A 57,671-nucleotide genomic window follows, 5' to 3' on the forward strand; every position below is an offset into this window, starting at 1 on the left:
CGCCCTGGATGCACTGCTGGCCGGTGGGGGTGAGGTTGTCACCGCTGATGGCGTGCGTGGCGCTGGTGTCCGTCACGGTGGTCTTCACCGTCACGACGGTCTTCTCGGCGGGGCCCCGGTTGCTGGGGCTCACCAGACACTCGAGCACCTCCGGACGGGTGGTGAGCATGGCGCCCACGAGCACGCCCTGGTTGGACGGGGGCAGGTCCAGCTCGCGCGGGAAGCAGCTGGCCACGTCGAAGGCGGGCTGGTTGCCGATGCGCACGCGCTCCTCGGTGCTCACGGGCTTGCCGCCATTGCCATTGGCCGCCGCATCCTCTGCGGGCTTCTGCTGACCGGCGCAAGCGGCGGTGAAGACGACGGAGGCTACGACGAGACGACGCAACATGCGGTTGTTCTCCCTGGGGTAGGACTGCGAGGGGGCACTCACTTCTCCAGGCCCTCGGCGTTCTTGAGGTCCTTGAGGCGAAGCCCGTTCTTCTTGAGCAGGCGGTAGAGGCTCTGCATCGACAACCCGGTGCGCTGCTCGGCGGCCTTCATGTCGAAGCCCACCGTGCGCATCACCTCGGCGAAATACAAACGCTCGAAGTCGGCCAGCACCCGGTCCTTGGCCTCGTGGTACGGCATGCCGGTGACGAGCGTGGCCACCTGCGTGCTGGGTGGCTGCCCGTCCGGGCGGCGCGAGGGCTGGGCCAGGAAGTCCAGCCAGCTGGTGTTGCCCGTCTCCTCCATGAGCGCGCCGCGCTCGAGCACGTTGCGCAGCTCGCGCACGTTGCCCGGCCAGTCGTAGCCCTCGAAGAGCGCCAGCGTCTGGGGCGTGAGCGACACGCTGGCCCGCAGCGTCTGGGACAGGGCCTGCGCGAGCGACGGCAAGTCCTCCCGGCGCGTGCGCAGGGGCGGCAGCCGCACGCGCGCCACGGCCAGGCGGAAGTAGAGGTCCGCGCGGAAGCGGCCCTGGCGCACGTCCTCCTCCAGGTTGCGGTGCGTGGAGGCGATGACGCGCACGTCCACCGGCACCGGCTGCCCGTCCAGCGACGGCACCTCGCGCGCGTCCAACACGCGCAAGAGCTTGCCCTGCACCAGCAGTGGCAGCTCGCCCACCTCGTCCAGGAAGAGCGTGCCTCCGCGGGCGGCCTCGAAGACGCCTCGGGCCTCCTTGTCCTCCGGGTCGCTCGCGCGCAGGCCGCCGAACAGCTCGCGCTCCGCCTTCTCCTCGGAGATGAGGTTGCAGTCGACGACCTTGAAGGGGCCGTGACGCCGCGACGAGTGCTGGTGCACCGCCCTGGCCGCCAGCTCCTTGCCCGTGCCCGTCTCACCCTCGATGAGCAGGCTCATGTCCTCGCGGGCCACGCGGCGCAGCTCGGTGAAGACCCAGCGCATCTTCTCCGACGTGCCCACCAGCGCGCCGAAGGACTCCGCCCCGGCCAGCTCCACCTCCGTGGGCTTGGCGGCCACCTTCACCGCGAGCTTCGTCTTGCCCAGCTCCACCTTGTCGCCGCGCCCCAGGTACGCCTGGAGCACCTGCCGGCCGTCGAGGAAGGTGCCGTTGCGGCTGCCGGTGTCGCGCAGCAAGAGGCCCCGGGGCGTGCGCTCCACCTCCAGGTGACGGCGGCTCACCGTGGTGTCGGTCAGCACCAGGTCGCTCGCGGGGTCCGAGCCCACGCGCACCAGGCCATCCTGGGTGGTCACCTTCTTTCCCTTGTCGGGGCCCGACACCACCTCCACGGTCCACTCGTGAATGGGGATGCGCGTCGTGCGGCCTTCGTCCTTGTCCGTCTGGGTGGTCTGGGTGACCTCGGGCCTGGGTTCCATCATGGGTCCTCTTTAGGTGCGAGGGGACCGGGCGGGCAAGCCCGACGCACCGTCTGCGCGCCCCCACTTCGCGGGGGCAACAAGAGTGGAAGATTCTTCCCGGAAGGCAGCTGTAAGCGCGCCTCCTGCGAGAAGGAAAACCCGGGCATCGCGGCCCGGGACAATGGGAAACGTCGAGGGGGGACGCTTCAGGGCGAGGGAGGGTTCCGCGCGCGTGTGCAGCGCGAGCGCGGCCTCGCGGGTGGGCTTCGGGAGGACGCGTCGAGGGGCGGCGCCTGGAGCCACAGACGCTCCAGTCAGGGGTCGGCGGTGAGTGTCCACCAGGACACGTTCACCACCGGTCGCGCGCCAGGACGCGTCGGGCTCACGGCGCGCGGCCTCGTCCAGCGCGTGCCCGGAAAGGCCTGCGGGAGGAGAGGTCTCGACGTCGTGGGTCCGAGGGCCCCGTCCGGAAGACACGGCACGGCCGGCGCGCCGCCACATGGGCAGGCGTGCCGACTCGCATCGTCCGGGGAGGGAAGGGCCGTTCCTGAAACTCACGGCCGGCATCCAATGCGAACGCCTCGCGCGAATCCAGTGCTCACGCGAGGCCGTGCTTCACTTCAGTACGTCGCCGGCGAGTCGCTGGCCGGGAAGGACTCCTTCGACAGCTCGTCGACGAGGTCGTCGGACGCGCTGCCTCCGGACTTCACGCCCGCATTCACGGGAGCGCCGGCTCGCGGCGTCTTGCTGGAAGCGCTGGACTTGCTGGAGCCGGCCGCGCGCTTCTTGCCAGGCTCCGCGGCGGGCTTCTCCACGGACGAAAGGCGCGCGCCCAGCAGGTTCTTCGCCCGCTCGGCCAGGTGGCGCTGCTCGTCCTGCCAGTCGCGGAAGAACTGCGCCAGCTCCGGGTCGCCCGCCTGCTCGGCGTCGCGGATGAACTGCTCGGCCGTCGAGGCGCCCTTGAGCAGGTGGTACAGCGTGCTGATGACGTTGTCGTGCGCGTCCCGGGTCCCCGTCTGCCGCTCTTCACCTGCCATGTCCGCCTCCCGAGAAAGGGTGGTGTGCCATGGGGGAAAGCTAGCCACGGGGGCGGTGGGCGGCCCCGGGTGGGGCGCCCGCCCGCCTGCTCGCACCCGGTCAGGCTTGCAGCATGGGGTCCAGCTTGCCTTCCTTGTCGAGCTGGGCCAGGTCCGAGTAGCCGCCGACGTGCGTGTCGCCGATGAAGATTTGCGGCACGGTGCGCTGGCCGCCGCTCATCTCCACGAGCCTGGCTCGCGTGTCGTCGTCTCCGGTGACGTCCAGCTCCTGGAAGTCAACGCCCTTGCGCTTGAGCAGGTCCTTCGCGCGGACGCAAAAGCCACAGTAGTTCGTGGTGTAGATCTTCACGGGCTTCACGGTGTCTCCTCCTTCATTCCCAAACCTAAGGGCGTGGCCTGCCCCGCGCCACCCGGGGCATGAAAGCACGACGGCCCCCGGCTCCCTGAAGAGGAACCGGAGGCCGTCTTCGACAGCAGTCACCCCGGCCGGAGCCGGGGTGGGGGCATCACATCCCCATGCCGCCCATGCCGCCCATGCCGCCCATGCCACCGGCGCCAGCGGGAGCGTCCTTCTCCTCCTTCGGGCGCTCGGCCACCATCGCCTCGGTGGTGAGCATCAGGGAGGCCACGGACGCGGAGTTCTGCAGCGCCGTGCGGCTCACCTTGGCCGGGTCGATGACGCCCGCGGCCAGCAGGTCCTCGTACGCGCCCGTCGCGGCGTTGAAGCCGAACGCGCCCGTGCCTTCCTTGACCTTGTTGACGATGACGCTGCCCTCGAGGCCGCCGTTGCCGACGATCTGGCGCAGGGGCTCCTCGACGGCGCGGCGGATGATGTCCACGCCGAACTTCTCACCCTCGGCGAACGTCTGACCCTCCAGCGCCTTGAGGCACCGGATGTAGGCCACGCCGCCGCCGGGGACCACGCCCTCCTCGACGGCCGCGCGGGTCGCGTTGAGCGCGTCCTCCACGCGGGCCTTCTTCTCCTTCATCTCCGTCTCGGTGGCCGCGCCGACGTTGATGACGGCCACGCCGCCCACGAGCTTCGCCAGGCGCTCCTGGAGCTTCTCGCGGTCGTAGTCGCTGGTGGTCTCCTCGATCTGCGCGCGGATCTGCTTCACGCGCGCGTTGATCTCCTGCTCGCTGCCCGCGCCGTCGACGACGGTGGTGTTGTCCTTGTCGACGGTGATGCGCTTGGCGCGGCCCAGGTCCTTGAGCTCCAGGGTGTCCAGCTTGATGCCCAGGTCCTCGGCGATCATCCGGCCGCCCGTCAGGGTGGCGATGTCCTCGAGGATGGCCTTGCGGCGGTCGCCGAAGCCCGGCGCCTTCACCGCGCACACGTTCAGCACGCCGCGGATCTTGTTGACCACCAGCGTGGCCAGCGCCTCACCCTCGACCTCCTCGGCGATGATGAGCAGCGGCTTACCCGCGCGCGCCACCTGCTCCAGGATGGGGAGCAGGTCCTTCATGGAGGAGATCTTCTTCTCGTGGATGAGGATGAGCGCGTCGTTCAGCACCGCCTCCATCCGCTCCGGGTCCGTCACGAAGTACGGGGAGAGGTAGCCGCGGTCGAACTGCATGCCCTCGACCACGTCCAGCGTGGTCTCCAGGCCCTTGGCCTCCTCCACCGTGATGACGCCCTCCTTGCCGACCTTCTCCATCGCGTCCGCGATGATCTGGCCGATGGTGGCATCGCCGTTGGCGGAGATGGTGCCGACCTGGGCGATCTCCTTCTTGTCCTTCGTCGGCTTGGCCAGCTTCTTCAGCTCGCCCACGATGACCGACACGGCCTTGTCGATGCCGCGCTTGATGTCCATCGGGTTGTGGCCCGCGGCCACCAGCTTCGCGCCCTCGCGGAAGATGGCCTGCGCCAGCACGGTGGCCGTCGTGGTGCCGTCACCGGCCACGTCGGAGGTCTTGGACGCGACCTCCTTGACCATCTGCGCGCCCATGTTCTCGAACTTGTTCTCCAGTTCGATTTCCTTCGCCACCGTCACACCGTCCTTGGTGATGGTGGGCGAGCCGAAGCTCTTCTCGATGACGACGTTGCGGCCCTTGGGGCCCAGGGTCACCTTGACCGCGTCGGCCAGGATGTTGACGCCACGGAGGATGGCCTCGCGGGCGCGCACGTCGAAAAGCAGGTCCTTCGCCATGATGGGGATTCCTTGAGTGAAGGGGTGGGGGCGGGATTACTTCTCGATGACGCCGAGCACATCCTCCTCACGGAGGATGAGGTGCTCCTCGCCGTCGAGCTTGATCTCGGTCCCGGCGTACTTGCTGAAGAGGATGGTGTCGCCGGCCTTGATGTCCAGGGGACGCACCTTGCCGTCCTCCTGCACCTTGCCGTTGCCGACCGCGACGACCTTGCCCTCGAGGGGCTTCTCCTTCGCCGTGTCCGGGATGAAGAGGCCGCCCTTGGTCTTGTTCTCCTCGGCGACCCGCTTGACGATGAGCCGATCCTGCAGGGGACGAATCTTCATGGTCTGCTCCTTGATGGGGCGCCCTCCGTCCGGGGACTCCGGGCGGCTTGGGGCGCCGCTGGGGGTTGAAAAAGGGCCGTGACGACCCGCGGCATTAGCACTCCGACCTCGCGAGTGCTAACGCCTAGGCGCGGCGGATAATAACCAGGGAAGATGACCCGTCAAGCGACGCGGGACGCTCGGGCCGTGAGCTGCCAACTGCCCGGCATTGCTGTCTTTTTTCCCTCCCGTTGCGTCCGTGACAGGTAGAGCCCGCCCGCATGCCCGCACGGCTCGGATTGGCACTCGGACGTCACGAGTGCTAGCGCAAGTGCCTGGAATCATTGACGGGCGCTTTTGCGACGCGGAGGGTCGATTGCTACCGTTCCCTTATTCCCGCCGGCCACGCGGGCCGGGCGGGGGGAAGGGAGTGTCGATGAGTCAACTGGTGGCGTCCCTGTCGTTGAAGGAGTTCTTCAAATCGCTCCTGGACGAGGTCACCTCGCGGCAGCGGGTGATGCTGGAAGAGGTGACGGAGTTCTACCTGGTGAACCTGCTGGCGGAGTTCGCCAGCACCGACAACCTGTTCGACCGCCAGGAGGACGGCCGCCGCGCGCGGGAGCCCCTGGCGGTGCTCTACCACCAGGCCCTCCAGCAGGAGCGTGAGGCGCGCATCAAGACGCTGCGGCGGCTGGGCGACGTCTCGCTCTACACCGTGGGGTTCTTCTCCGGCGCGCTGCAGGGCGGGGTGGTGGGGCCCGACTACTACATCCAGATGGGCGGCACCGCGTACGGTCAGGTGGCGGACCTGTCGCCCCGTGCGGGCTTCGCGGGGGTGTACCGGGAGCTGCGCGACAAGTTCCGCGCGGTGGCGGAGGTCCTGGAGGAGATCGCCGCGCGGGGCATGGTGCAGGCGGGGCCCAGCGGGGCGCTCAAGGTCTACGAGACGTGGGCGCGCACGGGCAGCGACCGGCTGGAGCGGGTCCTGGTGGATGCGGGGATGATGCCGGCGCCCAAGGGCCAGCTCCCCAACTGACGCGAGGGAGGTCGCCACATGATTGGCCGCGTTCAGGACCACCTGGAGGCCATCTACGGCTTCACGTGCGAGGCACGGGCGGAGACCTTCGTGGTGGACACGGAGGCCGCCGCCCGGCTGGGCGCCACCGGGCGCAGCGACGAGGAGCTGCTGGTCCACGAAGCCGACGACGCGCTGGAGCTGGCGCTGTACCTGTCCCCGGCGCTCCTGGACCGGCTCAAGCCCTACGAGGCCGGGCCCCTGGGGTACGTGCTGGACGGGGACCTGGCCGGCTACTGCCAGGTGGCCGAGGGCGTCAGCCACTTCCTCTACATGGCCCACACCGCGGCGCACGGGCGCACGGTGTCGCTGCTGGAGCTGGAGGCCCAGGCGGAGGTGGACAAGTTCGCCGTGTGCCTCCTGCACCGCTGGGGCGAGGGCGTGGGGGCCTGGGCGCAGGAGCTGCTCACCCGGCTGTTCGACCGGGTGTCCTACCGCGACAGGCTGTCCTCCCAGGAGCGCTGGCGCTACGAGGAGGCCAACCGGCTGTCCCGGCGGTTCTGCTCGCGGATGATGACGCACGTGGCCGGACGGCGGCTGGAGCGGCTCCTGTCGGACCTGCGGTACGCCTACCGGCTGGGGGCGGAGGCGAAGCTGAGCCACTTCGCCCACGGAGGCTGAGTCCGGGCCCCCACGTCCCGCCGCCATCGGTTAGGGTAGGTGGGCATGCCACGCGAGGCGTCCGCAGGCGGGATTGTCATCCGGGAGAGTGACGGCACCTGGGAGGTGGTCGTCATCCGTCCGCATGGCCGTCCCCTGTGGGCGCTGCCCAAGGGGCACGTGGACCCGGGCGAGACGCCGGAGCAGACGGCGAGCCGCGAGGTGCACGAGGAGACGGGCCTCACCGCCGCGCTCATCGCGCCGCTGGGGGAGATCCGCTACGTCTACCAGTTCCGGGGTCAGCGCATCTTCAAGCGCGTCCACTTCTTCCTCTTCCGCTACCAGGAAGGCGCGCTGGGGCCGCTGCCGGGGCCGCGCGTGGAGGTGGACGAGGTGAGATGGGTGCCGGTGGGACAGCTGGTGCCCCTGCTCGGCTACAAGGGCGAGAAGGCCGTGGCCGCGCGCGCCGTGCGGTGGATGCGCGCCCAGGGCCTGTTGCCCGAGGCCCCTTCCCCGGCCGTGGGGCCCGAGGGGAAGGGAACCTAGAGGGACGGCGGACTACTTGGCGGTGTCGGCCGTGTACTTGCCGGACAGCGCCTCGCGCACGTCACGGTCGAACTTCACGCGGCCGGTGGCCACCTCGCGCAGCGACAGCACGGGGGGCTTGTTCTTGGACTGCTCGATGATGGGGCGGGCGCCGGCCATCAGCTGACGCGCGCGCTTCGCACCGAGCAGCACCAGCGCGAACCGGTTGTCGACGAGGGGGAGGCAGTCTTCGACTGTGACGCGAGCCATGGAACGTCCTTCGGAATTTCGGTGGGGCTACCTGAGAACACTGAAACCTAAAGAGCACCCCGGGGGGAGTCAAGGAAGGACATACCCCCAGGGCCGCCGGGCGGACAGGCGCTTCGTGGATCAGGTGTACCACCAGGCCCAGAGGATGAGGACGCCCTGCAAGGGGAGCCTCGCCCAGAGGGCGGCCTTGGGAATCTTCCGGAAGCGCTCCGGCTCGCGCGCCATCTGGACGTTGGCGGGGAAGACGGCGATGAACAGCGCGATGAGCCCCCAGGCGGACACCACCCGGGTGGTGGGGATGAGCAGCCCCACCCCCAAGAGCACCTCCGCCACCCCGCTCCAGAAGACGAGCGGGCCGTGCCAGGGCAGGTACGGCGGCATCATCCGCACGTAGGCGCGCGGATGGACGAAGTGGTTGATGCCGCCGGCCACCATGAAGAGGGCCAGCACGTACATCAGGACGGTCTTCACGCTCCGGCGAAGGCCTGGGCGACGATGGCGCGGGCCTCCTCGAGGATGGCGTTCAGGTGGGCCTCGTCGCGGAAGCTCTCCGCGTAGATCTTGTACACGTCCTCGGTGCCCGAGGGCCGCGCGGCGAACCAGCCGTTCTGGGCCACGACCTTGAGTCCGCCGATGTCCGCGTCGTTGCCGGGCGCGCGGGTGAGGCGCTGGAGGATGGGCTCGCCGGCCAGGCTCTGCGCCTTCACCGCGTCCGGGGAGAGCTTCTTGAGCACCGCCTTCTGCGCGGGCGTGGCCGCCTGGTCGATGCGCGCGTAGTAGGGCGTGCCGAAGCGCGCGGCCAGGTCCTGGTAGTGCTCGCCCGGGTCCTTGCCGGTGCGCGCCAATATCTCCACGGCGAGCAGGTCCAGCAGCATGCCGTCCTTGTCCGTGGTCCACACCGTGCCGTCGCGGCGCAGGAAGGACGCGCCCGCGCTCTCCTCGCCGCCGAAGCCCAGCGTGCCCGCGAGCAGCCCGTCCACGAACCACTTGAAGCCCACCGGCACCTCGACGACGCGGCGGTGGAGGCTTTGCGCCACCCGGTCGATGAGCCCGCTGGACACCAGCGTCTTGCCCACCGCGGTGCCGGCCTTCCAGCCGGGGCGGTTCTGGAACAGGTAGTGGATGGCCACCGCCAGGTAGTGGTTGGGGTTCATCAGCCCCAGCGAGCGCGTGACGATGCCGTGCCGGTCCGAGTCCGCGTCGTTGCCGAAGGCCAGGTCATACTGGTCCTTGAGCTTCACCAGGTTGGCCATGGCGTACGGCGACGAGCAGTCCATTCGAATCTTGCCGTCGTGGTCCACCGGCATGAACCGGAACGTCGGGTCCACGGTGGGGTTCACCACCGTCAGATTCAGCCCGTAGCGCGTGGCGATGGGCTCCCAGTACGCCACGTTGGAGCCGCCGAGCGGGTCCGCGCCAATCTTCAGCTTCGCGCCCTGGATGGCCTCCATGTCGACGACGGAGCCCAGGTCCTCGACGTACGGCGTGATGAAGTCGTATGGCTTCACGGTGGGCGCCGTGCGCGCCCGCTCGTACGGCGTGCGCTGGACGCCGCGGTTGTCCTCGCCCAGCAGCGCGTTGGCGCGGCGCTCGATGAGCGCGGTGACGTTCGTGTCCGCGGGGCCACCGTTGGGCGGGTTGTACTTGATGCCGCCGTCCTCGGGCGGGTTGTGGGACGGGGTGATGACGATGCCGTCGGCGAGCCCCGTGGTGCGCCCCTTGTTGAACGTGAGGATGGCGTGGGAGATGACCGGCGTGGGCGTGGCGCCGTCGGTGAAGCGCACCTGCACGCCGTTGGCGGCCAGCACCTCCAGCGCCGTCTGTTGCGCGGGGGCGGAGAGCGCGTGGGTGTCCATGCCCAGGTACAGCGGGCCGTCGATGCCCTGCTGCTGGCGGTACTCGCAGAGCGCCTGCGTCACCGCGACGATGTGCGCCTCGTTGAAGCTGGTGCGGGCCGACGAGCCACGGTGTCCCGAGGTGCCGAAGGCCACGCGCTGCTCGGGGACGCCCACGTCGGGCTTCTCCGCGTAGTAGCGCGCGCGCAGCTTCTCGGGGTCGATGAGGAGGTCTTCGGGCGGGAGCTTTCCGGCGAGAGGATGGGCCATGTCGGCCGCACCATAGGCCCGCGGGCCGACAGTTTGCTCTGCCTTCTCGACCCGCTGTCCTCGGGTGGACCGAGACCCGCCCGAAGTCCCGCTACGGGCTGGGCGCGCCGGAGGGGGAGGGGGGCGCCTCCTGCTCGGGCAGGTAGAAGGCCCCGGAGCGCGCGGCGAGCACGGCGGCGGTGAGCAGGCCCACCGTCAACCCGAAGACGATGATGCTCGCCAGCGTCACCCAGTCGGTGACACCCGCCGGCTGGAACAGCGCGCCGAAGGGCGTGGCGAAGTCGAAGCCCGCCTGGGGCGCCTTGCGCAGGTTCTGCACCGCGGTGAGCAGCGCCGTCGTCACCAGGCCCAGGCCCATGCCCACCACGGCCGCGAGCGCCGCGCTGCCCACCATCATCGGCCGGCTCACGGCGCGCGTGGTGGGGCGGCTCTGCACGTCGAAGTCCGGGTCCCTCACGCCCAGCGGCACGAAGCGCGCGAGCAGCAGCAGGCCGGGAATGCCGCCCACCATGGTGAACCAGAAGAAGGGCTCCCAGCCGATGGAGTACACGAGGAAGCCGGCGATGGGGCCCGCCACCACGCGCGGAATCGAGAACAGGCTGGAGAGCAGCGCGAACTGCGTGGCGGAGAAGCGCTTCTGCGTCAGCCGCATCAGCAGCACGGAGAAGGCGCCCGTGCCCAGGCCTTGCGTCACCTGCTCGAAGCCGATGGCGCTGTACATCAGCCACACGTTGGGCGCGCCCGCCCTGGCCACGAGCACGTAGCCGATGTTGGAGACAATCTGGATGACGCCGAACACCCACAGCGCGCGGCCCAGCCCCAGCACCGTCGTCCATGCGCCGCCCACCAGCGTGCCCAGGATGGTGCCGAACAGGCCAATCGTCCCGAGCGCCACGCCGCGGTGCAGGTCGCTGTAGCCCATGTCCACCAGGAACGGACGCAAGAGCGTGCCGCCGAGGTTGTCGGCCAGCTTGTAGAGGAAGACGAAGGCGAGGATTTCGAGCGCGCGGTGCCGCGACAGGAATCCCACGAACGGATACCAGACGGCGTCCTTGAGGGACTTGGGCGGGGTGAGCCGCTCCTCGGGCTCCGGCGCGAAGCGGGTGATGACGAGCATGGGCAGGTACAGCGTCGCCAGCCCGATGACCACCCACTTCCACGACACGCGGCCCGCGAGGGTGATCGCCGCCGACCCCGCGATGAACATGGCCGCGCGGTACAGCGCCACGCGCGCGCCCACCGCCACGCCCTGCTCCTCCTTGCGCAAGACCTCCACCGCGTACGCGTCGATGGCGATGTCCTGCGTCGCGGACGCGAAGGCCACCGCCATGGCCAGCGCGCCCACCACCCACGCGGCCTCGGGATGTTCTCCCAGCCCCGCGAGCGCCAGCGTCGTGGCGAACAGCGCCACCTGCGCCACCGCCATCCAGCCCCGCCGCCGTCCCCAGAAGGGCGGCACGTAGCGGTCCATCAGCGGCGACCAGATGAACTTGAAGGACCAGGGCGCCTGCGCCAGCGTGATGAGGCCCACCACGCGGATGTCCACGCCGATGCTGCGCAGCCAGTCCGGGATGGCGATCCACACCAGGCCCAGCGGCAGACCCGAGGAGAACGAGAGCAGGGTGACGGAGGCCGTCCGCCAGGACGCCATGGCCCGAGCCAGGCTGGCCCACGTCCCCGGTCGCTTCTCCCCACTCTTGCCGCCCTGCTCGCTCATAGGCGGCGGACTCTATACCAGCCGCGTGCGGGGCCCAGGCCGTCCCGCGCTCCTGCGCTCGGAGGGTTGGCCGGTCACCGGTCCAGCGCCGACAGGTCCGGGCAGGAGGCTCGCACGCCCTCCGTCGGATTGAAGATGTCCCAGGAGCGGGCGATGAACGTCACCTTGCCCTGGGCATCCCAGCACTCGGTGTACTTCGCGCCCGGGATGTCGCCCTTCAATATCTCCACCGCGCCCAGGCCCCGGCCGTCCGGCGCCCAGCGCGTGGTGAGCGCCATGTCCTCCTTCAACCCCCCGAGCACGAAGTCCGTCTGGGCCAGCTCGAAGGTCATCTCCGCCACGCCGCCCTCGCCCTCCCGGTACACGTAGCGCGAGGGCAGGGGCCGGGTGGTGTCCGCGAAGGTCCAGACCAGCTCCACCCGCGTGGGGAACGTCTGCGTCTGGTAGTGGATCTCCTGCCGGTCGATGACGTCCACGCCCAGGTACCCCTCCTCGCGCGAGCGCTTCAGGTCCAGGATGAGGCCGCCCGTCCCCCGGCGCACGCCGCCGGTCGCCTCGAAGTGGCCGGAGAGGAAGCTCCACCAGTCGCCCTCACCCTCGCCGACGTCGCGAAGCTGGAGGTGGTAGTCGAAGCGGCCCCCCTCACGCGTCATCACGAAGCGCGTGTCGAACTTCATGTCGTTCCTGCCCGGGAACGGCCCCCAGACCCGACGGTTGGGGCCGCGGGAGGTCGCCGGCTGGGTCCGGATGTTCTCGATGGCCTGCAGCATGTTGCCGACCGAGTCGTTGAAGTCGCGGCCCGTCTCGGACGTGTCGCCGACGATGCCGGAGACCTCTCCCAGCCTCCCCAGTCGCAGGGCGTGGACCTTGGACGCCACGCGCAGGGCCCGGGTCTTCGCCTGCTCCTGCCCGAGCACCTTCGCCATCAGGTCCTCGCGCCGGGGGATGGCGTTCTGGAACTCCAGGTCGTCGTTGGAGAAGTCGCCGCCGCACGCGGCCAGGGCCAGACACAGGCAGATGGGCGTCAGGTATCGCATCGAACGCTCCTTCATGGCCGGTAGGTGAGGAGCGCGCCCAGCTCCCAGAAGCCCAGGGAGCGTTGCTCGTCCACGGTGTAGAGCAGGTAGTGGAGCCGGGCACGCCCCGTCACGTGCAGGCGTCGCAAGGGCTGCCAGCGCAACCCCGCGACGAGCCCCGGCGAGAACATCGCGAACTTCTGGTCCGGATACGCGGCCTCCTCGAAGTCGCGCCGCATCACGAGGTACGCCATGCGCGCGCCGACGAAGGGGGTCACGCGTCCCTGGGGCCACTCGGACGCGAGCGTCGTGCCCAGGCTCGTCACCGAGTACCGGTACGCGGGGCCACTCAACGTGGGCAGGTCCAACAGCGCCTGCTTGCGCCCCACCGCCACGTCCACGCCCCACACCCAGTCGCGTCGGAAGTAGTCGTGCAGCTGCGCCTCCGCGCCCAGCAGGCCCACCGAGAGGAACAGCGACTGGCGCGTGGGCGCGTCGAAGTAGGACTGCACCGCGCCGGACAGGCCCAGCGTCCACCACGCGCCACCGTCCAGGCTCACGCCCTTCACCGGGTCGTCGGAGAAGGGCGCGTCCCTCAAGCGCGACTCCTCCAGCACCACGGGCTGTCCGCGCGACACCTGCACCTCGCCGATGCGCAGCTTGTCCGGGAGCCGGCGCTTCACGCGGTACGTGCCGGGCGCCAGGGCCACGCGGCGCTCCACGCCGTCCGTCTTGTCCAACTCCGCCACCACCAGCCCGGCCGGGTCCACGAAGTAGTACATGCCCGCAGGCGCCACCCGCGGCACCACCAGACCGTCGCCACCCGCGCGCAGGTCCGTGAGCACCAGGTCCCCGTTGCCCGCCAGGTCGTAGCTGAACGTGGGGTGCTGCGCGCCGCCGCTGCTCGCCGCGGTGTCCGCCACCGTGCGCGCGTACGCATGCGAGTACGCCTCGAACAGCGTCACCCGCCCATCACCGCTGCGGTCCGCGTCGCCCAACAGGCCGCTCGCCAGGTGGTGGGAGAAGTAGCTGCCGCCCAGCGCGTCCGACTCTTGCGAGTCCTCGTCCGCCGCGCTCGAGGTGAGGATGACCAGGCCCCGCGCGTCGCGCGACGCGCCGGACTCGATTTCGAAGGCCGGGGCCCGCCGCGCGCCCTTGGTGCGCGTCATCGCGCCGGAGCGGCACGAGTCGAGAATCGCGATGCGGATGTCCGCGGGCGCGCTCGACAGCCGGCGCTTCAAGTCATCGAAGCCCAGGCGCGTGTTGCCCAGCCGCAGCGTGCCGTCCTTCGCGTGGCCGGAGTAGTAGACGAGCAGCGCCGTGCGCTCGCCCCGCTCCTGGGCGGCCTTCGCGCGCGCCTCCAGGTCCGTGAGCGCCGCGAGGAAGTCCTTCGACGTCTCGTTGAGCAGGAGCTTCGCGTCGCCGGGAGCCACGCCGCCCAGCCGCGCCAGCAGCCCGTGCATCTTGCGCGCGTCGTCGCGGGCGAAGCGCAGGGGCCGCGTCTCGTCGCCGCCCTCGTCGTTGCCGGCAATCAGCGCGAAGCGGCGCAGGCTGTCCGCGTGCGCCGCCGAGGCCACGGTGAGCGCGAGCACCAGGCCCAGGGCCCGCCCGAATGGGAAGAGGGGTGGGCTCATGGCTTGAGCAGCACCCAGTGCGTCTGCGCGCCCTTCACGTCCAGCGGCGCCATCCGCTCCACCTCGCCGCCCGCCGCCGCGAACGCGCGCCGCGTCGCCTCCACCAGCGACTCCACCGCGAAGGGCTCGTCACCCAGCACCAGCACCACGCGCTCGACGCCCGAGCCGGTGAACTCCCAGCTCCCCTCCAGCCAGTGCACCTCCGCGCCGGGCTCCACCGCCACGCTGGCGCCGGACTCCGGATGCAGCGCCGTCACCTCGCCGATGGCATCCACGGACACGGCGGCCATGTACCGGTGCGCGCCCGCCTTGTAGCCCAGCATCACCCGCTCGCCGGGCTCCAGCGCCTCGGGCCTGTCCGGCCGTGCCTCGCGCTGCGGGCCCGTGCCGCCGCCGATGCGCAGCTCCGCTGCGTCGCCGCCACCCTTGCGCCGGTTCCACTCCGGGCCTTGTTCCAGCAGCGGCTTCGCGAGCACCACCACCAGCAGCGACGCGGCCAGGGCCACCGTCGCGGGCACCCAGCGCCGGGGGGGAGGGCGCGGGGCCCGCTGTTGTTGCTGGCGCTCCAGGGCGCGCTCGACGCCCGCCTCGAAGCGCTCGAAGGGGTGCTCCGCCTCGAAGCGCGCCTGGTGCTCCTCGAGCCCCTTCAGCACGGCGCCGCAGGTGACGCAGCCGGCCGCGTGGGCCCGGACGCGATGGGCCTCGGGGGAGGCCAGCTCGCCGGCCCTCAGGCGCCGCAGTGTCCACTCCGACTCGTGCGCGCTCATCGAACCCTCAGCTCCTCTCCGCCCAGCTCGGCGAAGCGCTCCAGCCGCTTGCGGATGGTGGGCACCGAGCGCCCCAGCATCGCGGCCACCTCTTCCAAGGTCATCCCGTCCACGTGGTAGTGGACCACCGCCGCCTGCGTCTCCTCATCCACCTTCGACAGCAGCCGGCGCACCAGGTCCCGCGTCTCCAGCTCACCGTCCCCGCCGTGTCCCTCCGAGCGCGCGGCGGCGTCGCGCTCGAACCACTGCCTCCAGCCCGCGCGCTCCGAGCGCAGCTGGTTGAGGCAGTGGTGGGTGGCGATCTTCATCAACCACGTCAGCGGCGAGGCGTCCGCGCGGAAGTCCTCCGCGTGGGCCAGGGCGCGCGCGAAGACGTCATGCATCGCGTCCTCCGCCTTCGCCGCGTCCTTCAACAGATAGCGGCAGCGTCCCATCACGCTGCCGCCGTACCGCGTGTACAGCTCGCGCAGGAAGTCACGCCGGTCCGGGAGGGGACCGCCTTGGATGACCCGGAGGGCCGGCTGGCGCGGAGCTGTCACGCACCCCAGACTAGCGCGAGCCGCCTCACAACGAGGAGTAGACCGCGGTGCTGAACCCGCCACAGGCGCTCACCGCCCCGTAGCCGATGACCGGGTTGTAGCTGGCCGCGTAGTAGGTGCTCATGTGCCCCGGGTCCCAGCACTCGTTGACGGTGGCCTCGCCGAAGAGGTCCCCGCCCGACAGCTTGATGTCCGAGCGGCCAGACCCGTCGCGCTCCCAGCGGCTCTTGATGGCCAGCCGCTCCAGCTTCGCGCGCGTCGGGTCCGCGTCGATGTCCTGCTGCGACACGAAGTCCAGCTCACCGCCGGAGCCCGGGGCCTGCTTGAAGCGATACTTCGCGCTCGTCACCAGGTCGCCCGTGTTGGTGTAGTCGAAGTCCGCCTCCACCGACGCCGTCGCGTTCGGCCCGGTGCGCGAGTAGCGGACCTCCAGCGTGGCCAGGGGCTGCTCGCCCGCCTCGTTGCCGGGCAGCGCGCGCTCCTTCTCGAAGTCGATGAGGAACTGGCCGAAGCCGTAGCCCGACAGCCGCTCGCCATCCCCATCCACGCCCGCCGTGTGCGAGCCGGACAGCACCGTCTTGAAGCCCGAGTCCGGCTCCAGCCGGCCCTTGGCATCCAGCACCCACGAGTACGTGTCGCCTCCGGTGTGCTTGACGGTCAGCTTCCACGTGAGGGGGTCCAGGGGGCCGGTGTGCGGGCCCCACACGGCGATGTCCCCGTCGATGGAGGAGGGCGGGTGCTTGACGATCTCCGCCACCAGCCCGAGCACGCTCAGCGTGGCGGCGTTGATGCTCACGGCGGCGGTGGCGGTGAGGAGGTAGTTCCCCGACAGCTGACCCTCGCCGTAGTACGCGGACGTCTTGCCCTGCCCGTCGCCCGTCGGTCCCGGCGACGACACCTCCACCATCTGCTTGGAGGGCACTCCCTGGCGGAACGACTCCACGTCCTGCTTCTTGTCGGAGTCACAACCCACCAGCATCAGGGCGGCACACAGCAGGCTCTTGCGCAGCATGGTCCTTCTTCCTTCCTGTTCGGATGGCCCCCGGCGGGCCGTGCGGCAGCGTGTTCGCTCCTATGGACACAGCCCCGTCGGAAAACAGAAAGGGCGTCCGGCGGACCTTGAAAGCCTCCGTGATTCCAGGGGGTTGAAGGCCGCCTGGCTGCTCCTCGGGCGACTTCGGGCGGCTTTCGGACGATGGAAATGCAGCGTCCCTACCTTTCGCCCATGGAAAAACGACACCCCAACCATCCTGGCGAGATGGGCACCGACGCGGCGTTGGCCGAGCGCGAGCGCACCTCGGACGAGCTCAACGCGCGAGCGCGGGCCGTGGGGCTGCTGCGTGAGGCGGGGGTGCCCTTCGTGGTGGGCGGCGCGTATGCATACGCCACCTACACCGGCATCTATCGTGACACGAAGGACCTGGACCTGTTCCCCCGCAAGGCGGACGCGGCGCGTGCGCTGGAGGTCCTGGGGAAGGACGGCTGGCGCACCGAGCGCACCGACGAGGTGTGGCTCTACAAGGCCTTCAAGGGGGAGTACTTCGTCGACTTCATCTTCTCGTCCGGCAACGGTGTGGCGGTGGTGGACGACGGGTGGTTCGAGCACGCGCGGACCTCCACCATCTTCGGACACGAGTGCCTGGTCGCGCCCGCCGAGGAGATGATCTGGTCCAAGGCGTTCGTCGCCGAGCGCGAGCGCTTCGACGGCGCGGACGTCAACCACCTCATCCTCAAGGCGGGCAAGCAGATGGACTGGGAGCGGCTGATGCGCCGCTTCGACCGGTACTGGGAGGTGCTGCTCAGCCACCTCATGATGTTCCGCTTCGCCTATCCCTCCGAGCGGGACCTCATCCCCGACTGGGTGATGGCGGAGCTGATGCGGCGCACGCTGGACAGCATGCGCGACGGCGGCTGGGAGCAGAAGCTGTGTCGGGGCAACCTCGTCTCCAAGGTGAACTACCACGTGGACATCCACCACTGGGGGTTCGGGGACGGGCGGGCCTGGGACGAGAGCGAACGACGACTGGGGGGCGAGCGTGGCGAGGGATCCGAGCTCGAAGGTTCGATTGGCGGCGGTCGGTGACCTTCACTGTCGTGAGGACCAGCACGGCCGGTTCCGGCACCTCGTCAAGCAGGTGAACGCGACGGCGGACCTGCTGGTGCTGTGCGGGGACCTCACGGACCGCGGCATGGTGGAGGAGGGCAAGGTGCTCGCCGAGGACCTCTCGGCGCTGCGCGTGCCGTGCGCGGCGGTGCTCGGCAACCACGACTACGAGCAGGGCCACGTGAAGGACATCTGCGCGGAGCTGGCCAAGGCCGGTGTGCACATCCTCGACGGGGACCACTACATCTTCGAGAAGGTGCTCGGCGTGGCCGGGGTGAAGGGCTTCGGCGGCGGCTACGGCAACGCGACGCTGCAGGCCTTCGGTGAGGGGCAGACCAAGGCCTTCGTGCAGGAGGCGGTGACGGAGTCGCTCAAGCTGGAGGCGGCGCTGAGCCACCTGGACACGCCACGCAAGGTCATCATCATGCACTACGCCCCGATTCCGGAGACGCTGGAGGGGGAGAACATCGAGATCCGCCCCTTCCTGGGCACCAGCCGTCTGGCGATGCCCATCGACCACTACGGCGCGGAGGCGGTCTTCCACGGACACGCGCACCACGGCTCGCTGCAGGGGAAGACCAAGAGCGGCATCCCCGTCTTCAACGTCGCCATGCCCCTGCTCACGAAGCACACGCCGGACCAGCGCTACGTGCTGCTGGAGGTGTAGCGCCGCCGCTCAGGTGGTGACGACCATGCCGTCCTCCACCTTCACGGGCCAGGGCGTCAGGGAGGCGCCGTTGCACGGGCCTCCCACGCACCTGCCGTCGTCGGGGCGGAAGAGCGCGCCGTGCCAGCCGCAGACCAGGTGCTGCTTGTCCGGCGTCAGGTACTGGTCCAGCACGCGCGCCAGCGGCAGGCCCGCGTGAGGACACCGGTCCACGAAGCCGTGGACCTGGCCGTTGTGGCGCACGAGGAAGCCGTGGAAGAAGGCCTCCTCTATCTGGAGGACGAAGTTGCGCGCGCCCGGGTCCGAGAGGGAGTCCACCGGGCACAGCGTGACATCAGGAGGCGTCGTCCAGACGCGCTGCCGGGTCGGAAGGCTCAAGGCAGACGGGCCTTCTCGAAGCCCGCCCAGCAGTCGTCGTAGTCGAGCTGCATGGACGACGTCTCCATGGCGAAGCGCGTGGGGCGGATGACCCAGCGCGACTCGAACATGAACGCCATCGTGTCTTGAATCTTGTGCGGCTTGAGCTCCGCCTTGATGGCCTGCTCGTAGCTGGCGCGGTCCGGACCGTGCCCGCTCATGCAGTTGTGCAGCGACGCGCCGCCCGGAGCGAAGCCGCCGGCCTTGGCGTCGTATACGCCCTGCACCAGCCCCATGAACTCGCTCATCACGTTGCGGTGGAACCAGGGCGGCCGGAACGTGTCGTCGGCCACCATCCACCGCGGCGGGAAGATGACGAAGTCGCAGTTGGCCGTGCCGGGCGACTCGCTGGGCGACGTCAGCACCGTGAAGATGGACGGGTCCGGGTGGTCGTAGCTCACCGTGCCGATGGTGTTGAAGCGCGCCAGGTCGTACTTGTACGGAGCCAGGTTGCCGTGCCACGCCACCACGTCGAGCGGTGAGTGGTCGAACCGCGACGCCCACAGCCGGCCCTGGTACTTCTGCACCACCAGCGTCGGACGGTCCACGTCCTCGAAGGCGGCCACCGGCGTGAGGAAGTCGCGCGCGTTGGCCAGTCCATTCGAGCCGATGGGGCCCAGGTCCGGCAGCCGGAAGAGCGCGCCGTGGTTCTCGCAGATGTAGCCGGCGACGGGGCCGTCCGGCAGCTCCGCGCGGAAGCGCACGCCGCGCGGCACGACGGCGACTTCACCCGGGCGCAGCTCCAGCACGCCCAGCTCCGTCACCAGCGTCAGCCGCCCCGCCTGCGGGACGAGGAGCAGCTCTCCGTCCGCGCTGTAGAACACCTTGTCGGTCATGGACCGGTTGGCGCGGTACAGGTGGATGGAGATGCCGCAGCTCGTGGCCGTGTCGCCGTTGCCGGCGTAGGTGATGAGGCCCTCGACGAAGTCCGTGGGCTCCGTGGGCACGGGCTGGGGGCTCCAGCGCATGCGGTTGGGCGAGGGCGGCACCTCGTCGAAGGGACCGCCGCGCACCAGCCCCTGGGGGTGGGGTTGATACGCGGGATGGTTGGCGCTCGGACGCAGGCGGTACAGCCAGGAGCGCTTGTTCTCCCGGCGCGCCACCGTGAAGGCCGTGCCGGACAGCTGCTCCGCGTACAGTCCGAAGGGGACCTTCTGCGGAGAGTTGCGTCCCACGGGCAGCGCGCCGGAGACGGCCTCCGTCGCCACTTCGTTGCCGAATCCGGAGAGGTAGTCGCCGGGCGCCTTTCGGAGCCCGCTCTTCGGAGGTACCGCGGTTCGATTCTCGAGGCTCACCGTGAAGTTCCTCCGGAGTCGGGCCGGGAGCTACTTCCGGGACTTCTCCACCTTGATGACGCCGCGGCGGATCTGGTCCAGCTCGATGGACTCGAACAGGGCCTGGAAGTTGCCGTTGCCGAAGCCCTCGTTGCCCTTGCGCTGGATGATCTCGAAGAAGATGGGGCCGAAGAGGTTGTTGGTGAAGATCTGCAGCAGCAGGCCCTCCTGCTCGTTGCCGTCGATGAGGATGCGGTTCTTGCGCATCCGCTCCAGGTCCTCACCGTGGTTGGGCACGCGCTTGTCGACCAGGTCGTAGTAGGCCTCCAGCGTGTCCTGCAGGTCCACACCGCGCGCGCGCAGCCGCTCGACGGTGCCGTAGATGTCCTGGGTGGACAGGGCCAGGTGCTGGATGCCCTCGCCGTTGTACTCGCGCAGGAACTCCTCGATCTGCGACTTCTCGTCCTGGCTCTCGTTGAGCGGAATCCGGATGGCGCGGTCCGGGGCGATCATCGCCTGGCTGAACAGGCCCGTGGCCTGGCCCTTGATGTCGAAGTACTTCTGCTCGGTGAAGCCGAAGATGCGGTTGTAGAAGGTCGACCAGGTGCGCATCTGGCCCCGGCGCACGTTGTGCGTCAGGTGGTCCAGCGACTCCAGGCCCACGCTGTTCTTCGCCTCGGACTCGGCGGCGCCAGGAATCTGCACCCAGGAGTCGTAGAGGGTGCCGGCCGCGCCGTGACGGTCGATGAGATACAGCAGGCTGCCACCGATGCCCTGGAGCACATAGAAGCCCTCGCCCAGGGAGCTGGTGGCGGGGTCCGCGGCGACGGCGCCACGCTCCAGCGCCAGCTCGTACGCGGCGCGGGCGTTGGCCACGCGGAACGCCATGGCGTTGGCGGACGGGCCGTGCGCGGCGCGGAACTCGGCGGCCTGACCCGTGGGCTCCTGGTTGATGAGCAGGTTGATGTCGCCCTGCTTGTAGCGGACCAGCGCCTTGGTCGGGTGCCTGGCGTAGGCCGTGAAGCCCAGCTTCTCCACCAGCGCCACCATCGCCTCGGGCGCGGGGCTCGTGAACTCCACGAACTCAAAGCCATTCAGCCCAATCGGGTTTTCCGCCGTGGTCGCCATGACACTGCCTCCGAACATCATCTACGAGTGTGACCAAAAGGTAGGGAGGGGCGGAGGAGGAGGAAAGCACAAAGAACTGCCAGAGAATGTCAGCGGCCCGCACCATCTCCCGAGGGAAGGCCCACGCGAATGTGCACGAGGCGCGCGTCAAATCCGGCGGCGCGCCGCGTCACCTTTCCGACGTAGTGGATTGTCACGATGCGGCCGTGTGCGCCCTCACGGGCCGCGTGCGTTGGCGGGCTCCGCTGCGGGCGCGGCGTCCATCAGGTCCTCGGCCCGCTGGGGCAGGGCGAGGCCCTCGACGGAGACCTCCATCACCTCGGGGCCGGAGCCTCGGGCGTAGCGCAGCTCGGAGGACTCCGGGACTTCGGTGCCCAGCCACAGTCGCGCCAGCTCCTGGCCCTGTGCACCCAGCAGCACCGCGCCGCGCGAGGCGTCGTCGATGCCGTACTTCGCCCAGCTCCGGGGCTTCGCCTCACCGAAGCTCGTGGCCTTGATGGCGCCCAGCGCGCGCAGCAGCGATACGACGCGGAAGTGCTGCGCCTTGCCCTTCACGGGCGCCTCCACCTGCCAGGACTCGGTGCCGCCGTCACCCTCGGCCACGTTGACCAGGGTGATGGCGGGCGCGCCGCCGCCCGGGTGGAACACCACGCGCCGCACGTCCTCGCGGCGGAAGCTCAGCACGTGCTTGTCCTTCAGCTCGAGCACGTCCACGTCCAGAACGTCGAGCGCGCCCTCGGGCACCTCGGCCAGCGTCGCGACGAAGCCCTGCTCCCGCAGCGCGTGGAAGCGAGGTGCTCCGTCCTCCATCACCTGCGCCATCCGGATGCGGACCGTGTCGCCCGAGGTCCGCGTGAAGCGCGCGTCCACCAGCGGCGCCTCCAGGCCGAGCTTCTTGCGAGTCTCCGGTGTGTCCTTGGGGAAGGAGAGCGCGCGGTGCTCCTTCAGCGCCTTGAGCAGCGCGGACACCCGGGCCTCGTCCGCGCGCTCGGAGACGGGCTTCGTCAGCCGCCAGCGCGAGGTGCCCTTCTCATGCTCCAGCACGTAGGTGTGCGTCCGAGCGCGGACCTCGATGCCCGCAAGCGCGGTGACCTCCAGCTCGCCGAGCAGCTCCTTCGAGCGCAGCGCGAAGGTGTCCTTGTCCAGGCTCCAGCGCACGGAGCCTTGCGCCGCGTACACCTTGGGGTCTCCTTCGCGGCGCACGTACACGGAGCCATCGAACGTGTTCTCGACGCCGCCATGCAGCGTCACCGCGTGCGGCGAGCCCGACACCTGGGCCTGCGCCGTCACGGTGAACACGGGCGAGTCGAGCCCGTACTTCTTCAGGTCCGCGTCGGTGGGCGCCTCGGCCACCAGGGTGCTCGACTTCGAGCGCTCCAGGGTCTCGAGCAGGGCCTCCACGGCCGCCGGCTCCGCGCGGGCCCTCACGGGCGCGACGATTCGCCACGAACCGTCCGGCCCACGCTCCAGCTCGGTGGTGTCACCTTGCGCGCGAACGGTGATGCGGGTGAACACGGGCGCCGCGTCCTTGCCCGTCGTCGCCCCTGTCGGAGGCGCGAAGAGCTGCTCCGCCACGGCTTGCTCACGTGGCTCGCGCGACCTGGACTCCTTGCACGCGGGCAGCGCTCCGGTGCCGAGGACGAGCAGCGCGACGAACCCTCCGCGCGAGGCGCTCACTTGTTCCGCCGCGTCAGCCAGATGGCCAGTCCCAGGCCCATCATGGAGAGGGGAATCAGGTCGGTGGAGATGAAGCGGATGTGGTCCATCGCGTCCGTATCCAGTTCCAGCGTCGACACCTCGCGGTCAGGAGGTCGCATCGTCACCTTGGTCACCTGGTTGGAGGCCCAGCCCAGCGTGTTCATCACCAGGTTGCGGTTGGGCTCGTGGCCCCAGTTCGGGTCCAACAGCAGCTCCGAGTCGCCCACCACCACGAGCCGCGCCTCGTCGAAGCGCTTGTCGGCGGCGTCCTTCGTGTCGCGGACGATGGCGGCCGCGAGCGTGAGCTGGCCCGTCTTCTCTCCATCCGACGGCACCGCGTTCTCGTCGGGCTTCGTCTCCACCCAGCCGTGCTGTGAGGTGTGCACCAGCGGCTCCACGCGCACGCCCTCGGCCATGCCCTCGCGCAGCACGGTGAGGCTGCGCGGCGTGGGCAGCTCCACGTTCAGGCCCCGCTGCTTGAGCGGCGCGACGATGGCGTGGGTGCTGTAGAAGGGGGACTGCACGACGTACGGGTTGCCGCTGTTGAACTGCGCATCCGCGGCGATTCCCTCGTCCACCAGGATGCCGTGCTCGGCGAGCAGCTCGCCCAGTCCATCCACGAGCCCCGCGTCGGTGAAGTAGACGAGCCGTCCACCGCTCGCGAGGTACTTGCGCAGCACGGCCACCTCCGGCTGCGTGTACGGCACGCGGGCTCCCGCGATGACGACGAGCGAGGCATCGCGGGGGATGTCCGTGGTGCCCACCAGGTACATGGCCTCCGCGGCGTAGCCTTCCTGGAGCAGCTGCCGGCGCAGCTCCGACAGCGAGCCGCCCGGGTCCGAGGGCGCGGCTTCATCCTTGTCGAGAGGCCACTCGCCGTGCCCGGTGATGAAGTAGACGCGCTGGGTGCCCACCGCGCCCAGCTTGATGAGCGCGTTGGTGAGGTCCTGCTCGGACACGGCGGCGAGCGTCGTGTGCGACTCGCCGCGTGCCAGCACCACGCTCGCCTGACCTTCCTTGAGCTGGTACTTCGAGGCCATCTCGGGAGAGCGGCGCGGGTCCCTGAACTCGTACTCGAACTTCGCCGGCGCCTCCGCGTGGTAGCGCTGGAAGAGCGTCTCCAGCAGCGCGTAGGACTCGTTCGTCGGGGGCAGGAAGCCGATGGCCTTCACCTTCTCCGGCATCGTGCCCAGGGTGGCGATGGTCTGCGGCGCCAGCGTGTGGATGCGCTCCTTCGTCAAGTCCCACTGCGGCGCCTGCTGATGGGCCACGTAGTTGATGCCCACCAGCGCGCCCAGGACGCCGAGCACGGTGAGCACGGAGGTGATGAAGAAGGTGCTCGACTTGCGCGTGGCGAGCTGGCCGAACTGCTTCAGGTTCGTGGCCAGGTACACGCCGACGAGCGCCAGGCCCACGCCCGCCTTCACCCCCGAGGCGATGAGGCTGCCGGAGGTGATGAAGAGGGTGAAGGGGCTGGAGACGAGGAGCAGCAGCCCGAAGGCGCCCAGGTACCTGCCGATGAGGGTCGCGTTCATGTCCGGGGGTTGCCTTTCACGTGAGGGCGGGCCACGTCACGAGACCCAGCGTCGCGCTTCCACGGTGCGGTGCGTGAGCACCAGCGAGAAGACGATGACGGAGGCGAAGAAGACGAAGCTCTTCACGTCCAGGATGCCCTTGAGCAGGTTCTGCAGCTGCGCGTCGAAGGACAGGTGCATCAGCACCGAGCGCGCCGGCTCCTCGGCCCCCTGCGCCACGCCGGACAGCAGCATCCACGGCAGCAGCACCGCGAAGGTGAGGAAGGCCGCGAGCATCTGGCTCTCCGTCAGCGCGGAGATGAACATGCCCACCGCCATGCACGTCGCGCCCCACAGGAGGATGCCGCCGTAGCCCAGCATCACCGTGGACCACTCCAGCGCGGTGCCGGAGTCCGCCTTGCCGAACGCGGAGAGCACCACCGGGAAGACGAGCGTGAGGCCCAGCGTGGCGCAGATGATGCCGACTCCACCCAGGTACTTGCCCAGCACGATTTCGATGGGGCGCACCGGCGCGGTCATCAGCAGCTCGAGGGTCTTGTTGCGCTTCTCCTCCGCGAACAGGCGCATGGAGAGGAAGGGGGCGACGAACAGGGTGATGATGATGACGATGCCCCACAGCTGGACGACGACGCCGTCGGTGAGGTTGCGGTACGCGGTGAAGTCCTCGGGCAGCTGGGACCAGTTCGTGCGCCGCGCCATCTCCTGCACCTGCTGGAAGCGCTCCAGCAGGCCCACGAAGAAGAAGGACGAGAGCGCCACCATCGCCGTGAAGACGCCATAGGCCCACGGGGTGGTGAAGTAGAGGGACAGCTCCTTGCGAGCGATGGCCAGGGCGATGCGCATGGGCCGACGGGTTTCCTTGGAAGGGGGACGAAAGGCGCGCGCTCAGGCGGCGGTCAGCTTGATGAAGACTTCTTCCAGCGACGCGCTCTCGGCGGTGCCCTGGGTTCCGGCCAGCTTGCGGAGGTCGTCGTAGGCGGCGATGCGCCCCTGGTTGAGGATGAGGACCTTCTCGCACGTCATCGTCACCTCCGGGAGGATGTGCGTGGAGAGGATGACGGTGTGCTTGCCCGCGAGGCTCTTGATGAGCGCGCGCACCTCGGCGCGCTGGGCGGGGTCGAGCCCTTCGGTCGGCTCGTCGAGGATGAGCACCGGCGGCGAGCCGAGCAGCGCCTGGGCGATGCCGGTGCGCTGCTTGTAGCCCTTGGACAGGTTCGCGAGGACGCGGCCCAGTACGTGGGTGACGCCGGTGAGGGCGGCCACACGCTCCACCTCGGTCTTCTGCTCACGCGAGGGCAGGCGCTTGAGCGAGGCGACGAAGCGCAGGTAGCTCTCCACGGTCATCTCCGGGTAGAGCGGCGGCGTCTCCGGCAGGTAGCCGATGCGGCGCTTCACCTCGAGCGGATGCCGGTGGACGTCGAAGCCACCCACCCGGGCCACTCCCTCCGACGCGGGGAGGAAGCCGGTGAGGATCTTCATCGTGGTGGACTTGCCCGCGCCGTTGGGCCCGAGGAAGCCGAGGATTTCGCCCTCTTCGACGCTGAAGGTGAGGTCGTCGATGGCCACGCGGTCGCGATACCGCTTGGTGAGGTGCTGCACCTCGATCATCGCCATGGGGAGGCTCCAGGAAGACGTGCTCGACCTGGGCCGCCGGCCGTGGAGGTGTGTCTCGGACGGCCCGGGCAGAACCGCCGCCGACTATAGGAGGGGTCTTCGGGGTGTCAAGGCGACGCCCGGCGAGTGGCCTGGGTGCTTCCCTTCGCTGGCCGGGCTCCTGCAAGACTCCACTCCGGTGTGGTTCCCCGGACACGCCCAAGAAGGGTAGTGAGACGCTCATGCCTATCGTGGTCCAGAAGTACGGCGGCTCGTCGGTGGCCGACGTGGAGAAGATTCGCAAGGTGGCGCGCCGGGTGAAGGACAAGCGCGACGCCGGGTACCAGGTGGTGGTGGTGGTGAGCGCCATGGGCGACACCACGGACGAGCTGCTGGCGCTGGCCAAGCAGGTGTCCCCGGACCCCGCGCGGCGGGAGCTGGACATGCTGCTGACGTGCGGCGAGCGCATCTCCATGGCGCTGCTGTCCATGGCGCTCCAGGAGATGGAGGTGCCGGCCATCAGCTTCACGGGCAGCCAGAGCGGCATCATCACGACGGACGCGCACGCGCAGGCGCGAATCGTGGAGGTGCGGCCCTACCGCATCCACGACGAGCTGGCGCGGGGCAAGGTGGTCATCGTCGCCGGCTACCAGGGCGTGTCCTACAAGAAGGAGGTCACCACGCTGGGGCGCGGCGGCTCGGACACGACGGCGGTGGCGCTGGCCGCGGCGCTGGAGGCGGAGGCGTGTGAGATCTACTCGGACGTGGATGGCATCTTCAGCGCGGACCCGCGCGTGGTGCCGGACGCCCACAAGCTGGAGTCGCTGAGCTACGACGAGATGCAGGAGCTGGCGAGCGCGGGAGCCAAGGTGCTCAACGCGCAGGCGGTGGAGTGGGCGAAGTCGCGCGGCATCGCCATCCTCGCGCGCACGGCGCACGCGGAGGGCAGCGGCACGGTGGTGCGTGAGCTGACCGCGCCGTCGGACAGTCGCATCAAGGGCGTCACCGCGGACGCGGAGCTGGCGGTGCTCGCGGCGGGCGCCGAGGTACCGCTGGCGGAGCTCCTGGAGTTCCTGGACGCCCGGGGCGTGCGAGGCCGCTCGCTCGGGTACGACGGGCTGACTGGGGGCGCCGGGCACGCGTACCTGCTGGTGCCGCTGGCGGACATCCACGGGCCGGAGGCGCTGCGCAAGGAGCTGGCCACGCGCTTCGGCGCGGCGGTGACGTGGCGCGAGGAGCTGGGCACCGTCACGTGCGTGGGCGTGGGCCTCAACGCGGACTGGGCGCCCTTGCGTCAGTCGCTGGCGGCGGCGGAGGAGCTGGGCGCGAAGGTGCATGCCGCTCACACGTCTCCGCTCCAGCTCACGCTCCTGGTGGACAAGCCGCACCTGAAGCCGCTCACGGCGCGGCTGCACCGCGAGCTGCTCGGCGCGTAGAGGCGAGGACCGACGGCGACACGGCTCTCGCACGTTGGATGCATGAGGCTGTGCCGCCGCCGCTTGGCGCGTAGCGGGGCGCTCTGCTCGACCTGCTCGCCAGCATTGGGTGCATGAGGCTGGGCGTCACAGGCTGTGCAGGGCGCGGCGGTTCGCGGCGCGGCCAACGGGCGCAAGCCTTCCGTGGTGGCGCTGCGGCGGGCGTGGGTCCTCTCCTGACAGCCCACCGGGACGTCGCAGCGTCGCTGAGCGGGCGGATGCCGCGAGCCTCGAATTCGCGACTCACCGCGCGAAGCAACCTCCCACGCGACAGCCCGCGTGGGAGGTCATCACCCGCGTGCTACTCGGTGAGCTCCGCCGTCGCCGTCTGCAGGCCGGTGGGACAGTCGGACTCGATGGCGCCCACGTCCGGCGCGGCGCCGCAGTAGGGCAGGCCCAGGTCCATGCCCTTGTCCACCGCGCCCGGCCCGGGCTCGAGCGAGTCCGTGTCGACCAGCGCGTTGAGCGCCTCGATGGAGGTGACGTCCTGGCCCTCCTGCTGCTTCCACGCGGCGAACAACGTCCCCACCCACGACAGCTCGGGGACGAAGAAGTTGCCCGTCGTGAAGTTGGCGCCCGGCCGGTAGAGGTTGGACTCCATCTTCAAGCCCGGCGCGCTGTGGCCCAGGTGCACCGCGTTCTTCGTGTCGAAGATGTTGTTGCGCACGGCCACGTTGGTGGAGTCGCCCCCCGTGCCGTGGCCGAGCACCAGCGCGAACCCGTTCGTCCCCGTCACGGTGTTGTGCAGCACGCGCACGTCCACGCCGTTCTCGATGCGGATGGCGGAGCCCTCGGGCGTCTTCAGGTTGAAGATGCGGTTGCGCCGGATGGACACGTTGGTGGGCGGGGCATTCAAGCGGTTGCCGCCGATGGCGACGCCCAGCGAGGACTGCGAGATGTCGTTGTCCTCGATGATGATGTTCTTCGCGGAGTAGTGCACCACGATTGCCTCGCCCCGCGACGTCGCGGACTTGGTGAAGCCGTGCATCCGGTTGCCGCGCACCGTGACGTCGTGGCACGTCTTGATGTCCACCGCGTTCTCGCGGTTGTCATACATGTCGTTGCCCTCGATGAGGACCCCGGCGGCGGGCGCGTCGTTGCTGAAGCCCTCGGGCCCCAGGCACTGCACGGAGTCACCCGAGTTGTCGTGGATGTCGTTGCCGCGCACGGTGATGTTCTTCGACGTGGGGGCGATGACGACGCCGTGGGAGTCGGTGCTCCCCTGGGCGAAGTGGTGGATGTGGTTGTTCTCGATGGTGACGCCCCGCGCGCCGGCGTCGGTGCTGATGCCGCTGCCGAAGGAGCCGTGGTGCAGGTCGTTGTTCGCCAGCACGCTGCCCTGCGTGTCACCGGCGAACGTCACCGCGACCTGGCGCTGGCCGCGCACGTCGAACTCGAAGCCCTCGATGCGCCAGTTCGGCCGCTGCACGAGCGCCATGTACCACCCGCCCGAGGTGGGGACGATCTTCGCCTTGCCCTCACCACGCAGGGTGATGGGCGCGCTCGCGGTGCCCGCGCGCACGCTGGAGTCGAACACCAGCTTCTCCGCATAGGTGCCCGCCTGGACGCGGATGATCTCGCCTGGACCCGCCAGGGTGATGGCCTTGGAGATGGTGCGCAGCGGCCTCGACTCGTTGCCGGCCGCGGAGTCGTTGCCGGACGGACTCACGAACCACTCGCGGGAGTACTGGGGCTCGGTGGGCGCCTCGGGTGAGGGCGTGTCCGGAGTGGTGGGCGTCGTTGGAGACGGTGTTGGAATCTCCGTGACGGGGGGCGTGGGGGCCGGCTCGGGCTGCTGGGGATTGCCGGTGGACGGGAGGGTGGGGCGGGTGGGGTTGGGGATGGCGCCCGAGGGGGAGGTGGACTCCGTGTTTCCGGTACAGGCGAGGCCTCCCACGGAGAAAGCTCCGATGAGGCACAGGCTGCGCAGCGTGGACATGGGGGGTTGACTCCTCTGGGGGGGTGAGCGAGCCAATGAACGTCCGGGAGGGCGAGCGCTATTCTGGCTCCCCGCGCCGTCCGTTCCCTCGTGAAGCAGGCGACCTGTCTTCCTTCCCGCGCGAGAAGCACTGGTGAAGGAGGGCCGTGGCTCGGTCCATTCCGGTACCACGAAGCGCCAAGCCGATGGAACGTCACTCGTGCTCGGCCACTTGACGGGCGGCGATGGCTCGCAAGGCCCGTCGTCGAGCGACGAGGCAGTCACTCGCGACGGTGTCCGTTACGCGGCGAACACGAGGGCCTGGAGGGCGAGACAGGAGTCGAGGCGGGCGTGCCTACAGTGCGCCGCCTCGCACGCTGGCCGCTGCGTGGACATCGTGCGACCGGACCCGACAGGAGGAGCGCCCATGGCCCTGCAGAACGACTATCAGGACGTGCTCGAGGTGGCGAAGACGGTTGGCGCGAAGGTCGAGTCCCGAGAGGAGAACGGGAAGCTCATCCTCAAGGGCTCGGTGGACCACGCGTGGGACCGCGACCGCATCTGGGATCAGATCAAGGCGAAGCACGCGAACTGGCAGCAGGAGATCATGGTCAACCTCACCGTGACGAACGCGGAGCCGTACGGCCTCTACACGGTGAAGTCCGGCGACACGCTGGGGAAGCTGGCCAAGGACATCTACGGGGACGTGAAGCTGTACCCCAAGATTTTCGAGGCCAACAAGGACCAGCTCAAGGACCCGGACAAGATCAAGGTGGGCCAGGTGCTCAAGCTGCCGCCCAAGTCGATTGCGCAGGCCTGACGGAGCCGGTCAGGGCAGCAGGCCCGGGATGCTGCCACCGGGCCTCGGCGTGAGGTGGAAGCGGATGGTGCCTGGCGCCAGCAGACACGCCGGAGGCACGGGGGCCGGGAGGATGGCCCGGTGCGGCGGCCGCGAGCACATGCCGAGCAGCGGTCCGGTGGAGTAGGGCGCCCAGGGCCATCCACGCTCCACCCGCTCCGGGAGACGGGGCGGCTCGGGGGCGTCGCTCAGGGCGAGCGAGTCCTCCTCGGGCAGCGGCGTCGTGTCCGGCACGAAGACGATGCCCTCGGGGATGGGCTCCTCGCGCTCCGGTGTCCCGATGATGGCCGCGATGCGCTCGGCGCCCTCATCCCGCGACGCGACCCGTCCCGAAGTACACGCACACAGCACCGTGGCGCCCAGGAGCGCGAGGCGTACGGGACAGGCTTGGATGGTCATGCGACGGGACATGGCTCTCCGGGCGCTCGGTCCAATGTTCCCGTGCGGCCGACCCGAAAGGAAGATGTGCGGCCGGCCTCACACGGGGGCAATGTCCCCGGGGATGAGGTGGGGCGCTCATGTGTGTCCACCCTCCGAGGAGCTGGAGGGCACCTCGTCAGCACGCCTGCTCGTGGCCGAGCCCCACGCCCGCCTCCGTCCCTAGCTTGCCCGAGGGAGTGGAGCGCGGAGGTCGTCGACCATGCTGTGTCAGAACTGTGGAACGCGCCCGGCCGCGGTCCAGCTCAAGAAGCGGATGGAGGGACAGGAGACGACCCTCCAGCTCTGCAACCACTGCGCGAGCGCGATGGGCGTGGGGCTGAGCGGAGCGAACGGCTTCGGCAGCCTGGAGAGCCTCGTCGAGCAGTTGATGGGCCCTCGCCCGCGGAGCCGGGAGAACCTGCTCACGCAGCTGTCGGAGATGGCGCAGCAGGTGTTGGAGCGCTCGGCGCGGATGACGCTCGACTCGGGCTATGAGCGGATGCGCATCGAGCATCTGCTGTTGTCGTTGTTGCACTCGGTGCCGGAGCTGCGCGAGTCGCTCAAGCACCTGGGCGCGCCCGTGGACGAGTTCGAGACGCGACTGGACGCGGTGATGCCGCGCCGCGAGCCTCGCAAGGCGGCCGTCGTCGCGCTGTCCTCCGGCGTCAAGCGCGTGCTCCAGATCGCGCGGCTCCAGGCCCTGCAGATGGGACACAGCTTCATCGGCCCCGAGCACCTGTTGCTGGGCATCCTGATGGAGGCGGAGAGCTTCGCCGCGCAGTTCCTCTCGGGCGTCGACGTCAACGAGCTGCGCAAGCGCCTGATGGCCTCGATAGGGGGCCCGGCCACGCCCGCGCCCGGAGGCGCAGCCCGTCAGGGGAGCGGAGGCCTGCCTCCGAACCTCACGCGCTTCACGCGGGATGTGTCCGCGCTCGCGCGAGCCGGCGAGCTGGACCCGGTCATCGGGCGCGAGAAGGAGATCAGCCGCGTCATCCGCATCTTGAGCCGCAAGACGAAGAACAACCCGGTGCTCATCGGCGAGCCGGGTGTGGGCAAGACGGCCATCGCGGAGGGGCTCGCGCAGCGAATCATCTCGGGGGATGTGCCGGAGGTGCTCAAGGACAAGCGCGTGTTGTCGCTGGACCTGGGCAGCGTGCTGGGAGGCACGAAGTTCCGGGGCGAGTTCGAGGAGCGCTTCAAGGGACTGATGGATGAGATTCGCGCCCTCAAGGGGCAGATCATCCTCTTCATCGACGAGGTGCACACGGTGGTGGGGGCGGGCGGCGCGGAGGGCGCGGTGGACGCGTCCAACCTGCTCAAGCCCGCCCTGGCGCGGGGCGAGCTCCAGTGCCTGGGCGCCACGACGCTGGACGAATACCGCAAGAACATCGAGAAGGACGCCGCGCTGGAGCGCCGTTTCCAGCCGGTCATGGTGGCCGAGCCCACGCCGGAGCAGGCCATCGAAATCCTGCGTGGGCTGCGCGACGCGTACGAGGCGCACCACCGGGTGAAGATTCTGGACACGTCGCTGACGGCGTCCGTCGAGCTGTCGGACAAGTATGTCAATGACCGCTTCCTGCCGGACAAGGCCATCGACCTGCTCGACGAGGCCTCCGCCATGGTGCGCCTGGGCGCGCGCACCGCGCCGGACCGCCTGGGCGAGGTGGAGGCGATGCTGGAGCAGAAGGAGAAGGACAAGAGCGCCGCGGTGGCGGGGGAGCGCTACGAGGAGGCCAGCCGCCTCAAGGGCGAAATCGAGACGCTGCGCACCGAGCTGGAGGGGCTGCGGACCCAGTGGCAATTGAAACGCGGTGTCACCGAGCCCTCCGTGACGCCCGAGGACATCGCCACGGTGGTGAGCGAGTGGACGGGCATCCCCGCGCGCAAGCTGCAGCAGGAGGAGAGCCAGCGACTCTTGGAGATGGAAGACGCGCTGAAGCAGCGCGTGGTGGGGCAGGAGGACGCGCTCCGGGCCATCGCTGAAGCCGTGCGCCGTGCGCGCGCGGGGCTGAAGGACCCGAACCGGCCCATCGGCTCGTTCCTGTTCCTGGGGCCCACGGGCGTGGGGAAGACGGAGACGGCGCGCGCGCTGGCCGACTACCTGTTCAACGACGAGGCCGCGATGATCCGCCTGGACATGTCCGAGTTCCAGGAGCGCCACACCGTGAGCCGTCTCATCGGCGCGCCGCCCGGTTACGTGGGCTACGAGGAGGCCGGTCGGTTGACGGAGGCGGTGCGGCGCAGGCCCTACTCGGTGCTGCTGTTCGACGAGGTGGAGAAGGCCCACCCGGACGTGTTCAACCTGCTGTTGCAAATCCTGGATGACGGCCGGCTCACGGACTCACGCGGGCGCACGGTGGACTTCAAGAACGCGGTCATCATCATGACGTCCAACCTGGGCTCGGAGGCGATGGGGGCCGCGAGGGCGGCGCTGGGCTTCCAGCGCTCGGAGGACGAGGAGAAGACGGGCCGGGAGCGCGCCAGCGAGGCGGTGATGAACGCGCTGCGCGGCCACTTCCGTCCGGAGTTCATCAACCGCATCGACGACATCATCGTCTTCCATCCGCTCAACCCCGCGCAGTTGAGGCGCATCGTCGACACGATGCTGGAGGCCACCCGCCGCAAGCTGCACGGGCAGAACCTGCGCCTGGAGCTGACGGACGCGGCGCGCGACGCGCTGGCGGAGCGGGGCTTCGAGCCGCGCTATGGGGCAAGGCCCCTGCGCCGCGTCATCCAGCGCGAACTGGAGACGGAGATCAGCCGCATGCTGCTCCGAGGCTCGGTGAGCGAGGGCCAGCGTATCCTCGTCGACTTCCAGGACGGACACTTCGTCTTCACCGCGGACGCCGGTGTCTCCGTCACGCCCGAGCCGACGACAGCCCCGTCATGACGGCGCGCGGGTGCTGTCCAGGATCCAGGCCAGGTAGGGCGCATGGCCACCGGCGATGTCGAAGCGCAAGACTTCCGGCACGTCGTAGGGGTGCAGCTCGACGATGCGCGAGCGCAGGGCGTCGAAGAGGGAGGCGCGCGTCTTGAAGAGGATGAGCGCCTCCGCGTCGTCCTGCACCTTGCCCTCCCAGTGGTAGATGGAGCGCAGCCCGGGGAGGATGTTGCCGCACGCGGCGAGCTGCTCCTCCACGAGGCTTCGCGCCAGCTCGGCGGCCTTGTCGGCGGAGGGCGCGGTGACGAGGACGAGGATGGCGTCGGTCATCCGCGCATTGACGCAAAGGACCCGCGGGCACGTCCACTGTCGTGAGCCGGAATACCCGGCTCCGACCCGGAAGCGCTCAGCGGCCCGCGCTGCGCATTCCCGCGGGCGGGTTGTGCAGCGAGTCCATCTCCTGCCGCGTGCGCCGACGGTCCGGCGTGTCCTTCGGCAGCTCCACGAAGGTGCACATCTCGCACAGGCGGCTGTAGATGCGCTCGCCCACGCGCTCGCGCAGCAGCTCGTAGTCCTTCACCGCGGCACGCGCGTCCTCCGTGGACCGGTAGCCCGTGGGCCCGTGGGTGCGCTGCTTCTTCTCCGGCTCCAGCGAGTAGTTCGTGGCGAACAGCGTGGTGCGCCCCGCGTTGTAGCGGCGGGCGATGAGCTCATCGAGCGTCTCCATCTCGAAGGGACTGCCGCGCCCCTTGCCCAGCTCGTCGATGGCCAGCACCTCCACCTCCGACAGCGGTCCGATGATCTCCCCGCCGCTCTTGCCCTCCTGGAAGCCGCGCCGGATGGTGGCGTAGAGCAGCGAGATCTCCACGTACCGCGCCCGCACGCCCACCTCGATGACCAGGTGGCCGAGCGTGGCCGCGAGCAGGTGCGTCTTCCCCGTGCCCACCGGGCCACTCAAGATGAAGCCCTTGGACGTCGCGCCCTTCACGTACTGGTGGCCGAAGTGCATCGCCACGCCGCGGCCCCGGTCCTGCGCCTCGTTGAAGGCCCGGTAGTTGTCGAACGACGCATGCGCCACCACGCCGGGCAGCCGCACCTCGTTGTAGAGCGACACGCGCCGCCGCCGCCGCGTGCACGAGCACGGCTCCATCACCTCGTAGCGCTTGGGACCCACCTTCTGGCTGAAGACGGCCTCGCGCTCCACGAGCACATGGCCACGTCCCTCGCAGACGGAGCAGCTCTCCGAGCACACGCACACGCGCGCCTGGGCCTGGTCTCCCTGCCGTTCGATGACGTACGTCCGGCCGGAACACACACGGCAGCCGTCGCCGCCCACCTTCGCTCCCACACCCATCTCGCGCATCGCCATAGCAGAGCCCTTCCCCGTCCCCTCGTGAACTGAACACACGAGCAGTGTCGGGCCGCTTCTCACACTTCCTTCACGCCCAGTCGTCGCCGCACCGCCGCCACCAGGCGAAAGCGCCGCGACAGCTTCCTCGCGCGCACGGACATCACCTGTTGTTCGCTACCCACCGAAAGCGCGTCGCGCCACACCTGGTGACGTTGAGAGAAGGGCAGGGCGCGCAGGAGCACCAGGAAGCTCAAGGACTCCTGGGCATCCAGCGCGGAGGGCTCCTCCGGAACGCGGGCCAGCACCGTCCCACGCAGCCACGCCACCCGGGGCGCCAGCGTGGAGTCCCGCCCCGCCAGGTCCTCGAGCGCGTCCACCAGCCGGGCGTGTCGGGTCTCTTCCCACGACAGCGCCTTGCGACGTCGCGAGGGGGCCTCCGGCTCCGCGGCCACGCCCGCGCCCGCCGCCAGCGCGCGGTACTTCTTGATCTCCGCGTCCACCTGCCGCCGGCACGCGCGCAGGTTGCGCAGCACCGGCTCACCCGGACGCGCATCCCACAGGGCCTTCTCCGCGGAGCGGGAGATGCCTCGCGCCACCACCTCGAAGGGCACACCCTCCCGGGCCCACGCCGTGAGCAGCTCCGTGTCCAACGCCGACAACATGAGCCCCGCGCCACGCACCGCGAGGAAGTAGTCCTGCACCAGCTCCTCGAAGCTGGCGCTCTCCGGCAACAGGCTCATGATCCAGCGCGACTCCCTGCAGGGCGACCGGACAGCCGGCCGTCCGCTCCCCCATACCCGGTGGGTCCGACAAGGCAACCACCTTGTCGTCCTTTTCACAGTCGTTCTGGAAGTTTGCCGGCATGCTTTCCACTTCTGGAGCGGCCAGCCAGTCAGGGTTGACCCTGCCCTTGGAAACCGCGCATAGTGGTTCTCCCCGAATGGAAATTCCCGAAGATTCCCGGCCACTTGGCTGTCTGGCAAGCAACCGGGGACGCCGGTCCCCCCCGCTTAGGAAGACCATGCGCCGTTCGCTCCTCGTCTGCCTCGTGCTCCTGGCCACGGCCTCCGCTGCTCAGGAGAAGAAAGCGCCGCGTGACGCCGACCTCGGCAGGAAGTCCGCCACCGCGGTGGACAAGTCCCTTGCCGGAGACATCACGCGAGAGAAGAAGAAGGAAGAAGTCGCTCCCGCGCTCCAGTACGACCAGTTCCGCCTCGGCGTCGAGTTCCAGGTGGCTTCCAAGCGGCGCGAGCAGATCGCCTCGCTGAAGAAGATCATCTCGCTGTCGCCGGACCCGAAGGAGGTCCCCAGCCTGTTGTTCCGGTTGGGTGAGTTCTATTGGGAGGAATCGAAGTTCTATTTCTTCGAGGCCAACCGCAAGGACGACGACCTGCTCAAGGCGATGAACGCCAACGACGCCGCGGGCCAGCAGCGCGCCAAGGCGGAGAAGGCGGAGCTCGTCGCCAGGCAGAAGGAGTACGGCAAGCTCGCCGTCGAGCAGTACACGAAGATCGTCCAGGAGCACCCGAAGTTCGAGCGCACGGACGAGGTGCTCTTCTTCCTCGGTCAGTACCTGATGGAGGAGGGCCAGGACAGGAAGGCGCTCGTCGCCTTCAAGCGCCTGGTGGAGAAGCACCCGACGTCCAAGTTCATCCCCGACGCGTACCTGGCGTTCGGCGAGTACTACTTCAACAACTCCAAGGGCAAGCGCCCGGAGCTGGAGAAGGCGCTGGTGGCCTACAAGAAGGCCGCCGAGTTCCCCGAGAGCCAGGTGTACGCGTTCGCCCTCTACAAGCAGGGTTGGTGCCACTACAACCTGGGCGACTACGAGGCGGCGAAGGACAAGTTCAAGACGGTGGTGCTCTACGGCGAGCTGGCCGGCGCCAACGCGGTGGAGAAGGACGGCGGCAAGAGCGGCCGTGGCTCGCTGGTGCGCGAGGCCCGCACGGACTACGTGCGCGCGTACGCGCATCAGGGTGACGTGGCCCAGGCGCGCGCGGACTTCGGCAAGGTCGCGTCCAATCCGGACGACCGCTTCACGATGATGAAGCAGCTCGCCAACATGTACTACGGCGACGGCAAGGACCGCGAAGCGGCGCTGACCTTCAACTCCCTCATCAAGGAGAAGCCGCTGTCGCCCGAGGCGCCCGGCTTCCAGGGGAAGATCGTCGACTGCATCCTGCGCATGGGCAACAAGGAGCGCACCGTGGCCCAGGTGCGCCGGCTCGTGAAGATCATGAAGGAGGTCGAGGGCTCCGGCGTGATCAAGGAGGACAAGGACAAGAAGCTGCTCGCCGAGGCGAAGGAGCTGTCCGAGCGCACCCTGTCCAACCTGGCCGTCACCTGGCACAACGAGGGCAAGAAGACGCGCAACGAGGACACGTTCCGCTACGCGGACGCCGTCTACAGCGACTACCTCACGCTCTTCCCGGACAACCCCAAGGCGTACGACCTGCGCTTCTTCTGGGCGGAGCTGCTCAACGACAACCTGCAGAACTACGAGAAGTCCGCCGCCAACTACACGCTGGTCGTCCTGCAGGACGCCAAGGTGCTGGAGGCCAAGGACGACAAGGGCAAGCCCAAGCCGGGCAAGCCGGGCAAGTGGCTGCAGAACGCCGCCTACAACGCGGTGCTCGCCTACGACGAGGTCGTCAAGACGGCCGAGTCGCGCGGCGAGGCGAAGAGCGAGGGTGTGTCTTCCGACATCACCAAGAAGGCCACCATCCCCACGCTGAAGAAGGCGCTGCTGGACGCGTGCGAGCGCTACCTCAAGTACGTGCCCAAGGGCGACAAGCGGGTGGAGATCGCCTTCAAGGCGGCCAACATCTACTACCGCCACAACCACTTCGACGAGGCGGTGCTGCGCTTCAGCGAGATCGCGCTCGGCTACCCCGAGTACAAGTTCGAGGACGGCTCGCGCGCGGCGGAGATCAGCGCCAACCTCATCCTGGACTCGTACAACCTGCTGCAGGACTTCGCGAAGGTGAACGAGTGGGCGCGCCGCTTCTACGCCAACGACAAGCTGGCGACGGGCAAGTTCCGCGACGACCTGGCGAAGCTCATCGAGCAGTCGTCCTTCAAGCTGGTCAGCCAGCTGGAGGAGAAGAAGGAGTTCGCCAAGGCGGCCGAGGCGTACCTCAACTTCGTGCACGACTTCCCGCAGACGGAGATCGCCGACCTGGCGCTCTACAACGCGTCCGTCGACTACTACAAAGCCAAGATGCTGGATAAGACCATCGAGGTCCGCGCCCGGCTCTTCGCGCAGTACCCCCGTTCCAAGTACGTGCCGGACTCCATCTACGCGAACGCGGAGGCGCTGGAGGCCATCGGCGACTTCGAGCAGGCCGCGACCACGTACGAGCTGTACGTGAAGGGCTACGAGCGCAGCCTCGGGGAGAAGGGCGGCGGCGGCGCCAAGGCGCGCGGCAAGAGCGCCAGGAACGCCAGGAAGGGCGGCGGCGACGACAACAAGCCCGCGGTGGTGCAGAAGTGGGACGAGTCCAAGGCGCAGGTGGCGCTGTTCAACGCGTCCACCTACCGCGAGGGCCTGGGCCAGACGAAGGCCGCGCTGAAGAACCGCGAGCGCTACCTGGAGCTGTGGCCGAAGGCGAAGGACGCGGACGACATCCGGCTGTCCATCATCGACCTGACCGGCAAGAGCGGCGCGGCGATGAAGGCCATCAAGATGCTGGAGGAGTACGAGCGCGACAACATGCGCTCGGCCAGCAAGTTCCTCACGGCCGAGGGTCGCATCATCGACCTGTACAAGAAGATGAACAAGACGCGCGACGTGGTGCGCATGTACAAGCGCGTGGGCGAGCACTTCGACCAGCTGCCGCGCCGCGTGCAGACCACGCTGGAGAAGCCCGCGCTGGCCACCGCCGCCCAGGCGCACTTCCTGGGCGTGGAGCCGGACTGGGCCGAGTACAAGCGCTTGAAGCTGTACTGGGGCGCCCCGCCGTCGCCGGACCGCTTCCGCGCCAGCATCCAGGACAAGAGCCGCGCGCTGCAGGTGGTGGAGAAGAAGTACGTGCAGACGGTGTCCCTGGGCGCGCCCGAGCCGTCGCTGTGCGCGCTCAACCGCATCGGCCTGGCGTACGACCACTTCGCCGACCGCGTCACCAACGCGCCCATGCCCCGCGGCCTGGACGAGGAGTCCCAGCAGGCGCTGCGCGACGAGTTCTCCAACCAGGCCCAGCCGCTCAAGGACAAGGCCACGGAGGCCTTCGCCGCCACGGTCGCCAAGAGCCGCGAGCTGGACGTGTTCAACGACTGCGCCGCCGAGGCGCTGAAGATGCTGCGCACGACCTACCAGCCGGACCGCTACCCGGAGATGCACGAGGAGAAGGTCGCCCTGAAGAGCCGCAGCCAGCTCATCGGTGGTGACGTGCTCGCGGGCATCCAGGACGTGCCGCCCCCGGCGCCCACCGCGGTGGCCGAGGCCCAGAAGAAGAAGGAGACGCTGCAGGAGGACCTCACGGACCTCACCGCGCAGCTGCGCTCGCAGACCGAGACCCAGGTGGACACCAAGTCCACCGCCTCCACCCCGGATGGCACCAAGCCCGCCAAGTCGGGCGGCGCCGACGAGGAGCCGGAGGACTTCCTCTAATGAACCGGACGACCCGTACCATGCGCCTGTTCCCCCTGCTGGCCGCCGCGGCGCTCATCGCCGCCGGCTGCTCCTCGTCCAAGGCCACCGGCCCCGCGGCTCCGTCCAAGGGCCCCGTCGCGAAGTCCCCGTCGGACGCGCCGCCGCCGCCCATCTCGAACACGGCCAAGGCCCGCTTCGAGGACGCGGTGAAGTCCTTCGACACGCAGAAGAAGGCCAAGGCGTTCGACTACCCGGCGCTGGAGCGCAAGTTCAAGTCGGCCCTGGAGTCCGACGCGAACCTGGCCGAGGCAGAGTACAACCTGGGCGTCATCGCCGAGCGCCAGGGCAACACCACCGAGGCCAAGGCTCGCTACAAGGCCGCGCTCACCAAGAAGCCCTCGCTGCGCCAGGCGTCGGAGAACCTGGCCGTCATGGAGCAGAACGCGGGCAACGTGGCCGGCGCCGTGGCCCTCTACCAGGAGGTCCTCCAGCGCTACCCGGACGACGCGCAGTCGCGCGCCCGTCTGGCGGAGATCTACCGGCAGCAGAACGACCACGACAAGGCGATGGAGCTGTCGCGCGGCGCGCTGATGCGCGACCCCGCGTCCACCACCGCGCTGAAGGTGATGATCCGCAGCTACCTGGACCGCAAGCAGCTCTCCATGGCGAAGCTGGTGGCGCTGCGCGGCGTGAAGCTGGACGGCGCGGACCCGGAGCTGCACCACCTGGTGGGCATCATCCAACTGCGCGAGGGCAACGCGGACGACGCGCGGCTGTCCTTCAAGAAGGCACTGGAGGCGCGCGACGACTATGTCCCCTCGCACGTGGAGCTGGCCCAGCTGTCGCTCGACGCGGAGGACTACCCCGGCGCCGAGGAGCACCTGCGCCGCATCCTGCAGGCGGACGGGAAGAACGCCACCGCGCACCTGAACCTGGGCCTCTCCTACAAGGGCCAGGGGCAGTACGACAAGGCGATGCAGGAGTACGACGAGGCGGAGAAGCTCGACCCGGAGCTGGCGGCGGTGAGCCTCAACCGCGCCATCATCCTGCACAAGGTGAAGGACGCACCCGAGCGCGCCCTGGAGCTCTACAAGAAGTACGTCGCCATGGCGGGTGACGGCGTGGGCCTCTCCGGTGAGTCCCCGGTCTTCGGGCTGCTGCGCGAGGCGGAGACGCTCGTCAACGCCAAGCGCGAGGCCGCCATGGCCGAGCAGCAGGCGAAGAAGATGGAGGAGCTCCAGAAGCAGCAGCAGTCCCAGATGCAGGCCGCGGAGAAGAAGAACCAGGAGAAGAACCAGGCCCCGCCCCCGGGTGGCGCCGTGGCTCCGGTGGCCGGCTCCGGCACGGGCGCGCAGGCCACGCCCGCGGGTGGGACTCCGCCCCCGTCGCCCGCACCTGCGCCCGCGCCCGCGGAGAAGAAGAATGCAAGCACGGCGGATCCTTCCGAGCCGGGTGAGCCCGAAGACGACCTGCTGTGAAAGTTGGGACGTCCCCGGGTGCCTTCGCTGTGGCGGGCCCCGGGGCGATGATGCGAACCTTCGCGGTGTCCGCGTCAGCGGACACACGGTGTGGAACGGGCCCGGCGGGGCCCGCGTGGGAGACAGTGATGCGGAAGGCTCTGATGCTGTGCGCGGTGCTCTCGGCGGCGACCGCGTTCGCCCAGGATGACGACGCCGCCAAGCCGGCGGGTGGTGGGGCGGGCGACGGCAATGTGCGCTACTCGAAGACCACCAACATCGACTTCGAGGACGACACCATCGAAGGCGACCTCACCAAGCCGGACGGCGAGTACATCGACGCCCGCGAGAGGGTGAAGCACTCGAACCTCATCCGCATCCGCGAGGACTTCGAGGACAAGGTGATGCAGTCGGTGGGCGAGCTGTAGTTTCCGCCTTCCTGCGCCGGTGGGAACCTGCCGGCGCGCGCGTTGTCATACCGGGCATTGACCCCACGCAGGAGCCTTCATGGCCGTTCCGCTGACACTCAAGGTCTTCAAGGGCGAGACGTTGGTCACGTCCAAGGACTACGAGCGCGACATCATCAAGATTGGCCGTCTGTCCTCGGCGCACCTGTGCCTGGAGGACGAGAAGGTCAGCCGCATCCACTCCGTCATCGAGGTCGCCGGCGACGGCTCCATGTCCATCATCGACATGGGCAGCGTCGAGGGGACGTATGTCAACGACAAGCGGGTCAACAAGGGCCAGCTGTCGTTCGGTGACAGGATTCGCGTGGGTGGGACGACCATCCACCTGGAGAACCCGGCCGCCGTGGCCGCGGTGAACCTGGCCGTCGCCGCCGCGAGCACCGACGCCACCACGGAGAAGAACCCCGTGCTGGCCGCGGGAGCTCCGGCCGCCGGGCTCGCGCAGGCCGCCGCCGTGGCCGCCGAGCCCGAGGCCCCCGCTCCGGCCGCCGCCGCGAGCTCGGGCGCGCTGGATGCCTCCGTCGCCGCCACGCAGAAGAACGCCATCGTGGCCGCCGAAGAGCAGCCCGCTCCCGTGGCCCGCGAGGCCGCCGCCGAGGCCGCGCCGCGTGCTCGCACCGTGCGCCGCTCCAAGTCGAGCGGTCCGCAGGGCGTGGCGCTGCGCTTCTCCTGGGGCGATCAGCGGGTGGGCGAGTTCTTCGTGGGCCCGGGCGCCAAGCGCGCCGTGGCGGTGGGCAGCGCCGCGGGCGTCGACTTCGTCATGGGGGACGCCAAGCTGGGCGGCCCGCGCTTCGAGGTGCTCCGCACCGACGGCCAGTCCTTCACCGTGCGCTTCACCGGCAAGATGAAGGGCGAGCTGGTGCGCAAGGGCGAGACGCAGGAGCTCAAGGCGGTCATCGAGTCCGGCAAGGCCTCGCACGAGGGTGACGCGTACACGCTCACGCTCGACGCGGAGGACTTCTTCTGGGTGGACCTGGGCGGCGTGACGATGGAGGCCGTCTTCCAGTCCGTTCCCAAGCGCGTCGTGGCGCCGCTGGGCGAGTCGCTGGACTACACCGCGCTCAACATCTTCCTGGTGATGTTCTTCGCGGCCACCGCGTTCGTCATCACCGCGATGAACCGCACCGGCGAGGGTGACGAGTACGCGGACGAGCTGTCCGCCAACTCCGCGCGCATCGCCAAGCTCATCATCAAGCCGCCCGAGGTGCAGAAGAACAAGTTCCTCGAGCGCCTCAATCAGCAGAAGGAGGCGAAGAAGAGCGGCGAGATGGCGGCCAAGAGCCGCGGTGACGAGGGTCAGATGGGCAAGAAGGACGCGCCCAAGACCAACAACCGCACCGCGCCCAAGGGCGACCCGAACAAGAAGGACGAGGCGCGCGCGCTGACCGCGAAGATCTTCGGCGGCGGCAAGGGCGGCATCTCCACCGTCTTCGGCAGCAAGGGCCTGGGCGGCGACCTGAAGAGCGCCATGGGCAACATGTTCGGCGCCAAGGCGGGCAACTCGGGCGGCTTCGGCGGCCTGGGCCTGCGCGGCTCCGGCGGCGGCGGCGGCGGCACGGGTGACACCGTGGGCATCGGCGGCATCGGCACCAAGGGCCGCGGCGGTGGCACCGGCAGCTACGGCACCGGCGTGGGCGTTTTGGGCGGCAAGTCCAGCGTGGACGTGGGCATCACCTCGTCCGACCCGGAGGTCATGGGCTCGCTGGACAAGGAGCTCATCCGCAAGGTCATCCAGGCCAACCGCGCGCAGATCCGCTACTGCTACGAGAGCATGCTCAACCGCTTCCCGAAGCTGGGTGGCAAGGTGGCGGTGAAGTTCGTCATCACGGCCACCGGCTCCGTGGCGTCGTCCTCGGTGGCGCAGTCCACGGCGGGCAACGCGGAGCTGGAGACGTGTGTGGCGGGCCGCGTTCGCACCTGGAAGTTCCCCGAGCCCAAGGGTGGTGGCGTGGTGGTCGTCACCTATCCATTCATCTTCAAGCAGTCCGGCGAGTAGCGCGCCGGATGTTCATTGTCGGACGGGCGGCCCTTCCCCGGGGCCGCCCGCGCAGTCACCCCGGCTCCCGTCCCCCGTGGGAGCCCCCGTCAACCTCAGGACCGCATGAAAGCCCTCGCCCCCATTGCCCTGTGTGCCGCGTTCGTCCTCCCCATGGCCGCGAGCGCACAGCAACCACCCACCACGGCGACGGGCGACCGGCCCGCCACCACGTTCGATGAAATCGAGCGGGGCTTCTACTTCGCGCTGCTCGGCGGTCCGCTGTTCGTGACCAACCCGCCCGCGGCCGAGGGGACGCCCCGGCCCTTCTCCTCCGGCCCCATGGCCCAGGTGGAGGTGGGCGTGGACCTGGGCGAGCGCATCTCCGTGGGCCTGTTCGTCATGGGCTCCAGCATCCGCACCAGCGCCGAGTACATCGGCGAGTCCGGCGGCGCGGTGTCCGGCGACTACTCCACCTTCGTCCCGGGCGCGGTGCTGCGCGCGCGTCTGGTGGGCCTGGCCGACAGCCAGGAAGTGAAGCGCACGTGGTTCTATCTCCGCGCGGGCGCGGGTTATGCGATGTTCTCGCCGAAGCGTCTCCTTCCGGATTCCGACATTCTTGTGTTTGCCGGGCCCGGAGTGGAGTACTACACACGGTTGCGCCACTTTTCCGTGGGGCTCGAGGTCACGGGGAACTACCTCGTTTCCGGAGGCTCGTTCGGATTCGCTGTGGCGCCGAACATTCGCTACGCGTTCTAGCGGGAGATAGACGTGCCTCAGGAGAATGGAAGCGGTGGGCCGCGCCAGGGTGGGCGCGGTCGTGACGGGGGTGCGCCGGGTCAGGGCCCGCGCCGTGATGGTCCTGGCGGTGGATTTGGTGGCCGCGGCGGTCCCGGAGGCCCTGGTGGTGGCAGGGGCGAGGGACGTGGCCGCGGCGAGGGTCGGGGTCGTGGCCGCGACGAGGGCCCCGTGGGCCCGGGCCAGCGGGTCATCTCCGAGCTGAGCGTCCTGGAGAAGGCGCTGTCCAAGACGGACTTCACGGCCGAGAAGGCCCCGCTGCAGGCGATCGTCCGCTCGCTGCGGCCCATGCGGCTGAAGTCCCTGGATGATCTGGACCTCAACACGCGAGGTCGCCTCATCACCACGATGCTGCGCGTGCAGCGTCAGCCCAAGCCGGCCGCGCCGGAGGCTGCCGCCGCCGACGCGGCTCCGTCCGAGGCCCCCGCGGCTGCTGCGGAGGCGGCGGCTCCGGCCGAGGGTGCCGAGGCTGTCGCCACGGAGGGCGCGCCCGCGGAGGCGGCGGCTCCGGCTGCGCCCGCGGTGGACCCGGCGAAGGAGAAGTTCGACTCGTGGACGGAGGTGCTGTTCCTGGTGGGCCAGGTCTGGCGCGCGGCGGGCGACAAGGAGCGCGCCGAGGCGGCCTTCACCGCCAGCGGCCGTCAGCCGGGTCCCGAGGTCGAGGAGCCCCAGGCGCCCGCGCAGGCCCGGACGGAGTCGCGTCCGGAGCGCGGTGAGCGTCGCGAGCGCCCGGAGCGGGGTGAGCGTCGGGAGCGCGGTGAGCGTCCGGAGCGCGGCGCGTCCGGTGAGCGTCGTGAGCGCCCGGAGCGGGGCGAGCGTCGGGAGCGCGGTGAGCGTCCGGAGCGTGGCGCGCCCGGTGAGCGCCGTCCGGTGCCCGAGCTGACCGGGGACTGGAAGGAGCAGGCCAAGCAGCTGGAGGCCATGGGCCGCACGCGTGACGCGGGCCGGCTCCACGAGCGCAACGGCGGCTTCGCCGACGCGGCGCGCCTGTTCGAGGCGGGCGGGGACCTCAAGAGCGCCCTGCGCAACGCCCTCGCGGGTGGGGACAACGACTCCGCGCGCAAGCTGGTGAGCACGCTGCCGGCGGATCAGCTCGCCCCCACGCTGGAGAAGGCCGGCGCCTACGAGCTCCTCATGGAGCACTACGTGGGCAAGGGTGACTTCGAGAACGTGGCGCGCCTGTACGAGCGGGCCCGCCAGTTCGACCAGGCGGCGCTCGCCTATGAGCGCGCGGGCAAGCTGACCCTGGCGCGCAAGTCGTACGAGCGCTCGCGGGACATGGCCAGCGCCAACCGCATCCGCGGGCTCGAGGTGAAGAGCCTGGTGGAGCGTGGAGACCGTCTGGGCGCGGCCACGCTGCTCGTGGCGGCCGGCCAGCGCCGCGAGGCGGTGGAGGTGCTCGGCACGCTGCCTCCGCCCAAGGCGTTCCACTTCATGCAGCGGCTGAAGCTGGACGACGAGGCGAAGGAGCTGGCGCAGCGCGAGCTGGCCCGGGCCGAGTCGGAGCAGAAGCCCGCGGGCCGTGCCCGCTGGCTGGAGCTGCTGGGCGACGTCGCCGCGTCCGCCGAGGCGTGGGAGGCCGCGGGGCGCAAGGACAAGGCCCTGCCGCTCCACGAGAAGCTCGGCAACCTGACTCGCGCCGCCCAGCTCGCGGAGGAGCTGCAGCAGCGCGACAAGGCCGTGGCCCTCTACACCCAGCTGAATGACAGCGCGGGTCTGGAGCGGGCCAAGGCGCTGCCCGAGGCGGCTCCTGCTCCGGCGCCCACCGAGGCGTCCGCCGGGGGCGAGGACGGGGACACATCCCCCGACGCTTCCTCGGCCGAGTAGCAAGAAGGCCAATGATTCCCGCCCTTTGGCGGGTTTTGCACGATTGCTCGGGGGCGCTCGCGGCCGGTAGAGTCCGGCGGCTGGCGCCCCCGCTGCGTTCCATTTTCACCCCCGAGGCCCGCCGTCCCCATGCAACAGCCCACGTCTGCTCGACCCACGCTGCGCGTGTCCGATGACCGGAGCTTCGTCGAAGCCGAGGCCGCCCTGGAGAAGGCCGGCCGTGTGGAGGAGTTGATCCGCCTGTACGAGGGGCGCTCGCGCGACGTCGCCAGTGACGAAGCGGTGCGCCTGTTGTGCCGCGCGGCGGAGCTCGCGCACGAGCGGCAGCGCAACGCGCCGCGGGCGGAGGAGCTGCTCAAGCGCGCGCTGCTGGTGGCGAAGGAGCCGCTGCCGGCGCTTCGTGGCCTCAAGCGCCTGCACGAGTCGCGGCAGGACGCCGCGGCGCTGTCGGACGTGCTGGAGAAGCTGGGCAGCGCGACCCAGGGCGAGGAGAGCGCGGGCCACTACCTGAAGGCGGCGGACCTCTACGAGCAGAAGCTCTTCCGTCGCGACAGGGCGGTGCTGTGCCTGCAGCGCGCTGCGCGCGCGAAGTCGGACCGGGCCATCTTCCGGCGGGTGCGGCAGCTGCTCCTGTCCGAGGAGCGCTTCCAGACGGCGTTCGAGGCGCTGGAGCGCGAGCGCGAGGCGCTGGGCGACGCGGGCATGGCCGAGGAGTACGCGGCGCTCGCCGAGCGACTGGTGGACGACCCCACCGAGCACGAGCTGGCGCAGCGGGTGCTCGACGTCGCGCGGACGTTGGAGCCGCAGAACGCGCGCGTGGAGAAGGCCACCCGCGCGCTGCAGCGCTTCGAGCAGACGTGGCGCGACCGCGTGCGGATGCTGCGCGGCATGTCGCTGGAGGAGCGCGACAGGAAGAGCGCCGCGCGGCTGTCGCTGCTCGTGGCGAAGCTGTTCGCCTGGTACGACCCGGGCTCGGCCGGCAAGGTGAAGGAGGCGTTGGACCGCTGCTTCCTGCTGTGGCCGGGCATGCCGGAGGGCCTGTCCCTCATCGAGAAGATGGCCGCGCGCGCGGGCACGGACTTCGCGCCGGCCATCGAGCAGATTGAAGCGATGGCGGGCGAGGTGAAGGACCGCGGCGCGCAGGTGGACCTCTGGCTGCGCGTGGGCACGCTGCGTCTGGGCCGGCTGAACGACGCGCCCGGCGCGCTGGCGGCCTTCGAGAAGGCGGTGGCGGCGGACCCGTCGCGCGCGGACGCGGCGAGCCTCACGGCGGAGCAGCTGCTGGAGGGCGGCCGGGCGCAGGACGCGGTGGTGGTGCTGGAGCGCTACCTGGGCACCGTGAAGGACAAGTCGGGCCAGGCGGCGATGCGCCTGCGGCTGGCGGAGCTGTGTCTGACGCAGCTCAAGGACGGCGCGGCGGCGCGCGCGCACCTGGAGGCGGCGCTCAAGCTGGACCCCACGCACGCGCTGGCGGCCTTCCAGCTGGCGCGGCTCCTGGCGGAGGACGAGGAGCTGGAGGCGGTGGTGCCGCTGCTGGACCTGGCGCTGCTGGCGCCCCGTCCGAGGGCGGAGCGGGTGGCCTTCTGCGAGGCGCTCGCGCTGATGTTCGAGGAGAAGGACGACGCGCGCGGCGCCTTCGAGGTGCTGTCGCGGGCGCTGGAGTTGGATCCGGCGCGTCCGCTGCTGCTCGGCTCGGTGGTGGAGCACGCGGAGAAGGCCAACGCGCGGCCCGCGCTGGCCCTGGCGCTCCAGCGCGCGGCGCAGGCGGCGCCCGTGGTGGAGGTCGCGGCGACGCTGTGGCGGCAGCTCGCGCAGCTGCTCGAGGGACCGCTGGCGGACCCCGTGCGCGCGGAGGCGGCGTGGCGCGAGGTGCTGGTGCGGGTGCCCGGTGACGAGGCCGCCGCGGAGGCGGTGAAGTCGCTGCAGGCGGCCGCGGCGCTCGCGGACGACCCGAAGGCGCGCATCGAGGCGGAGGTGACGCGGCGCGAGGCCGCGGGCGCTCCGCCCGAGGAGCTGGAGCCGCTGGTCCGTGAGTGGACGCAGCTGGCGCCCGACGAGGTGGGCGCGGTGCAGCGGCTGCAGGCCTTGTGCGTGGCGTTGTCCCGCTTCGACGAGGCGGCGGCGCTGGCGGGGCGGCTGGCGGCGCTGGCGGAGACGCAGCTGGAGCGCAACGAGTGGACGGCGCGCCAGGCCAAGCTGTACGCGGAGCGACTGGGACGTCAGGAGGATGCGGCGGACCTGTTCCTGGGCCTGCTGACGGAGAACGTGTCCACGGGCGTGGTGGTGGGCGGCCTCGAGCGCCTGGCGGCCTCCGGCGTGAGGACGCAGGAAGTCACCGAGGCGCTGGCGGCGCACTACGGGCGCACGGGCGACCACCAGCGTCAGGTGGCGGCGCTCCAGCAGCAGCTCGAGTCCACGACGGACGGGGCCGCGCGCAAGCGGCTGTTCTCGCTTCTGGCGAGCATCCACGAGAAGCAGCTCGCGGACAGCCGCGCGGCCTTCGATACGCGCGTGCGCGTGGTGCGCGAGGACCCTCGGGATGAGTCCTCGCGCGGCGAGGCCTTGCGGCTGGCGAGGGACCTGTCGGCGCACGCCGAGCTGGGGCGCGTGCTGCGTACCCTGGCGGCGGAGGCCGAGGACCCGGCGGTGGCGCTGTCGCTGCTCACCGAGGCGGCGGGGCTGGCGGAGGAGGGCGGGCTGGTGGCGGAGGCCATCGCCACGCTCGAGGCGGCGGTGGAGCGCGCTCCGGAGTCGGGCGCGGTGTTGCAGCGACTGGTGCGCCTGTACGGTCGCGCGGGTCGCGCGGCGGACGCGGAGGAGCTGCTGCGCAAGCGCATCCAGGGCGCTCGTGGCGCGGAGAAGCTGGAGCTGCTGCTCCAGTTGGTGGAGCTGAACACGGAGCTCGGGCGTCCGGCGCAGGCCGCCGAGGCGCTCCAGTCCGCGCTCTCGCACGGCGCCGAGGAGGGGCGGCACCTGCCGCGCCTGGCGGAGCTGTACGAGAAGGCCGGCCGCACGCGGGAGCTGGGCGACACGCTGGCGCGGATGATTGGCCTGGCGGAGTCGGCGGGTGAGACGGACAAGGTCTCGCGGCTGAAGCTGCGCCGCGCGCAACTGCTGCAGGGCCTGCAGGACGGCAGCGCGGAGGCGGTGAGCAGCTACGCGGACATCCTGCTGCAGCGCCCCTCGGACCCGGACGCGCTCGCGGCGCTGGAGGCCATGCTGGCGTCGGGCACGGCGCGCGAGGCCGCGGCGCGCGTGCTGTTGCCCGCGCTCGAGCGGACCAAGGACTACCGCAAGCTGGTGGCCACGCTGGATGTGCTGGCGGAGGTGGCCAAGGACGACGCGGCGCGGGTGCAGGTGCTGCGGCAGGCCGCGCAGGTGCATCTGGCGCATCTGCGGCAGCCGGAGCTGGCGTTCGCGGCCCTGGCCCGCGCGCTCCGACTGGCTCCCGGCGACGCGGGCCTTCGCTCCACGGCGCGTCAGGCGGCCGAGGACGCCGACGCGTTGGACAGCTACGCGGAGATCATCGAGGAGCTGGCGGAGGAGGGGGACGTGGGCTCCGCGCGCGCGGCGCTGCTGCGCGAGCTGGCCGAGGTGCAGGAGAAGAAGCTCGACGACAAGGCGGGCGCGGTGAAGGCCCTGCGCGCGCTGCTGGTGCTGGAGCCGGGCAACCTCGACAGCCTGCGCGCCTTGCAGCGGCTGCACCGGGGCGGCGAGGAGTGGGCCGCGCTGGCGGAGGTGCTGGAGAAGCTGGCGGCCGCGTCGCCGGAGCCCGCCGAGCAGCTCGGGTTCCTGCGCGAGGCCGCGCTGCTGCACGAGGCCCGCCTGTCGGACCTGGAGAGCGCGGCGGAGGCGTGGCGCGCCATCGCCCAGCGGGACCCCGGCAACCGCGAGGCCGCGGCCACGTTGGACCGGCTCTACACGGAGCTCGGGCGCCATCAGGACCTGGCGTGGGCGCTGGCGCTGCGCCGCAATCAGGAAGGACAGAGCCCGCAGGGCCGCGAGGTCTCCTTCCGCCTGGCCGAGCTGCAGCGCACGGTGCTCGACGACTCGAACGCGGCGCTGGGGCTCTACAAGCGCATCCTCGCGGAGGACTCGGGTCACCCCGGGGCTCGCGCCGCGCTCGAGGCGTGGGTGAAGGCGGCGGTGTCCGCCAGTGGCGCCGCGCTGGATGTGTTGGACCCGGTGCTCGTGCAGGTGGGGGACCATGCCCGCCGCGTGTCGCTGCGCGAGGCGCGGATGGAGTCCGCGCTCACCACGGAGAAGATCCTCCTCGCCGGGGAGATTCGTCGCATCTACGAGCGCGACATGAGCCAGCCGTCGCTGGCCTTCATGTCCGCGGTGAAGTCCTTCGCGCAGGGCCTGGACCGGGACGGTGTGCGCCCCGACCTGGAGCGCCTGGCGCGCGAGACGGGCTCGCACGAGGTGCTCGCGGAGATCTACGAGACGGCGGCGGTGGAGCTCACCGAGGGTGACCCCGCCGCGCTGGACCTGCTGCGCCGCGCCGCGGAGCTGCGCGAGTCGTTGGACCAGCCCGAGGAGGCCGCGCGCCTCTGGAAGAACCTGCTCGCGGACGCGCCGCAGGACCGCCAGGCGCTGGAGGCGCTGTCCCGGCTGTACGAGAAGGGCCAGAACGCCAAGAGCCTGTCGGAGGTCTACACGCGTCAGGCCCAGCTCTCCCAGGACGCAGAGGAGCGCGTGGGGTTGTTGCTCAAGGCGGGCGAGGCGTACGCCAACGCGGGTGAGGACGCCCGGGCCATCGAGACGTACCGCTCGGCGCTGGCGCTGCGGCGGCTGCCGGAGGGGCTTCTCGCGCTGGAGCGGCTGTACGCGAAGGCGCGGCGCTTCGTGGAGCAGGCGGACGTGTTGGACCAGCTCGCGGACGGCGCGGCCGACGACGCCGCGCGGCGGGGCTGGCTGCTCAAGCGCGCGCAGTTGCTCGAGAAGGAAGTGGGCCCGGCGGAGGCGCTGCCCGTCTATCGCCGGCTCCTGGAGCTTGCGCCCGGGGATGGCCAGGTGGTGGCGGGCCTGGAGCGGCTGATGGCGCACGACGGGCCCCGCGTGGAGGCGGCGCGCCTGTTGGAGCCCGTCTACCGGGGCCTGAACGACACCCGGAAGCTGGTGGAGGTGATGGAGGTGCTGCTGCCTGGCGTGGCGCCGGAGCGGCGGCTGGAGCACATCCAGGAGATCGCCACCCTGCGCGAGGCGCTGGGGCAGACGTCGCTGGCCTTCGTGGCGCGCCTGCGCGCGTTCAACGAGTTCCCGCAGGAGACGTCGGTGCGCGACGAGCTGGAGCGGCTCGCGGCGGACTCCGGCTCGTTCGAGGAGGTCGCGGGCGCGTATGAGGACCAACTCGAGCGGGACACGCAGGAGCCGCTCGCCGGGGACTTGTGGCGCCGGCTGGCGGCGCTCTACGACAACCGCCTCAAGCGCTACGACCTCGCGGTCCGCGCGCTGGAGGAGGTGAGTCGCAGGGACCCGAAGAACAAGGCGGTGCTGGAGTCCATCGCCCGCGTCCATCGGCGCACGGGGGCTCACCGTGAGCTGGGGCTGGTCATGCGGCGGCAGGTGGCCGCGGAGCCGAACGCGGCGTCGCAGGTGAATCTGCTGTTCGAGCTGGCGCACCTGGCCGAGGAGACGCTCGCGGACAAGGCGCTGGCGGCGCAGGCGTACCGCGAGATTCTTCTGCTGCGTCCGGAGAACGCGAACGCGCTCAAGCTGTTGGGGCGCGTGCTGGCGGAGATGGAGCGCTGGCCGGAGCTGGCGCAGCACATCGAGCGTGAAATCCAGCTCGCCGACGCGCGCGGTGCCCAGGAGGAGTCGTCCGATCTGCGCGTGCGGCTGGGGCGCCTGAAGTTCTCGCGCCTGGACGACCCGCGCGGGGCGCTGGAGCTGTACCAGTCCGTGCTGGAGCGGCGGGCGGGACACGCGGGCGCGGTGGGTGCGCTCGAGGAGATGGCCCGCTCGGAGAGCCCGCTGCGTGGCGCGGCCGCGAGCGCGCTGGAGCCGGTCTTCGTCGCCGTCGGCAACCACCTCAAGCAGGTGGAGATGCTGGAGTCGCGCGTGTCGGCGGAGGCGGTGCCCCAGGAGCGCGCCGCGCTCCTGCGCCGCATCGCCGAGATGTACGCCGGTCCGCTGGAGAACGCGGAGATGGGCTTCCTCGCCGCGACGCGCGCGTTGCGTGAGCTGCCCGATGACCTGCGCTCGCTGGAGCTGTGCGTGTCGCTGGTGGACCGCGCCGAGGCCCCCGAGGAGCTGGGCGCGGTGCTGATGGAAGTGGCGCCCAAGGCGGGAGACGCGGCGCGCGCCGAGCTGTACCGCGCGCTGGCGCGGCTGCAGACGGACCTGGGCGAGCCCGCCGAGGCGCTGGCGTCCTGGAAGCGCGTGCTCGAGCTGCGGCCCACGGACGCCGAGGCGCTGGATGGCACCGTGCGACTGGTGGCGTCGCAGGGCAAGCCGACGGAGCTGCTCGAGGTGCTGCGCCGTCAGCTGGCGGTGGCCGAGGAGCCCGCGCGCCGTGCGGCGGTGCTCTTCCAGATCGGACACCTGCAGGAGGAGCAGCTCCAGGACGCCCTGGGCGCGCTGGCGACCTTCCGGCGCCTCCTGGAGCTCAAGCCGGACGACGTGGCCGGCCTGGAGCGCATGGAGGCGCTGTGCCAGAAGCAGGAGCGCTGGCCGGAGCTGGCGGACGTGCTGGCCCGCCGCATCGCGCTGATGCCTCCGGAGGCGGGGCTGGAGCTGAAGTTCCGCCTGGCCTCGGTGCGCGAGACGCGGCTGTTGGACCGCACGGGCGCGCTGGCGCTGTACGGCGAGGTGCTGACGGTGCAGCCCAACCATCCGGGCGCGGTGGGCCGGATGGAGGCGCTGGTGTCGCGAGAGCCGCAGAACCTGCTCGCGGTGGAGACGTTGCTGCGCGCCTTCCGCGCGAGCGGCGACGTGCCGCGGCTGGCGCAGCTCATCGAGACGCGCGTGGGCGTGTCCACGGATGCCTTCGAGCGCAAGGCGCTGTTGGGCGAGCTGGCGACGCTGCGCGAGTCGCAGGGCGAGTCGGAGCTGACGTTCCTGGCGCTCTTCCGCGCCTTCAAGGAGGACCCGAACGACGGTGAGGTGCGCCGTCGTCTGGAGAACGCCACGGATGCCTCGGACAGCTACGACGAGCTGGTCGCGGCGTACGAGGAGGCGCTGCCGCGCGTGGCCGAGGCCGCCGACGCGGCGCAGGTGTGCCTGAAGCTGGGCCAGCTGCTCGAGTCGAAGTTGAGGGACTCGGACCGCGCCGTCTCGTACTATGAGCGGGCGCGCACGCTGCATGTCGCGGTGCAGGCCAAGGCGCTGGTGGCGCTGGACCGGCTGTACCTGGAGCTGCAGGCGTGGCCGGAGCTCGCGGGCATCCTGGAGGCGCTCGTCACCGGCGCCACCGAGCAGGCCGAGCGCGTGGGCTACCTCTTCCGCCTGGGACAGCTCTACCAGGAGCGGCTGGACAGTCCGGACCGCGCGGCGAGCGCCTACGAGGGCATCCTCAAGCTGGAGCCCGGGCACCTGGCGTCCGCGCGGCTCCTGGAGGGCATCTACGAGGCGGCCTCCGCGTCGGAGAAGCTCTACGCCATCCTCAAGCTCCAGTCGGAGAAGGTGGCGGGGGCGGAGCGGGACCGCGTCCTCGCGAAGATGGCGCAGGTGTCCGCCGAGGGGCTGTCGGACCTGGGCGGCTCCATCGAGCTGTACCGCGAGCTGTTGGCGAAGAACGCGCGCAACGACCAGGCCTTCTCCGCGCTCGAGTCGCTGTACGAGCGGGCGAACCGTCCGGAGGACCTGCGCGCGCTGCTCGAGGGCCGTCTGTCGATGACGCTGGACCCCCGTGAGGTGGTGCGGCTCAACGAGCGGCTGGGGCGCGTGGTGTACCGGCTGCTCAAGCAGCCCGAGGCCGCCGTTCCGTACTTCAAGGCGGCGTTGGACCGTGACGCGCGCAACCGCGCGGTGCTGGACACGCTGCGCGAGCTGTACGACGAGACGGAGCAGCGCGAGGAGCTGGTGGGCGTGCTGCGCCGCCTCATCCCGCTCCAGGAGAACAGCGAGGGCGTGAAGGCGCTGCGCCTGCGCCTGGCGGAGGTGCTCGCTGGGATGGGGCGCCGCGAGGAGTCGCTGGACGCCGCCCGTCGCGCGCTGGAGGTCGAGCCCCACCAGGTGGCCGAGCTGGAGCGCGTGCACACGCTGTTCGTCTCGCTGCGCGCGTGGAACGACGCGGTGCGCGCGCTGGAGCTGAAGGTGCAGGTGCACCTGGGCGCCGAGGAGCGTGAGCGCGCCGTCGCCACGTACTACGAGGTGGCGGACCTGTGGGCGGGGCCGGGCGGCAAGCCCGAGCAGTCCACGGGAGCGCTGGAGAAGGTGCTGGAGCTGGACCCCGCCAACCGCACGGCGTACGAGCGCGTGTGCGACCTGTACCGGACGTACAACGACTGGCGCGCCTACGCGACGGCCGTCGACCGGTACATGCCCCACTTCGTCACGGACGAGGAGAAGATGGCCGCCCTGCGCGAGCTGGCTCGCGTGCAGGAGGAGCGGCTGGGGCAGAAGGACGTGGCCTTCCTGGCGCTCTGCCGCGCGCTGCAGCTGGATGCCTCGGACGACACGCTCCGCGAGGAGGTGGAGCGGCTGGCGGACGAGACGGGCAGCCACGAGGAGCTGGCGGCCGTCTACGAGGAGGTCGCGGACGAGCTGCCCCGTGGGCCGCTGGCCGAGCGGCTGTACGCGACGCTCGCGCGGGTCCACGACACGCGGCTGGATGACCCGCAGGCCGCGGAAGGGGCGTTCCGGAAGATCCTCGAGTTCGACCCGACCAACGCCACCGCGCTGGATGGACTGGCCGCGGTGTTCCAGCGCCGGGGCCACGAGCGCGAGTACGTGGTGGCGCTGGAGCAGAAGCTCGAGGCCGCCGGCTCCATCGAGCAGCGCAAGGGCATCCTGCGGGAGATTGCCCGCGTCTGGGACGAGAAGCTGGAGGACCCGTCCGAGGCCGCGAGCGCGCTGTTGCGCGCGCTGGAGCTGGAGCCGGACACCGAGACGCTCGGCGTGCTCACCGCGCTGTACCGGCGGCAGCGCGCGTGGCGCGACGTGGCCATGACGCTCCTGCGCGCCAGGGATCTCGCGGACACCGCCGAGGAGCGCGCGCGCATCCAGGTGGAGGTCGCCGGGGTGTTCGAGCGCGACCTCTCGGACGACGAGTCCGCGGTCGCCGCCTACCGTCAGGCGCTGGAGCTGGACCCGGTCAACCGCGAGGCGCTGGAGTCGCTGGAGCGGCTGCACACCAAGCTGGACCAGCCCGCGGACCTGCTCGCCATCTACGAGCGGATGCTGGAGCTGAGCGACGACTGGCGCGAGAAGGTCCGCGTCCTGTTCCGCAGTGCCACCATCTGGGAGGACAAGTACCAGAACCCGGCCAACGCGGACGTGTGCGTGGAGAGCGTGCTCTCCATCGATCCGCAGAACGTCCAGGCCATCAAGGTCCTCATCCGCCTGCGTCGGGTGCAGGGCCGCTGGGAAGACCTCATCAACGCCTACGAGCGGCAGCTCTCGCTCGCGGTCAGCCCCGAGGAGCAGGCGGAGCTGTACGTGGACATCGGCAACGTCCAGTACCAGAACCTCAAGGCGGTGGACCGGGCCGTCAACAGCTACCACGCGGCGCTCGCGGCGGACCCCGGCAGCCGGCCCGCGCTGCACGCGCTGGGCAAGCTGTACGAGCGCAGCGGCAACTGGCCCTTCGCGCTGGAGATGCTGCAGAAGGAAGCGGAGCTCGCCGGCCAGTCGAAGGACGCGGTGGAGCTGTACTACCGCCTCGGGAAGATCAACGAGGACATGCTGATGGACACGGGCAGCGCCCGGAACGCCTATCAGCTGGCCATCGCCATCGACGCGGGCCACCTGCCCAGCCTCCGCGCCCTCAAGGGCATCCTCGAGCAGGACAAGGACTGGAGCGGCTACGAGCAGACGCTGCGTCAGGAGGCCGAGCAGACCGAGGACCCGGTCGCCAAGGGCAAGGCGCTGCTGGACGTGGCGCGCTACCACGCGGAGACGCGCGAGGACCGCGACACCGCCACGGGCTACTGGGAGGAGGCGCTCAAGCACATCCCGGACAGCATCGAGGCCGCGCGTCCGCTGGCGGACGTGTACATCGCCCACGAGCAGTGGTCCGACGCGGAGCGGATGCTCGACATCGTCACGCGCAAGCTGTCGGAGAAGGCGATGGTGGAGAAGGACGCGGCCACGGCCGCGGACCTGTGCCGCCAGCTCTACCGGCTGGGCTACGTGGCGGAGAAGCTGGGCCGGCGCGACAAGGCGCTCAGCTGCTACGAGACGGCGTACGAGCGCGACGCGACGTACCTGCCCGCGCTCGAGGGCTACGGCAACCTGCTCGTGCAGACGCGCCGCTACGAGGGCGCGCTCAAGGTCTTCCAGACCATCCTCATCCACCACCGCGAGGAGCTCACGGACCTGGAGGTCGTGGAGGTCTACTGGCAGCTGGGTGACATCCACGCCGCGCTCAACCAGGCGGACCGCGCGCAGAACCACTTCGAGAAGGCGCTGGCCATCGACCCGGGCCACGAGCCCACGCTGCGCGCGCTCGTGGTGCTGATGGACAAGGCGGGCCAGTTCGAGAAGTCCGCGGACCTGCGCCAGCAGCTCGTCGGCGTGCTGGAGGGCGAGGCCAAGGTGAAGGTGTACCTGGACCTGGGCCGCATCTCCCGCGATGAGCTGCACGACCCGTACATGGCCATCGACGCCTTCACCGGCGCGCTGCGCGTCCAGCCCGACGCGCTGGAGGTGATGGACCAGCTCTACGTGCTGCTGCGTGAGACGCGGCAGGGGCAGAAGGCCGCGGACGTGCTGGCGCGCATGCTGGCCCTCCCCGCGCTGGCGTCGGAGCCGCACAAGGCCAAGCGCGTCTGGTTCGCCCTGGGCGAGCTGCGCCGTGACGACCTGAAGGACGTCGAGGGCGCGAGCCAGGCGTTCAACGCGGCGTTGGACCTGGACCCCCGCTTCGTCGAGGCGTTCAGCTCGCTCGAGGCGATGCTCGGTGGCGCCCGCCAGTGGAAGTCGCTGGAGGAGAACTACACGAAGATGCTCGGCCGTCTGCCCAAGACGCCGGAGACGCACGTGGCGCGCATGGCGCTGTGGCGCGCGCTGGGGGATTTGTACCACCAGGTGCTCAAGCACCCGGAGGGCGCCGTGGCCGCCTACGGCGTGGCCGCCAAGGGCCTGCCGGACGATGCCGCGGTGCAGGAGACGTACGCCGAGCTCGCCGGCAACCTGCCCGGCAAGGAGGACGAGGCCATCGCCGCGCTCCGTCGCGCGCTGCCTCACACCACCGACGCGCGGAAGATCTGCGGTCAGCTCGTGCGGCTCGCGGCGCTGCGCAAGGACTACGACCTGGCGTGGCTCGCGGCCCAGGCCGCCTCGGGGCTGCTCGGTGAAGCGGGGGAGGACGAGAAGGAGATCCTCTCCAAGCTGGGGCCCTACGCGAAGAAGAAGGAGGTCGCCCAGCGCCCGGTCGACGACCGGCTGTGGCACACGCACCTGTTCCACCCGAAGGCGCGAGGGCCGCTGGCGGAGCTGCTCGGTCTGCTCTTCGCCAAGGCGGGACACCTGTACGCGGTGCCCTTCACCCAGTACCAGCTCGTGCCGAAGAAGCACCGCATCGACGTGGCCAGCG

At 70.3% G+C, this 57,671-nt stretch carries 42 protein-coding genes (2 of these 42 only partly in view); 15 read left to right on the forward strand and 27 right to left on the reverse strand.

Features of this window, described 5'->3' with window-relative positions:
• The 6 genes from VZQ01_RS33975 to groES form a co-directional block, all read right to left on the reverse strand.
• On the reverse strand, window positions 1-388 hold the start of the coding sequence (locus tag VZQ01_RS33975; protein WP_223745706.1) for a hypothetical protein. It extends 821 nt beyond the left edge of the window; 388 of the gene's 1,209 nt are visible here — the first part of the coding sequence; its start codon is at window positions 386-388; its stop codon lies beyond the left edge, outside the window.
• Window positions 389-426: 38 nt separating this feature from the next.
• Window positions 427-1,812: an FHA and sigma-54 interaction domain-containing protein gene (locus VZQ01_RS33980; RefSeq protein WP_046718241.1), complete on the reverse strand. Its 1,386-nt coding sequence runs from the start codon at window positions 1,810-1,812 to the stop codon at window positions 427-429.
• A 602-nt stretch (window positions 1,813-2,414) separates the two neighbouring features.
• Window positions 2,415-2,831 carry a hypothetical protein gene (locus VZQ01_RS33985; RefSeq protein ID WP_408889812.1) on the reverse strand — a complete coding sequence of 139 codons (417 nt, stop codon included), beginning with the start codon at window positions 2,829-2,831 and terminating at the stop codon, window positions 2,415-2,417.
• 100 nt (window positions 2,832-2,931) lie between these two features.
• Complete coding sequence (gene grxC, locus VZQ01_RS33990) at window positions 2,932-3,189, reverse strand: glutaredoxin 3 (protein WP_141325484.1); 258 nt, start codon at window positions 3,187-3,189, stop codon at window positions 2,932-2,934.
• Window positions 3,190-3,337: 148 nt separating this feature from the next.
• Window positions 3,338-4,981: a chaperonin GroEL gene (gene groL / locus VZQ01_RS33995; RefSeq protein ID WP_223745709.1), complete on the reverse strand. Its 1,644-nt coding sequence runs from the start codon at window positions 4,979-4,981 to the stop codon at window positions 3,338-3,340.
• A 36-nt stretch (window positions 4,982-5,017) separates the two neighbouring features.
• Window positions 5,018-5,308, reverse strand: coding sequence for a co-chaperone GroES (gene groES / locus VZQ01_RS34000; protein ID WP_013941457.1), 291 nt, complete (start codon window positions 5,306-5,308; stop codon window positions 5,018-5,020).
• Window positions 5,309-5,723: 415 nt separating this feature from the next.
• On the opposite strand from groES, the gene VZQ01_RS34005 reads away from it, so the two are divergent.
• From VZQ01_RS34005 to VZQ01_RS34015, 3 genes are read left to right on the forward strand one after another with little or no spacing between them, the layout of a single operon-like run.
• Complete coding sequence (locus VZQ01_RS34005) at window positions 5,724-6,323, forward strand: hypothetical protein (RefSeq protein ID WP_223745710.1); 600 nt, start codon at window positions 5,724-5,726, stop codon at window positions 6,321-6,323.
• An 18-nt stretch (window positions 6,324-6,341) separates the two neighbouring features.
• Window positions 6,342-6,983 carry a hypothetical protein gene (locus VZQ01_RS34010; protein WP_046714961.1) on the forward strand — a complete coding sequence of 214 codons (642 nt, stop codon included), beginning with the start codon at window positions 6,342-6,344 and terminating at the stop codon, window positions 6,981-6,983.
• Window positions 6,984-7,028: 45 nt separating this feature from the next.
• Window positions 7,029-7,508: an NUDIX hydrolase gene (locus tag VZQ01_RS34015; protein WP_223745711.1), complete on the forward strand. Its 480-nt coding sequence runs from the start codon at window positions 7,029-7,031 to the stop codon at window positions 7,506-7,508.
• A 12-nt stretch (window positions 7,509-7,520) separates the two neighbouring features.
• Here the strand turns inward: VZQ01_RS34015 and rpoZ are convergent, their stop codons facing one another.
• The 9 genes from rpoZ to VZQ01_RS34060 all read right to left on the reverse strand — a co-directional run bounded on the left by rpoZ (window position 7,521) and on the right by VZQ01_RS34060 (window position 16,547).
• On the reverse strand, window positions 7,521-7,757 hold the full coding sequence (gene rpoZ / locus VZQ01_RS34020; protein ID WP_141325494.1) for a DNA-directed RNA polymerase subunit omega: 237 nt from the start codon (window positions 7,755-7,757) through the stop codon (window positions 7,521-7,523).
• Window positions 7,758-7,877: 120 nt separating this feature from the next.
• The gene (locus VZQ01_RS34025) at window positions 7,878-8,228 is read right to left on the reverse strand and encodes a DoxX family protein (RefSeq protein ID WP_426745704.1); all 351 of its coding nucleotides are present in this window, start codon (window positions 8,226-8,228) and stop codon (window positions 7,878-7,880) included.
• On the reverse strand, window positions 8,225-9,862 hold the full coding sequence (pgm, locus tag VZQ01_RS34030; RefSeq protein WP_223784100.1) for a phosphoglucomutase (alpha-D-glucose-1,6-bisphosphate-dependent): 1,638 nt from the start codon (window positions 9,860-9,862) through the stop codon (window positions 8,225-8,227). The genes VZQ01_RS34025 and pgm overlap by 4 nt, the downstream gene beginning before the upstream one ends.
• Before the next feature lie 91 nt (window positions 9,863-9,953).
• Window positions 9,954-11,579: an AmpG family muropeptide MFS transporter gene (locus VZQ01_RS34035; RefSeq protein WP_408889813.1), complete on the reverse strand. Its 1,626-nt coding sequence runs from the start codon at window positions 11,577-11,579 to the stop codon at window positions 9,954-9,956.
• A gap of 74 nt (window positions 11,580-11,653) precedes the next feature.
• Window positions 11,654-12,616: a hypothetical protein gene (locus tag VZQ01_RS34040; protein WP_223745713.1), complete on the reverse strand. Its 963-nt coding sequence runs from the start codon at window positions 12,614-12,616 to the stop codon at window positions 11,654-11,656.
• 11 nt (window positions 12,617-12,627) lie between these two features.
• Entirely contained in the window at window positions 12,628-14,229 is a 1,602-nt protein-coding gene (locus VZQ01_RS34045; protein WP_426745705.1) for a caspase family protein, read from the reverse strand.
• Window positions 14,226-14,996, reverse strand: a complete 771-nt coding sequence (locus VZQ01_RS34050) for an ACP synthase (RefSeq protein WP_267700264.1) — start codon at window positions 14,994-14,996, stop codon at window positions 14,226-14,228. The genes VZQ01_RS34045 and VZQ01_RS34050 overlap by 4 nt, the downstream gene beginning before the upstream one ends.
• On the reverse strand, window positions 14,993-15,535 hold the full coding sequence (locus tag VZQ01_RS34055; RefSeq protein WP_223745716.1) for an RNA polymerase sigma factor: 543 nt from the start codon (window positions 15,533-15,535) through the stop codon (window positions 14,993-14,995). Before VZQ01_RS34055 ends, VZQ01_RS34050 begins: the two co-directional genes overlap by 4 nt.
• A gap of 25 nt (window positions 15,536-15,560) precedes the next feature.
• On the reverse strand, window positions 15,561-16,547 hold the full coding sequence (locus tag VZQ01_RS34060) for a hypothetical protein (protein ID WP_426745706.1): 987 nt from the start codon (window positions 16,545-16,547) through the stop codon (window positions 15,561-15,563).
• Window positions 16,548-16,793: 246 nt separating this feature from the next.
• Between VZQ01_RS34060 and VZQ01_RS34065 the strand changes: the two genes are divergently transcribed.
• Window positions 16,794-17,618, forward strand: a complete 825-nt coding sequence (locus tag VZQ01_RS34065; RefSeq protein ID WP_223745869.1) for a nucleotidyltransferase — start codon at window positions 16,794-16,796, stop codon at window positions 17,616-17,618.
• Window positions 17,602-18,306, forward strand: coding sequence for a metallophosphoesterase family protein (locus tag VZQ01_RS34070; RefSeq protein ID WP_046714952.1), 705 nt, complete (start codon window positions 17,602-17,604; stop codon window positions 18,304-18,306). Before VZQ01_RS34065 ends, VZQ01_RS34070 begins: the two co-directional genes overlap by 17 nt.
• A gap of 9 nt (window positions 18,307-18,315) precedes the next feature.
• Here VZQ01_RS34070 and VZQ01_RS34075 read toward each other — a convergent pair whose 3' ends face one another.
• The 7 genes from VZQ01_RS34075 to VZQ01_RS34105 form a co-directional block, all read right to left on the reverse strand.
• The gene (locus tag VZQ01_RS34075; RefSeq protein WP_223745718.1) at window positions 18,316-18,684 is read right to left on the reverse strand and encodes a Rieske (2Fe-2S) protein; all 369 of its coding nucleotides are present in this window, start codon (window positions 18,682-18,684) and stop codon (window positions 18,316-18,318) included.
• On the reverse strand, window positions 18,681-20,018 hold the full coding sequence (hmgA, locus tag VZQ01_RS34080; protein WP_267700265.1) for a homogentisate 1,2-dioxygenase: 1,338 nt from the start codon (window positions 20,016-20,018) through the stop codon (window positions 18,681-18,683). Before hmgA ends, VZQ01_RS34075 begins: the two co-directional genes overlap by 4 nt.
• Before the next feature lie 30 nt (window positions 20,019-20,048).
• A complete protein-coding gene (gene hppD, locus VZQ01_RS34085) occupies window positions 20,049-21,125 on the reverse strand; it encodes a 4-hydroxyphenylpyruvate dioxygenase (RefSeq protein WP_223745720.1) in 1,077 nt (358 codons plus the stop codon).
• A 216-nt stretch (window positions 21,126-21,341) separates the two neighbouring features.
• Entirely contained in the window at window positions 21,342-22,802 is a 1,461-nt protein-coding gene (locus VZQ01_RS34090) for a DUF4340 domain-containing protein (RefSeq protein ID WP_426745707.1), read from the reverse strand.
• On the reverse strand, window positions 22,799-24,358 hold the full coding sequence (locus tag VZQ01_RS34095; protein ID WP_426745708.1) for a GldG family protein: 1,560 nt from the start codon (window positions 24,356-24,358) through the stop codon (window positions 22,799-22,801). The genes VZQ01_RS34090 and VZQ01_RS34095 overlap by 4 nt, the downstream gene beginning before the upstream one ends.
• Window positions 24,359-24,394: 36 nt before the next feature.
• Window positions 24,395-25,201, reverse strand: coding sequence for an ABC transporter permease (locus VZQ01_RS34100; RefSeq protein WP_223784107.1), 807 nt, complete (start codon window positions 25,199-25,201; stop codon window positions 24,395-24,397).
• A 42-nt stretch (window positions 25,202-25,243) separates the two neighbouring features.
• Entirely contained in the window at window positions 25,244-25,966 is a 723-nt protein-coding gene (locus tag VZQ01_RS34105) for an ABC transporter ATP-binding protein (RefSeq protein ID WP_267701194.1), read from the reverse strand.
• A 227-nt stretch (window positions 25,967-26,193) separates the two neighbouring features.
• Here VZQ01_RS34105 and VZQ01_RS34110 point away from each other — a divergent pair, with 227 nt between their 5' ends.
• Window positions 26,194-27,387, forward strand: coding sequence for an aspartate kinase (locus VZQ01_RS34110; protein ID WP_426745709.1), 1,194 nt, complete (start codon window positions 26,194-26,196; stop codon window positions 27,385-27,387).
• A gap of 340 nt (window positions 27,388-27,727) precedes the next feature.
• On the opposite strand, the gene VZQ01_RS34115 is transcribed toward VZQ01_RS34110, so the two are convergent.
• The gene (locus tag VZQ01_RS34115; RefSeq protein ID WP_426745710.1) at window positions 27,728-29,365 is read right to left on the reverse strand and encodes a right-handed parallel beta-helix repeat-containing protein; all 1,638 of its coding nucleotides are present in this window, start codon (window positions 29,363-29,365) and stop codon (window positions 27,728-27,730) included.
• 406 nt (window positions 29,366-29,771) lie between these two features.
• On the opposite strand from VZQ01_RS34115, the gene VZQ01_RS34120 reads away from it, so the two are divergent.
• Window positions 29,772-30,164 carry a LysM peptidoglycan-binding domain-containing protein gene (locus VZQ01_RS34120; protein WP_141324405.1) on the forward strand — a complete coding sequence of 131 codons (393 nt, stop codon included), beginning with the start codon at window positions 29,772-29,774 and terminating at the stop codon, window positions 30,162-30,164.
• Window positions 30,165-30,173: 9 nt separating this feature from the next.
• On the opposite strand, the gene VZQ01_RS34125 is transcribed toward VZQ01_RS34120, so the two are convergent.
• The gene (locus tag VZQ01_RS34125; protein WP_426745712.1) at window positions 30,174-30,614 is read right to left on the reverse strand and encodes a hypothetical protein; all 441 of its coding nucleotides are present in this window, start codon (window positions 30,612-30,614) and stop codon (window positions 30,174-30,176) included.
• Between the two features lie 229 nt (window positions 30,615-30,843).
• On the opposite strand from VZQ01_RS34125, the gene VZQ01_RS34130 reads away from it, so the two are divergent.
• Window positions 30,844-33,513, forward strand: coding sequence for an ATP-dependent Clp protease ATP-binding subunit (locus VZQ01_RS34130; protein ID WP_426745713.1), 2,670 nt, complete (start codon window positions 30,844-30,846; stop codon window positions 33,511-33,513).
• Here VZQ01_RS34130 and cutA read toward each other — a convergent pair.
• The 3 genes from cutA to VZQ01_RS34145 form a co-directional block, all read right to left on the reverse strand.
• Window positions 33,508-33,834: a divalent-cation tolerance protein CutA gene (cutA, locus tag VZQ01_RS34135; RefSeq protein WP_223784111.1), complete on the reverse strand. Its 327-nt coding sequence runs from the start codon at window positions 33,832-33,834 to the stop codon at window positions 33,508-33,510. The two genes, VZQ01_RS34130 and cutA, sit on opposite strands and share 6 nt — an antisense overlap.
• Before the next feature lie 76 nt (window positions 33,835-33,910).
• Window positions 33,911-34,873: an ATP-binding protein gene (locus VZQ01_RS34140; protein WP_426745714.1), complete on the reverse strand. Its 963-nt coding sequence runs from the start codon at window positions 34,871-34,873 to the stop codon at window positions 33,911-33,913.
• Window positions 34,874-34,932: 59 nt separating this feature from the next.
• Window positions 34,933-35,595 carry a hypothetical protein gene (locus VZQ01_RS34145; RefSeq protein WP_141324400.1) on the reverse strand — a complete coding sequence of 221 codons (663 nt, stop codon included), beginning with the start codon at window positions 35,593-35,595 and terminating at the stop codon, window positions 34,933-34,935.
• A gap of 281 nt (window positions 35,596-35,876) precedes the next feature.
• Here VZQ01_RS34145 and VZQ01_RS34150 point away from each other — a divergent pair, with 281 nt between their 5' ends.
• The 7 genes from VZQ01_RS34150 to VZQ01_RS34180 all read left to right on the forward strand — a co-directional run.
• Window positions 35,877-39,464, forward strand: a complete 3,588-nt coding sequence (locus VZQ01_RS34150; RefSeq protein ID WP_223745731.1) for a tetratricopeptide repeat protein — start codon at window positions 35,877-35,879, stop codon at window positions 39,462-39,464.
• On the forward strand, window positions 39,464-40,924 hold the full coding sequence (gltE, locus tag VZQ01_RS34155) for an adventurous gliding motility TPR repeat lipoprotein GltE (RefSeq protein ID WP_426745715.1): 1,461 nt from the start codon (window positions 39,464-39,466) through the stop codon (window positions 40,922-40,924). The genes VZQ01_RS34150 and gltE overlap by 1 nt, the downstream gene beginning before the upstream one ends.
• Window positions 40,925-41,052: 128 nt before the next feature.
• Window positions 41,053-41,331 carry an adventurous gliding motility protein CglF gene (cglF, locus tag VZQ01_RS34160; protein ID WP_223745733.1) on the forward strand — a complete coding sequence of 93 codons (279 nt, stop codon included), beginning with the start codon at window positions 41,053-41,055 and terminating at the stop codon, window positions 41,329-41,331.
• A 79-nt stretch (window positions 41,332-41,410) separates the two neighbouring features.
• Window positions 41,411-43,366 (forward strand): adventurous gliding motility protein GltG, encoded by a 1,956-nt coding sequence (gene gltG / locus VZQ01_RS34165; RefSeq protein ID WP_223745734.1) that lies wholly within the window; start codon window positions 41,411-41,413, stop codon window positions 43,364-43,366.
• 105 nt (window positions 43,367-43,471) lie between these two features.
• A complete protein-coding gene (gene cglE / locus VZQ01_RS34170; protein ID WP_141324395.1) occupies window positions 43,472-44,104 on the forward strand; it encodes an adventurous gliding motility protein CglE in 633 nt (210 codons plus the stop codon).
• Between the two features lie 210 nt (window positions 44,105-44,314).
• Complete coding sequence (locus VZQ01_RS34175; protein ID WP_370641973.1) at window positions 44,315-45,970, forward strand: DEAD/DEAH box helicase; 1,656 nt, start codon at window positions 44,315-44,317, stop codon at window positions 45,968-45,970.
• A 129-nt stretch (window positions 45,971-46,099) separates the two neighbouring features.
• Window positions 46,100-57,671: the 5' portion of a tetratricopeptide repeat protein gene (locus tag VZQ01_RS34180; protein WP_426745717.1), read on the forward strand. It continues 704 nt past the right edge of the window; the window shows 11,572 of its 12,276 coding nt (coding positions 1-11,572); its start codon is at window positions 46,100-46,102; its stop codon lies off the right edge, out of view.

Source organism: Myxococcus faecalis (assembly GCF_050039385.1).
Taxonomy (GTDB): domain Bacteria; phylum Myxococcota; class Myxococcia; order Myxococcales; family Myxococcaceae; genus Myxococcus; species Myxococcus fulvus.

Excerpts from the sequence above, each read along its gene's own strand:
- VZQ01_RS33980 (WP_046718241.1), bottom strand. The coding sequence starts at position 1,812 with ATGGAACCCAGGCCCGAGGTCACCCAGACCACCCAGACGGACAAGGAC.
- VZQ01_RS33985 (WP_408889812.1), bottom strand. The coding sequence starts at position 2,831 with ATGGCAGGTGAAGAGCGGCAGACGGGGACCCGGGACGCGCACGACAAC.
- groL (WP_223745709.1), bottom strand. The coding sequence starts at position 4,981 with ATGGCGAAGGACCTGCTTTTCGACGTGCGCGCCCGCGAGGCCATCCTC.
- groES (WP_013941457.1), bottom strand. The coding sequence starts at position 5,308 with ATGAAGATTCGTCCCCTGCAGGATCGGCTCATCGTCAAGCGGGTCGCC.
- VZQ01_RS34005 (WP_223745710.1), top strand. The coding sequence starts at position 5,724 with ATGAGTCAACTGGTGGCGTCCCTGTCGTTGAAGGAGTTCTTCAAATCG.
- VZQ01_RS34010 (WP_046714961.1), top strand. The coding sequence starts at position 6,342 with ATGATTGGCCGCGTTCAGGACCACCTGGAGGCCATCTACGGCTTCACG.
- VZQ01_RS34015 (WP_223745711.1), top strand. The coding sequence starts at position 7,029 with ATGCCACGCGAGGCGTCCGCAGGCGGGATTGTCATCCGGGAGAGTGAC.
- rpoZ (WP_141325494.1), bottom strand. The coding sequence starts at position 7,757 with ATGGCTCGCGTCACAGTCGAAGACTGCCTCCCCCTCGTCGACAACCGG.
- pgm (WP_223784100.1), bottom strand. The coding sequence starts at position 9,862 with ATGGCCCATCCTCTCGCCGGAAAGCTCCCGCCCGAAGACCTCCTCATC.
- VZQ01_RS34035 (WP_408889813.1), bottom strand. The coding sequence starts at position 11,579 with ATGAGCGAGCAGGGCGGCAAGAGTGGGGAGAAGCGACCGGGGACGTGG.
- VZQ01_RS34040 (WP_223745713.1), bottom strand. The coding sequence starts at position 12,616 with ATGCGATACCTGACGCCCATCTGCCTGTGTCTGGCCCTGGCCGCGTGC.
- VZQ01_RS34045 (WP_426745705.1), bottom strand. The coding sequence starts at position 14,229 with ATGAGCCCACCCCTCTTCCCATTCGGGCGGGCCCTGGGCCTGGTGCTC.
- VZQ01_RS34050 (WP_267700264.1), bottom strand. The coding sequence starts at position 14,996 with ATGAGCGCGCACGAGTCGGAGTGGACACTGCGGCGCCTGAGGGCCGGC.
- VZQ01_RS34060 (WP_426745706.1), bottom strand. The coding sequence starts at position 16,547 with ATGCTGCGCAAGAGCCTGCTGTGTGCCGCCCTGATGCTGGTGGGTTGT.
- VZQ01_RS34065 (WP_223745869.1), top strand. The coding sequence starts at position 16,794 with ATGGGCACCGACGCGGCGTTGGCCGAGCGCGAGCGCACCTCGGACGAG.
- hppD (WP_223745720.1), bottom strand. The coding sequence starts at position 21,125 with ATGGCGACCACGGCGGAAAACCCGATTGGGCTGAATGGCTTTGAGTTC.
- VZQ01_RS34095 (WP_426745708.1), bottom strand. The coding sequence starts at position 24,358 with ATGAACGCGACCCTCATCGGCAGGTACCTGGGCGCCTTCGGGCTGCTG.
- VZQ01_RS34100 (WP_223784107.1), bottom strand. The coding sequence starts at position 25,201 with ATGCGCATCGCCCTGGCCATCGCTCGCAAGGAGCTGTCCCTCTACTTC.
- VZQ01_RS34105 (WP_267701194.1), bottom strand. The coding sequence starts at position 25,966 with ATGATCGAGGTGCAGCACCTCACCAAGCGGTATCGCGACCGCGTGGCC.
- VZQ01_RS34110 (WP_426745709.1), top strand. The coding sequence starts at position 26,194 with ATGCCTATCGTGGTCCAGAAGTACGGCGGCTCGTCGGTGGCCGACGTG.
- VZQ01_RS34115 (WP_426745710.1), bottom strand. The coding sequence starts at position 29,365 with ATGTCCACGCTGCGCAGCCTGTGCCTCATCGGAGCTTTCTCCGTGGGA.
- VZQ01_RS34120 (WP_141324405.1), top strand. The coding sequence starts at position 29,772 with ATGGCCCTGCAGAACGACTATCAGGACGTGCTCGAGGTGGCGAAGACG.
- VZQ01_RS34125 (WP_426745712.1), bottom strand. The coding sequence starts at position 30,614 with ATGTCCCGTCGCATGACCATCCAAGCCTGTCCCGTACGCCTCGCGCTC.
- VZQ01_RS34130 (WP_426745713.1), top strand. The coding sequence starts at position 30,844 with ATGCTGTGTCAGAACTGTGGAACGCGCCCGGCCGCGGTCCAGCTCAAG.
- cutA (WP_223784111.1), bottom strand. The coding sequence starts at position 33,834 with ATGACCGACGCCATCCTCGTCCTCGTCACCGCGCCCTCCGCCGACAAG.
- VZQ01_RS34140 (WP_426745714.1), bottom strand. The coding sequence starts at position 34,873 with ATGGCGATGCGCGAGATGGGTGTGGGAGCGAAGGTGGGCGGCGACGGC.
- VZQ01_RS34145 (WP_141324400.1), bottom strand. The coding sequence starts at position 35,595 with ATGAGCCTGTTGCCGGAGAGCGCCAGCTTCGAGGAGCTGGTGCAGGAC.
- VZQ01_RS34150 (WP_223745731.1), top strand. The coding sequence starts at position 35,877 with ATGCGCCGTTCGCTCCTCGTCTGCCTCGTGCTCCTGGCCACGGCCTCC.
- gltE (WP_426745715.1), top strand. The coding sequence starts at position 39,464 with ATGAACCGGACGACCCGTACCATGCGCCTGTTCCCCCTGCTGGCCGCC.
- cglF (WP_223745733.1), top strand. The coding sequence starts at position 41,053 with ATGCGGAAGGCTCTGATGCTGTGCGCGGTGCTCTCGGCGGCGACCGCG.
- gltG (WP_223745734.1), top strand. The coding sequence starts at position 41,411 with ATGGCCGTTCCGCTGACACTCAAGGTCTTCAAGGGCGAGACGTTGGTC.
- cglE (WP_141324395.1), top strand. The coding sequence starts at position 43,472 with ATGAAAGCCCTCGCCCCCATTGCCCTGTGTGCCGCGTTCGTCCTCCCC.